Origin of the sequence: Salinimicrobium gaetbulicola, assembly GCF_042676025.1 — a bacterium.
Taxonomy (GTDB): Bacteria; Bacteroidota; Bacteroidia; order Flavobacteriales; family Flavobacteriaceae; genus Salinimicrobium; species Salinimicrobium gaetbulicola.
Window position 1 is genome coordinate 57,672 of sequence record NZ_JBHTJP010000002.1, and the last position, 56,614, is coordinate 114,285.

Here is a 56,614-nt window from a genome sequence, read left to right on the forward strand (position 1 = left end):
TGGCGATCCACTTAAATCCGGTAAGACCTTCTTTATATTCAACTCCGTAATCCTGTACCATCACACGCATCATAGGAGTAGAAACTATGGTAGATCCAACAAACTCTTTTCCGTTGATCTTGCCTTGCTTTTTCCATTGCTCTAAAAGGAACCAGGTCATCAACACCATGGTTTGGTTTCCGTTCATCAAAACCAATTCGCCTTCAGGATTCCTTACAGCAACACCTAAACGATCACAGTCAGGATCTGTTCCAATAACGATATCTGCATTTTCCTTTTCGGCCAGTTCCAGTGCCATTTTCAATGCTGCAGGCTCCTCTGGGTTAGGAGATTCTACCGTCGGAAAGTTCCCGTTGGGTTCTCTTTGCTCTTCCACGATCGAAACATTGGTGTAGCCTGCTTTTTCAAGCACCTTCGGGATCATTGTGATAGAAGTACCGTGAAGTGACGTGAAAACTATTTTAAGATCTTCTTTTGCTGAAGCAGGAGTGTCAAAACTTCCTTTTTCTACTGAAGCATTGGCGAAGACTTCATCAACCTCACTGTCAATAAGGGTGATAAGCTCTTTATTAGCCTCGAATTTAATTTCGTCATATTGAAGTCCGTTGATCTCCTCAATGATCTCAGCATCTTGTGGCGGCACCAATTGGCCTCCATCCTGCCAGTAAACTTTATATCCATTGTATTCTGGCGGGTTATGGCTGGCGGTAAGTACGATTCCGCAGTGACAGTCAAGATGTTTTACAGAAAATGAAAGTTCAGGGGTTGGTCTCAGATCAGAAAAAAGGAATACCTGAATTCCGTTGGCAGAGAAAACATCGGCTACCAGCTGAGCAAGTTCCTTACTGTTATTTCTGCAGTCATAGGCGATCACCACTTTTAGATCATCTTCCGGAAACTGCTTTTTAAGGTAGTTTGATATTCCCTGGGTGTTTTTTCCAAGGGTGTATTTATTGATCTTGTTAGTTCCTACGCCCATAATGCCGCGCATTCCACCTGTACCAAATTCAAGGTCTTTATAGAAACTTTCCTTTAATTCATCAGGATCATTCTGAAGCATATCCTGAACTTCTTGTTGGGTTTTCTCGTCGAAAGAGGCATTAAGCCATAATTCTGCTTTACTTTTTATATCTGAATAACTCATTCTTGTTGCTTTTTTTCAGCAACAAAAATAAGGAATTATGTGGGATAGGGAATTAAATCTGACCGGTTGTTTCGCTGATGCGGTATCGTTCCTTATCACGACTGCTTCTCAAGATCAATTCTCCAAGGAATCCTGCAAGAAATAAGAGGGTACCTATGATCATGGTTGTAAGGGAAATGTAAAACCACGGATTATCGGTTACCAGGATGCTGGGTTCGCCTTGATAAAGTTTGTAAAGTTTTGAGCCTCCAATCCAGGCAGATGCCAGAAAACCGAAGAAAAACATCAAAATTCCGAGGGCACCGAAAAGGTGCATGGGACGTTTCCCAAATTTTGAAAGGAACCAGATGGTTATAAGGTCTAAAAAGCCATTAATGAAGCGTTCTGCTCCAAATTTTGTTTTCCCGTATTTACGCGCCTGGTGCTGCACTACTTTCTCATCGATCCTGGAGTACCCGGCATTTTTTGCCAGTACCGGGATATAACGGTGCATTTCGCCGTACACATCAATATTTTTGACTACTTCTTTGCGGTATGCCTTCAGTCCGCAATTGAAATCGTGAAGCTTCAGGCCTGAAGTTTTTCTCGCGGCCGCATTGAACAGTTTCGACGGAAGGTTTTTTGCCAGGACAGAATCGTAACGTTTCTTTTTCCATCCTGAAATAAGATCATTATGATCTTTAATTATAAGAGAATACAATTCCGGAATTTCTTCAGGGTTATCTTGTAGGTCGGCATCCATGGTGATAACCACATCACCTTCTGCTTTTTCAAAACCTACGTGCAGTGCCTGGGATTTTCCATAGTTGCGATTGAACTTTAAACCTTTTACCGAAGGATCTTCCGCAGAAAGTTGTTTGATGATCTTCCATGAGTTATCGGTGCTGCCATCGTCTATAAAGATGATCTCGTAAGAAAAAGAATTGGACCGCATCACAGATGCGATCCAATTGTACAATTCATTTAAAGATTCTTCTTCGTTAAGAAGTGGTATGACTATCGATAATTGCATGTGCTTATGCTTTGTTCGGATCTTTTTCTTTGAAAATAAGTGCAATTATAAGCCCAATGATTAGATAAAAACCTAAACCAAAGACAAATTTTTTCAGTTGGTTTAAAACAGAGAATTGATTGTCATTTTCCAGTTCTGCTAAAGCCTCATTTATACTTGCTTCAGGAGCTCCAAACTTTTCCATCATTTCCCGAGAGGTTTCAATAGTTAATTCTGTTACAGTTTGGGCTGCTTCAGTATCGACGAATGAAAAAAGAAGAATACTAAATAGAGTAGCTAGTAAAGTGCCAACAAGAATAATTAGGAAATAAGTGGTAAATGCATTTTTAAAGGAGAAATAAGGTCCTGAATAAATTTTCTTAGCTTTTCTTACTCCTATAATGGAGATCACAAGTAGGATAACGAAACTGAAAATTCCAAACCACCATTTTGTAAATAGGGATAGGTCAAATGAATAGGCAAGAGTTGTAATTAAAATCAGAAAAACACCTAGATAGATGCCAAATGATGTTCCAGTAGACTTAATAGATTTTTCCATTTTTGGTTGTAGTTAGAAAGTTTAATGGATTAGTAAGCAAATATAGTAAATCGTTACATGTTAAGAGAAAACTAAATTTTGATAAAAAATACTCTTACTATATTTGCAGTTGTGTAAAAAATATTTAAATTTGCACCTCGAAAAAATTACAAGTTTTTAAAGAATAAAGAGATGAAGCAGGGAATCCATCCGGAAAATTATAGATTGGTAGCGTTTAAGGACATGTCTAATGACGAAGTTTTTCTAACGAAATCTACCGCGAACACAAAAGAGACTATTGAGGTTGATGGTAAGGAATATCCTTTAGTGAAATTGGAGATTTCCAGAACTTCTCACCCATTCTACACCGGTAAGGCCAAGTTATTGGATACTGCAGGTCGTATCGATAAGTTCAAGAACAAATACGCGAAATTCAAAAAGTAATTTCCTGTATTCTTATATTATAGAGCCTCCTTACAGGGAGGCTTTTTTTTTGCTTTTTTTTAATATAGAAGAATTGCCAGGGGGTTAGGGATATTTAAATTTCCTTGTACCTTTACTTAAAAGACCAACTAATGAACTATATCCTATTTGATGGTGCCGTAAGGAACCAGCTACTTCCATTTACTTTTACCAGACCAGTTGCCGATATTAGAATAGGAATTCTTACCATTCGTGAAAAATGGGAGAAATATCTTGAAACGACTACTTCTACCATTACCGAAGATTTTTTATCGGGTAAATGGCCTATGGTCGAGCTGGAGGAAAATGTAATGATCAACGCGTCTTTTTTACCGACTGAAGCGCTTGTAGAGCAAATAAAAAATTTAAAGCAGGGAGAAGCAATTTTCCATGATGAAGATGTGGTGGCTTTTTTCGCGCTTGAAGATGAGGATATTGATCTTGATTCATGTAAGTCGATTGAAATGGAAGGTCAGGCCTTAAGGATTGAGCATACCTGGGATATTTTTAAGAATAACGGAGAAGCGCTCGCAGCCGATTTTGAATTACTCACTGCCGGTCGTGAAAGCCAGCCAATTTCTTCTTCCAACCAGGTGATAGCCCCGGAAAATATTTTCCTGGAAGAAGGAGCGAAAGTGGAATGTTCCATCCTAAATGCCTCAACGGGGCCTATCTACATCGGCGTTAATGCTGAGGTCATGGAAGGAAGTATTGTACGCGGCGCACTGGCGTTGTGTGAAAACGCGACCTTGAAACTGGGGGCAAAGATATATGGTCCAACCACCGTGGGGCCTCATAGTAAAGTGGGCGGAGAGGTGAATAATTCGGTCATTTTCGGTTACTCGAATAAAGGGCATGATGGTTTCCTTGGAAACTCTGTGATGGGAGAGTGGTGTAATATTGGAGCTGATTCTAATACTTCAAATCTTAAGAATAACTACGCAGAAGTTCGTTTATGGGACTATGCTTCGGAAAAATTCGAGCCAACAGGATTGCAGTTCTGTGGCTTGATGCTTGGAGATCACAGTAAATGCGGAATTAATACTATGTTCAATACCGGTACGGTTGTAGGTGTGAGCGCTAATATCTTTGGAGCAGGTTTTCCGCGGAATTTCATTCCTAGCTTTAGCTGGGGCGGTAGTGGAGGAACCACTACCTACAAAACGAACAAGGCTTTCGAAGTTGCTGAAGTAGTGATGTCCAGAAGAGGGATTGAGTTAACCGAAGAGGATAAAGCCATTCTGGAGCACGTTTTTGAAGAGACAAAGCAGTATCGCAGAGCTTGATAATATCATTCGAATACTCCTTATTTCGAGTGAATACTTCGTTTCAAAAACTCAATTATAGTTGGTATCTTTGCGCCCTCGAAAAGTGAATTTCGGGAAACTATTTTAATTAACTGAAATCCTGAGTTTTAAAGTTGGATTTTTGGAAAGGGAATTATGGAGAGTCAAAAGAAAGTAGCGTTTTATACTTTGGGATGTAAACTGAATTTTTCAGAAACATCTACGATCGCGAGAAGTTTTAAGGATGAAGGGTTTCAGCGGGTTGAATTTAGTGACCACGCAGATATTTATGTTATCAACACCTGTTCGGTAACCGATAATGCCGATAAGCGCTTTAAAACCATTGTAAAGCAGGCTCAAAAGGTTAATGAGAATGCCTTTGTGATCGCTGTTGGATGTTACGCTCAGCTTAAACCTGAAGAACTTGCGGCAGTTGATGGCGTAGATCTGGTTTTAGGAGCTACTGAAAAGTTCAAGATCACCAATTACCTTAATGACCTTACAAAAAATGATTTTGGAGAGATCCATTCCTGTGAGATCCAGGAGGCTGATTTCTACGTAGGATCTTATTCCTTCGGAGATCGAACCCGTGCTTTTCTGAAGGTGCAGGATGGGTGTGATTATAAATGTACCTATTGTACCATTCCGCTTGCTCGTGGAATTTCCCGAAGTGACACTCTGGAAAATGTATTGGAAAACGCCCGGAAAATTTCAGAAAAGAATATCAAGGAGATCGTTCTAACCGGTGTGAATATTGGGGATTATGGAAAAGGGGAGTTTGGGAATAAAAAACACGAGCACACCTTTCTAGACCTTGTAAAAGCATTGGATAAGGTGGAGGGGATAGAGAGATTACGTATTTCCTCTATTGAACCAAATCTTCTCAAGAATGAAACTATAGAATTTGTTTCTAAAAGTGACGCTTTTGTGCCTCATTTTCACATTCCGCTTCAAAGCGGGAGCAATGAGGTCCTAAAAAATATGCGCCGCAGGTATATGAAGGAACTTTATGTTGACAGGGTGGCAAAGATCAAAGAAACTATGCCTGATGCTTGTATTGGGGTGGATGTGATCGTTGGTTTCCCGGGAGAATCTGATGAACTTTTCCTAGAGACCTATAACTTCCTGAACGATCTGGATATTTCTTACCTGCATGTTTTTACTTATTCTGAAAGAGAGAATACGGTTGCAGCCGATATGGAAGAGGTTGTTCCGACTAAGGTTCGGAAAAAGCGAAGTAAAATGTTACGTGGTCTTTCAGCTAAGAAACGACGTGCATTTTATGAATCCCAATTAGGCAAGACTAAAACCGTGCTTTTTGAAGGGGAGAATAAAGAAGGGTATATTCATGGTTTCACGGAAAATTATGTAAAAGTTAAGACTCCGTGGAATCCAGGATTGGTAAACACCCTACATGAGATCGAATTACAAAAGATAGATGAAGACGGTCTTGTAAGGTTTGAGTTTGTGAACGAACCGGCCCTGGTTTAAATATTTATTCCCACCGGAAGCATATCTTTATACTTTCGTCGGTGCTTTCTCATAAATTTAGCGACAGCAGGACTGGTAGGCATAACCCGGGTTTCTCTTTCTTTGATGACCTCTAGGACCTTCGCGATAAATGGGTCTAAGTAACCTTTTTCTTTTAGTTCGTCACTCATAACGAGCTTGGTAAGAAAGATCTTTCGGTCCTGGGATGAATATTCTATTTTGGCGAGCTCTCCGTCTATTTCCGTTTCAAACTGGCGTAAAAACTCATTATCGGTAATAGATATTTCTGTAGTCATGGTGTTTTTTGTGTTTGTTATTGGAATAGGTGCTGAAACTTCAGCTGTATTTTCTCGAAAATCTTTTCCTCCTGTTTAATATTTGATCAGGAACGGAAATAGAGAAATATTAACTTAAAATTTATTGGAAGCCATGAAATTCCTTTAAATTTGACTATAAAGTTAGTTCTTTTGTGCGAATTTTCAGCCTCACTTGCTGTAAAAAATGAAGAAATCCCCCGTTACACATGTTTATTGTATGCCAGGATTGGCAGCGAATCCTTCTATTTTTGAAAGGATAGAATTACCGAAAGATAGATTCGAGATCCATTGGTTGGATTGGTTATTGCCTAAGCCTAAGGAGTCCTTAAAAGATTATGCCCTGCGCATGTGTGATCGTATTCCACATGAGAAACCAGTCCTGATAGGTGTTTCCTTTGGCGGGGTTATTGTACAGGAGATGTCACTCCTAATGGATGTGAAGAGGGTTATTATAATCTCCAGTGTGAAATGTGAGAAGGAGTTACCAAGACGAATGAGGTTCGCAAGAAGTACGGGAATCTTCAGGATCTTTCCTACTTCACTAGCGAGGCATGTAGATGCGTTTGAACATATTGCCCTGGGAGACTTTGCCCGTAAAAGGATAGAGTTGTATAAAAAATATTTGTCGATCACAGATACCCGATATCTGGATTGGGCAATAGAAAAAATGGTTTGTTGGGATCAGCCGGAACCTATTCCGGGAGTGGTCCATATTCATGGAGATAAAGATGAGATTTTTCCTTACCGTTATATTAAAGGATGTATTACGGTGCCGGGAGGTACTCATATAATGATAATCAATAGGTTTCGTTGGTTTAATGAGAATCTGGAGGAAATTATTTTAACAGGAAAACTTAAAAAAGAGAAGAATTAAAAATTACTTTTAAAGAAAAAATTTGAAGATGAAATTGAAGAGTGTGCTTATTGCTGGAAGTGTTGTGATTGTTTGTGGTTTGGGGATTAATGCCGTCCAGGATGCGCCAAGTGATGAGAACCAGGAGAAGAAAATGATCAACGATTATAACGTCTATGCCTTGCCCATGCCTGAAGACCTTGACTTCGCCGGTGAGCCGGTACCGATTGAAGCACCTGATATATATGAGAGGATGGACAGGGAGTTGTTGGTAAACACTTATTGGCAATCTAATACTCTATTGCTGCTTAAAAGAGCTAACAAATATTTTCCTATTATAGAGCCTATCCTTGCGGAGGAAGGCGTTCCTGATGATTTTAAATACCTGGCCGTAATTGAAAGCGGACTCACTAACGCAGTTTCTCCTGCCGGTGCTAGAGGCTTTTGGCAGATAATGGAATCAACCGGAAAAGAATATGGTCTGGAGATCAATGATAATGTTGATGAAAGATATAATCTGGAAAAATCTACACGTGTCGCTGCTGATTATCTAAAGAAATCCAAAGAGAGGCTGGGGAGCTGGACTCTTGCAGCAGCTGCATACAACGCAGGAAATTATGGCGTAGATAAACAACGAGAGCGACAGGATGTAAATGGTTACTATGATCTTCTGTTGGGTGAAGAAACAGGAAGATATGTGTTCAGAATTTTGGCTTTAAAAGAGATCATGAATAATCCTGATAAATATGGTTTCAACTTCAGGCAAAAAGATCTTTATAAAGATATTCCATCCTATAAAATAAAAGTTGATACGGCAGTATCAGATTTTGCTCAGTTTGCTAAGCAATTTGATATTAATTATAAGATATTAAAGATCCATAACCCCTGGTTAAGGGAAACTCATTTGAATAATAAAACCCGAAAAGAATATCTTATTGAGTTGCCTGAGAAAGGAGTCTACAATCCGATAGATTCAGATTCGATAAAGTAAAAAATAAAAAAGGAGTCCAATTGGACTCCTTTTTTTAGATCTTTTTCATTTGCTGTTTCATCATTCTAATTTGATCTTCCAGCATATTGTGTTTGTCTAGTTTCTTAGCTTCCTTGAGAAGAAGTTGAGCTTCTCTCTTTCGGCGTTTGGTCATTGCGATCCCAGCGAGGTTCAATTTTGCCATTGCCAGATCTTGATCCATAGATAATCCAAGTTTAATAGCTCTTTTGAAGAACTTTTCTGCCTGGGAGATATTTGTTTGGGAAACCATTAATCCGTGAAGGTACCAGTAATATCCCTGTTGTTTTTGGGTAAGTGCTGTTTCAGGATTCTTGATCTTATCGAGCCATTTTTTAGCTCCCGGGAAATCCTGTTTCCTTAGCCTTAAAAAAGCCATCAGGATCATTTCGTTCTTGTAATATAAGAATATGAAGATACCTACAAACAGTAAGATAAAGATACCGTTACCAATGTTACCTTCTATAAATTGCCAGACTGAAAGTAAGAAAAGTACTCCGGCTATGATTAATTTGAAAATTTTGTTGAACATTATTCGTAGTTTTGAAGGGGCCAAAGGTAAGAAAAACAATTGAAAATTATTTCAATTTTGGGTTTGTGAGAGTAAAAACTCTTTGTATATTTGCCCGCAGTTTTAAGGAGAGGTCTTAGAACTATTTTTCAAAGCGATTTCAAAGAAGATTAAAGATAATTATCATGAAAAGAACGTTTCAACCATCAAAGAGGAAAAGAAAAAACAAGCACGGTTTCAGAGAACGTATGGCAAGTGTTAACGGAAGAAAGGTGCTAGCTCGTAGAAGAGCTAAAGGAAGAAAGAAATTATCGGTTTCCTCAGAAAACAGGCATAAGCACTAGATGATAATTGCTTCTAAAATATTAAGGTGTTACTTTTTTAAGTAACGCCTTTTTTTATACCTAAGTGGTTCCTATTTTTACAAGAAAAGATTTCTCATAACAAACACATAACTCAATTAAATGCCTAAAAATAAAGACCTTAAAAGTATTTTGATTATTGGATCGGGACCTATCATTATAGGTCAGGCGTGTGAATTTGATTACTCAGGTACACAGGCACTGCGATCATTGAGAGAAGACGGGATTGAGACCATTCTTATCAATTCCAATCCGGCTACCATCATGACCGACCCTTCCATGGCCGATCATGTATATCTTAAGCCGCTTACCACCAAATCAATTATTGAGATCCTGAAAGAGCATCCTCAAATTGATGCGGTTCTTCCAACAATGGGAGGGCAAACAGCATTGAACCTTTGTATTGAAGCTGATGAAAAAGGTATTTGGGAGGATTTCGATGTAAAGATCATTGGGGTAGATATTGATGCCATTAATATTACAGAGGACCGGGAGAAGTTCAAGCAACTAATGAGTAGGATAGGTGTTCCTGTGGCGCCAGCCCATACAGCTACTTCTTTCCTTCAGGGGAAAGAGATCGCTCAGGAATTTGGTTTTCCGTTAGTGATTCGTCCTTCCTTTACCCTGGGGGGTACAGGAGCGTCTTTCGTTCATAACGAAGACCAGTTCGATGAATTGCTTACCCGAGGATTAGAAGCATCGCCAATACACGAAGTATTGATCGACAAGGCCCTTCTTGGTTGGAAGGAATATGAACTAGAATTACTAAGGGACAAAAATGACAATGTGGTCATTATTTGTTCTATTGAAAATATGGATCCAATGGGGATCCACACCGGGGACTCCATTACCGTAGCTCCAGCAATGACTCTTAGCGATGTTACTTTCCAGAAAATGCGTGACCTCGCCATCAAAATGATGAGAAGCATTGGAGACTTCGCAGGTGGGTGCAACGTTCAATTCGCGGTGAGTCCTGATGAAAACGAAGATATTATTGCCATCGAGATTAACCCTCGAGTTTCCAGATCATCAGCATTGGCTTCTAAAGCAACCGGATATCCAATCGCTAAGATCGCAGCGAAACTGGCAATTGGTTATAATCTTGATGAGCTTGATAATCAAATTACCAAGTCTACTTCAGCATTATTTGAACCTACGCTGGATTACGTGATCGTGAAGATTCCACGTTGGAACTTCGATAAGTTTGAAGGAAGCGATCGTACGCTGGGTCTTCAGATGAAATCTGTTGGAGAAGTAATGGGAATTGGACGTTCTTTCCAGGAAGCTTTACACAAAGCGACACAATCTCTTGAGATCAAGAGAAACGGGTTAGGAGCTGATGGAAAAGGATATACCAACTACGACCAGATAATTGATAAGCTTAAAAATCCTAGCTGGGACAGGGTTTTTGTGATCTACGATGCTATCCAAATGGGTATCACCCTGAGCAGGATCCATGAGATCACAAAGATCGACATGTGGTTCCTCAAACAATATGAGGAGTTGTATGCCCTTGAAGTCGAGATCTCAAAATATAAGATAGATACGCTTCCAAAAGAACTTTTATTGGAGGCCAAACAAAAAGGCTTTGCCGACAGGCAGATCGCTTATATGGTTGGATGCTTGGAAAGCCAGGTTTACAATAAACGCAGCGAACTTAATATTAACCGTGTCTACAAACTGGTTGATACCTGTGCTGCCGAATTTAAAGCTGAAACCCCATACTATTATTCCACTTTTGAGGCCGAAATTGAAACAAAAGACGGGAAGAAATATGTAGAAAACGACAGTAAGGTTACCGATAAGAAAAAGATTGTAGTACTGGGTTCAGGCCCTAACCGAATTGGACAGGGTATCGAATTTGATTACTGTTGTGTGCACGGAGTACTTGCAGCCTCTGAATGTGGTTATGAGACCATCATGATCAATTGTAACCCAGAAACGGTTTCAACTGACTTTGATGTAGCCGACAAATTATATTTTGAACCTGTATTCTGGGAGCACATTTACGATATCATCCGTCATGAGAAACCTGAAGGGGTGATCGTGCAGCTGGGTGGTCAAACGGCTCTTAAACTGGCTGAAAAGCTGGATCGCTACGGAATTAAGATCATTGGTACTAGTTTCCAATCTTTAGATCTTGCTGAAGACCGTGGATCATTCTCTAAATTACTTCAGGAGAACGATATTCCTTATCCAGATTTTGGGGTAGCTGAAACAGCAGATGAAGCTTTGGCCCTTGCCGATGAGCTTGATTTTCCAATCCTGGTTCGTCCTTCGTACGTACTTGGAGGACAGGGAATGAAGATCGTGATCAATAAGAAAGATCTTGAAGATACGGTTGTTGATCTTCTTCGGAAGATACCTAATAATAAACTGCTTTTAGACCATTATCTTGATGGGGCGATAGAAGCGGAAGCAGATGCGATATGTGACGGCGAAACGGTTCAGATCATTGGGATCATGGAGCACATTGAACCTTGTGGAATTCACTCAGGTGACTCCAATGCTACACTGCCCCCATTTAACCTGGGAGATCTGGTGATGCAACAAATAAAAGATCACACCAAGAAGATCGCGCTGGCTCTTAATACGGTAGGATTGATCAATATTCAGTTCGCTATTAAAGATGATAAGGTGTTCATCATTGAGGCCAATCCAAGAGCCTCTCGTACGGTACCTTTCATCGCGAAAGCATACGGGCAGCCATATGTAAATTATGCGACCAAAGTAATGCTGGGAGAGAATAAGGTTACAGATTTCAAGTATGAAACCAAGCTTGACGGGTACGCTATCAAACAACCGGTGTTCTCTTTCAATAAGTTCCCTCATGTGAATAAGCAGCTGGGACCTGAAATGAAAAGTACCGGGGAAAGCATCCTGTTCATAGACAGTTTAAAAGATGATGTTTTCTATGACCTGTACTCCAGAAGAAAAATGTACTTAACCAAGTAAAGTATATTCTGAATAGTTTAATGAATGCCATCTTTTTTAGATGGCATTCTTATTTTTACCAAATTCTAATTTCGATTATATGAAAGAGGTTGTATTGATCTGTGGAGGCATCTACGGTGCCCTTGCTGTAATTTTCGGAGCTTTTGGAGCTCACAGTCTAAAGAAATTTTTAGATGCTGAACAACTGAAAAGCTTTGAAACCGGTGTGAAATATCAAATGTATCATGCCTTAATGCTTATTGTAATTGGGGTGATCTTTCCCTTTGTGGGCTATTCCCAGAATTTGATGGCGTGGTTTTTTATCCTGGGTGTATTTTTCTTTTCCTTTAGTATCTACGGATTGGTCCTGAGTGCAGCACAAGGCCGTAAAATGTCATTTTTGGGCCCTGTTACTCCCCTCGGAGGTTTGCTCCTGGTGATGGCATGGATATTATTTACAGTGAATGTGGTTTCTGTAGCAGAGAGTCTAGGTTACTAGCCAACTGCTTCCGAAGTATTTCGAAGTCGATATTTTTCAGCAAAGATGGCGATGACCAGTAATTGCAGTATGTGGTAGAGCATTATGGGAAGGAGAAAAAGCGCGTTTCCGGCACTGTTCCCAAAAATGATCTTTACCATTACCGATCCATGGACCAAAGATTTTTTAGTACCCGCGAATTTAGCGGTTATTCGGTCTTCTACCTTCAGCTTCATGGTTCTTGAGATCAATTCTATGCTGTGATAAACCACGAAGAACAACCCTATTACCATTATGGAAAGCTTCAGAAGGTCTTTCCATCCCACACTCAAGAATAAGTTTGAGTTGAAGGCGGCGCAAAAGCTTGAATAAACTATTAGCACGATCACCGATTTGTCAAAAAAGCTGATCTTTTTACTGTTTTGGCGTGCGATATTTCCGAAGAAGCGTTGAAGAATTAAACCTATGAGAAGTGGTAAAATGACCTGCATAAACAACTTTTGAAGGACCGTTGAAAATTCAAATCCTGCATCCCCTTTCATAAAGATGCTCATCCAAAGTGGCGTCACTACGACCCCTATCAACCCTGAGAGACTCGCATTGAAGATTGCAGTGGGAATATTCCCTTTTGCCAACGAAACCATGACGACAGAAGAACTTACAGTTGAGGGAAGCGCCCCCAGAAAGAAAATAGCCAACCAGAGGTCTGACTCTGTTCCATTCTCAAAAAATGGAATAAAGCTTAGTGCCAGTAACGGGAACAAAATAAAGGTACTGAGCTGAATTAGAATATGTACCTTATAGTTGTAAAAGCCCAGTTTAAATTCCTTCGGAGATAACTTCAGTCCGTAAAAGAAAAATATAAACCCTATCCCGATGTCGGTAATAGTTTTCAACGGAATAACTTCCGGGCCCTGTGGCAGGAACCAGGCAAGGAGGATCGAAAAAAGCAGGGCTGCTATGAATCCGTTGAACTTCAATTAGCGCTCGATTTTTACATTATAGCCTTCCACAATATGCAGGTGTTCTTCTGAAACAAAATCGGTTTCATGAAATTCAGCACGGCGTTTTTTCTTATTGTCGTAGCGTTTGATGCTTTTCGCGAAACGACGAATGTCATCTTCTGTTTTTAAGATAAGACCCGGAACTTTTACAGATTTCCCTTCATTATCCTTCGCAACCATAGTAAAATAGGAAGAGTTGCAGTGTTTTACCTCCCCGGTCTGGATGTTTTCAGCTTCAACACGTATTCCTACGAGCATGGAGCTGGAGCCCACGAAGTTCACAGATGCCTTCATGGTTAACAGTTCCCCGATCTCAATAGGGTTTAAAAAATCTACGGTGTCCACACTAGCTGTCACGCAATATACCCCAGAGTGCTTAGAAGCACAGGCAAACGCGATTTGATCGAGTAGAGACAATACATATCCTCCATGAATTTTGCCGTTAAAATTAGAACGGGAAGGCAGCATTAGTTCAGATATTGTAACAATAGATTCTGCTACCGTTTTAAATTCCTTGGTCATCTTTTTTAATTTAAATTTCTAGTTTCTTCGTTTCCATTATCAGCTCTTTCGATCCACTTTTGGGATAACCGTTGTTTGGGGGAGATTCCTAAAGCCTCCAGCTTATCAATATCCTTGATTAAATTCTGCTGCCCGGTCAACTTTTTCATCGCGCTTTCGTATGCAGAAGAGGTTGAATTTAATCTGTTTCCAACAGTTTCCAGGTCATCCAGAAGTATTTTGAACTTATGATACAGAGAAGAAGCATGATTCGCAATTTCCAGAGCATTTTGCTGTTGCTTTTCATTGCTCCATAAGGTGTCAATGGTTCTTAATACAGATAGAAGGGTAGTAGGGCTAACTAGTAAAATATTCTTTTGAAAGGCAGTATAAAAGAAGGAGTTATCTGCATTTTGTGCCAGGTAAAGAGCCGGTTCAACGGGGATGAACATTAACACGAAATCAGGCGATTGTATCTTATACAGATCCTCATATTTTTTGGAACTAAGGTCTACAATGTGATTGTTTAAGGATCGTAAATGCTCCTTCAGTAATTTGGCTCTAACGATATCATCTTCTGCATTCACGTATTTTTCATAAGCTACCAAAGATACCTTAGAGTCGATGACCATTCGTTTGTCTCCCGGTAAATGCAGGACTACATCTGGCAGAAGTTTTTTTCCTTCTTCGGTGGTATGTGACTGCTGGACAAAATATTCCCGGTCTTTCGAAAGCCCCGATTTTTCCAACACCCGTTCTAGGATCAGTTCTCCCCAGTTTCCCTGTGTCTTATTTTCTCCTTTTAGAGCCTTGGTTAGGTTGTTCGCTTCTTCGCTTATCTTTATGTTTTGCTCGTTCAATAGCTGCAGCTGCTTTCCCAGCTGGGCGTGCCGCTCAATGAAGTCATTGGAATTCTTTTCAACCTTTTCTTCAAAAGTTTTGATCTTCTCCTGTAGCGGACTCAAAATATTCTGAATATTCTCTTTATTGAGAGTAGTGAATTTTTCAGATTTTTGTTCAAGGATCTTGTTCGCCAGATTCTCAAAATCTTTAGTGAATTTCTCCTGAAGTTTTTCTATTTCCGTTTTCTGATCCTGAAGTTTCTCCTGAAGGTTCTGTAATTCAGAATTTCTTTGAGTCAGTTGATTTCTGAACATATCCTTCTCTTCCCGAATTTGTTCTCTTTCATTACAAGCTTCCAAAAATTGCTTTTCCGCAGCACCTTTTTGAAACTCCAGTTGTTTGTTCCTTTCAGTAAGGGTGCCAAGTTTCCCTTTGTTCTTGAGGTTAGCAATAACAAATCCAAGGATGGCGCCAAAAATAAGGATCAAAAAGGAAATTCCCAGGAGGCTGAATTCATTCATAAAAAGGAGGTTTTTTCAAAGATACTCTTTTCATGTTTTAATTCGGAAGGCTCGCGTCTCTGGATCAAAAATGATAAGATCGGCAGGGAAAACAGATTCAAAAGCTCTTTTTTCGATCAGCTCGTTCGGGGTACCCTGAAGTATCCCGTCTTCTTTCATAAGGAGGATCTTATCGCATAATTGCAGGGCCAGATTGATCTCATGAGTAGCGAAAATGACCGCTTTTTTAGTTTGAACACTCAGCTGTTTCAGGAGCTTCAAGACCTGTGCCTTGTGGTACATGTCCAGGTGGGAAGTAGGTTCATCCAGGATCATGATGGGAGTGTCCTGTGCAAGTGCCCGGGCTATCAATACCTTTTGAAACTGACCGTCGCTTAATTCAAAACATTTTTTATTCTTAAGTGGATCGATATCTACAAGTTCCAGAGCTGTTCTAACTTTTTGTCGGTCTCCTTCAGAAAGGGAACCGATCCAGTTGGTGTAAGGCTGTCGGCCAAGGGCAACTAACTCTGCCACCCCCAGATTTCTGGAAACAGGTTGTTCAGTAAGCACAAGGCTAATAAGCTCAGCCAGTTTTTCCGAAGAAATGGATTCCTTGTCCTGAGAATTAATGATTATTTTCCCTTCCAACGGATTTTGAACGCCACTAATGCTTCTTAAAAATGTGGATTTTCCAACACCATTTATTCCTATCACAGCTACAAGTTCTCCTTCTTTTACCTCCACGTTTATATGGGAACCGATCACAATTTGCAAATGCTTTTTCTGATAACCAATTTTAAGGTTTTCAGTTTTCAGGACGATATTTGTTCGGTTTTCGGTCATCGTTTAAAAGAGAAATTTTCTTTTTCTTACCAGCAGCCAAATCACAACCGGTGCTCCCACAAGTGAAGTTATCGCGTTGATTGGTAAGGTATGTTCACTTCCCGGTAATTGCGCCACGATATCACAAAGTAACATAAGGATCGCTCCTCCCAAAATTACAGCCGGAAGCAGGATCCTGTGATCGTTGACCGGGATGACCTGTCTTATAAGGTGCGGAACGGCAAGACCCACAAAAGCGATCGGTCCCGCAAAGGCTGTGATGCTTCCGGCCAGGAAACTTGTTGATATGATCAATAAGGCCCTGTTCTTGCGGATGTTCATTCCCAAACTACGTGCGTATTGCTCTCCTAATAATAGTGAATTGAGATTTTTTATGCTGAAGATGGCAATTCCGATTCCCAAAAGCCAGAAAAATGACAGTACTCCAAGCTCATTCCAGCTAAGGTCTCCCACACTACCGTAAGACCAAAAAACATACTGCTGGAGCTGGGCAGCCGGACTAAAATAGGCCAACACACTAACAACCGCCGAACTTAAACTGGCAAACATCAGCCCAATGATCAAAATGGCCATGGTATCTTTTAATCTAATGGAGGCGATCATAACAGCTAATAGGACTAATAAACTTCCAACGCTGGAAGCTATTACAAGTCCCCAGCTGGAGAAAATTACGGAACCTGCTATTCCGCCGAACAGGGAAGCTCCCATAAGAACCAGGGCAACTCCCAGGCTGGCTCCGCTGCTGAGTCCCAGAACATAAGGACCCGCCAACGGATTACGAAACATGGTTTGCATTAGCATCCCGCTTACTGCCAGGCCTGATCCTGCCAGCACAGAAGTGAAAGCTTTCGGAATACGATAATCCATGATAATATATCGCCAGGTTTCCTTGCTGTTTTCCGCGGAAAAAATTACTGCCAATATTTCGTCAAAGGGAATACTTACCGATCCCAGGCCTATATTTAGAAACCAGATAACTACTGTTAAAAACAGCAGTATTAAAAGGCTGACGGTATACTTACGGGTGCTTTGCAATTATTTTAGCGGTTTATAAAACGTGGTTTCATAATCGGGTAATAGTTGTGGGTGAAATATCGAGATAAGGTCCTTCAACACCAGATCTGGCCGGTTAGGAGCCAGTTCGTAAAAAACAACTCCCCCGGTTTCACCTTTTTCGCTACTAAAAGTATAGATTTTTCGATCTTCAAAAGCTTGAAATTTTGTGTAGTGTGTTGAAGCACTGCTCATTTCCTCATAAGTTTGGAACTGCGCCGGGCCTATCCAGAATTCTGCATCTCTTGCCGAAGCTAATACTGATTCAAATGAGAGGGAAAGACTTCCGGTGCCCTCTGAGTCTTCAAAAAGGTATTTGGTATTCGCATCCTTCATAAAAATGGCTTGCCAGCTGTCTCCTGCGGGAAGGTACCATTGGTCTTTATACATGGCTCCTGCTACCACTGTCGGTTTTTCTGAAGCATTTTTTGCAAGCCCCTTAGCTGCCAGATATTCTTTTTCTACCTGATTAAAAAAAGTAGTTGCTGCTTCGATCTTTACGAAGAAAGCACCAAAGAACTTGATCCATTCCGCTTTTCCGAGAGGAGAGTTTTCTGTCCAGTCAGAATTAAATACTACCGGAATTCCGCTTTTTTGAATGGTATTGAAACTTTTATTACTTCCGTCTATTGAGAATCCAATGACCACATCAGGTCTTAAGGCCAGGAGATTTTCGGTATTAATGGCTTCATTTTTTCCGAGCTCCTTGACTTTCCCGTCTTTGATCAGTTGGCGGGTTTTTTCGGAAGAAATATAATCCAGACCGGGGAAGCCTACTAGGGTATTTTCTACTTCCAGGATTTCGAGAGAAGGTATATGAGTGGTGGAGGTCACCACGATCTTCTCTACCGGGATCTTAATTTTTTGATCATACTGCAGGTTTTCCGGAATCTGTGCATTTTCTTCTGCTAACAGATAGCGATAAGATTTATCGGCACCCGGCCAGGGATTATCGACCGTGATAATTTTATGATCCCCAAAATCTGTAATTGCCAAGCCCGATGCGTATTCAATGGGAATTTCTGTCCCTATTTGGGAAGTGGTTTTTTCCTTTCTGCTTTCTTCGGTTTTACAACTAATTGCTGAAACGGTCAGGAATAGAAAGAATATTTTGAGGAACTGTTTCATTTCAGCATCAAAAGTAAGATTATTTAAAATTTTGTAAGAAGGATAAATTGAAATGTTTACTTTCGTAGTGAAATTTTGGTTCGGCTGGTTCTGATCATCTTCAGAAACGCAAAACGCCGATTAAAAGGGAATCAGGTTAAAGCCTGAGCTGTTCCCGCAACTGTAAGCTTAGTTCCGATAGATTTCGGAATGCCTTTGTAAACTTCAAACCACTGTCCCGCCGGGATGGGAAGGTAAACAAAAGGACGCGAGCCAGGAGACCTGCCAGATTCAGTAATTAAAACCTTTGACTTTCGGGAAAAAAGTCGGCGGATGATGAAACAAAATACTTTCTACATCTTATTTCTGGCGGTGCTGCAAACAGTTCAAATGTTTGCGCAAGAAGGCCCCATCAATCAGCTTGACGAGGTTGTGCTCAGTGATGTACGGCTCTACAGTGCTGTTAAGGCCAATACTGTCCAGGTTTTGAAAGATTCGGTGCTGGAAAAGAATCCACCGGTGCTTACTTCGGTTCTAAAATTTAATTCTCCCATTTATTTCCGAGAAAATGGCCCGGGGATGGTTTCTTCGGCATCTTTTAGAGGGACTTCTGCTTCTCAAACGGCGGTGATTTGGAATGGGATCAATATCAACTCTTCCTTAAACGGGCAAACAGATTTCAATACGTTGCTCACTTCGGGCTACGACCATATCGGTATCAGGTCTGGCGGGGGGAGTGTGCTTTACGGAAGCGGGGCTATAGGAGGAAGTGTCCATTTGAATAATAAGTTCAGGTTTGATAAGGGGTTTAAAAACGAATTGAGGCTGCAGGCCGGAAGTTTTGAAACTTTCTACGGAAGTTATTTATCTGAGTATTCAACCGAAAAAACGAGCTTTCAGTTTAATGTTTCCCACATCAGCAGTGAGAATGATTTTGAATATCTCCAAACCCAAAAATTCAATGAGAACGGGGATTATAGCAATACTGGTTTCAGCCTCTCTTTAGCGCAACTTCTTAACCAGCAAAATTCATTAAGGTTTTACAGCAATTTTTTCAACGGACTTCGGGGTTTTTCGGGAACATTGACAGCTCCTTCGAAAAGTAAGTATGAGGATGTTAATAGCCGGAATTTATTGGAATGGAAGGGTTTTTTCGGTCGATTTACTTCAAACCTAAAGCTGGCTTATCTTGATGAAACCTATCGGTACTTTGAAAACAGGGAAGAAGCAGTTTATACCTTTGGAAGGGCCAAAACAGGCATCGTAAAATACGATCTGGATTACCAACTTACTCCTGAAATCAAAATTTCTGGAATTACTGATTTCAGGAAGACCTCGGCAGAGGGAACTGACATTGGAGAGGCAAAACGAACTACGGGTTCCATAGGTGTGTTGTTTGCTCACGAACTGGAACGCTTTGCCTATGAACTTAGCGGGCGAAAGGAATTTTCAGATGTTTACGATTCTCCTGTTTTATTTTCGCTTACTTCCAAATATGATCTCACTGAAAATTATATTCTTAATTTCAATTTTTCCCGTAATTATAGAGTTCCCTCTTTTAATGATCTATTCTGGACCACAGGAGGCAATGAGGATCTGATCCCCGAAGAATCTCTCCAGGCTGAATTCGGACAAAAAGTAGCGATTGAAAACTTCGAGATAGGTCTTACGGCCTTTATTGTTGAAATAGACCACCTCTTAAGATGGGTGCCTGGAGAAAACGGATTCTGGCAGCCTGAAAATACTGAGAGTGTTCGAAATTATGGGTTGGAAAGCATTGTAAACTGGAGCCGTAAATGGGGGGAGCATCAACTGAATTTCTTTGGAACTTATGCTTTTACCAAAAGCAAGGATTTGAAGCTGGATAAGGATCTTATTTATGTTCCCGAACATAAAATCACCGCTTCATTAAGTCATAACATTAAAAGGTTTTCTGGATACTATCAATTCCTTTACACCGGTCCTGTCTACACATCAACGGATAATAATTACTCTATCGATGGTTATTCCCTGTCTAATTTTGGGATGGAGTATAGCTTGCTCAAAAATAAAAAGCTGGTGATAGGTCTGGAATTGAGAAACCTTTGGAATACATCTTATCAAAGCATGCCTTCACGCCCTATGCCCGGAAGGTCCTTCAATACTAAACTAAACTTTAAATTTTAAATATGAATTATCGCAACCTGTTTCCGCTTTTTGTTTTAGGATCCCTCATTTTTACCTCCTGTAGTACTGATGATGAACCCGGCCAACCGCAATCCCCTGAATCAAATTTTGATAATGGTATTTTTATTCTGAATGAGGGGAATTATGGATCCGGAAACTCGACCGTTTCATTTTTGGACCTTGATAATTCGGAAGTAAACCATCAAATTTTCAGCAAGAAAAATGAGGGAGAATTACTTGGAGATACAGGTCAAAATATGGCATTTTATAAAGATTACGCATTTATAGTCATGAACGTCTCAAATGCCATCAAAGTCGTAGATCGTGGCAGCTTTAAACATATTATCACCATTGAAGAGAACCTGAACAATCCCAGGTTTATTACTTTTTCTGAAGGGAAAGCTTTTGTGACGAATTGGGGAGACGGAATGGATCCTGATGATGATTTTATAAGTGTTTTTAATGCTGAAACGTTTACATCTCTCGCAACTATATCTGTTTCAGAAGGTCCCGAAAGAATAGTAGCCGGTCCCGGAAAGGTTTTCGCTGCCCATACAGGTGGATTTAATATTAATAATAGGATTTCTGTTATTGATCCGGTGAAAAATGAGCTTAATACGATCATTACTGTGGGTGAACAGCCTAATTCCCTAGTGTTAGATGGAGATAATTTATGGGTGCTTTCAGGTGGGAATCCTTCTTATTTGGACAATGAGTCGGCAGGTAGCTTGAGCCAAATTGACCTGGGAACTTTACAAATCACAAAACAGATTACCTTTCCAAATTCAACCGACCATCCCTCTAATCTTAATTTAGAGAACGAAATGTTATATTACACTTTGGGAACTGAGGTATATACTTTCGGTTCAGCGGAATCTTCACTACCGCAAAGTCCGGTTTTTAAAATGGATAAAGTTGAGGTGCTATATGGTTTTAAAGTTATTGATTCCAAATTTTATGCAGCTTCAGCAAGTTTTGATTTTACGAGTAATGGAAAGCTTTATGTTTATGATATTTCCGGAAATCCTTTAAATACTTATGGGGTAGGAGTAAACCCAAATGGGGTTTATTCTCAGGAATAGGAGTATAACATAAAAAATCCCGCTGACAGCGGGATTTTTTATGTTATGAGAAGAAAATTTATTTCAGATTCAAAACTTCTCCCGGTAATTTATCAATATACATTCTTTGATAAGTGGGTTTAATCATATCACCTTCTCCAAAGACTCTGAATTTTTCTTCTGCGCGCTTAGCAACTGCAGAGACATTTTCCTGTGGTTTACCCAACACGGCATTTATGGCCGTCCTTAACAAGGATTCATCCGAATTTCCTAATTCACCAAAATTACTTAGACTCTCTCGAATCTCGATATCTGGGGAAAGTCCATCGACAAAATCAGTCTTTCCGTTAGCATTAGCCGATTTAAAAATTAAAGGCTGAATGGCATATTTGTGCTCAGGATTCACATGAAGATTTCCATTGCTGTCATATAAATAAAAATTTGGGGCATCATATAACGTGGTTGAAGCCTGAAATTTTCCGCGGGTAGTCGTCCCAATATGAATTACATCTATATATGGTTCCAAACCATTTATGATCAATTCACTTGCTGAAGCAGTAGAACCGGTTCCAATCACATATATTTTATTCAGGTTTAAACTGTTTGTAACTTCTCCTGTTCTTATTTCTGAATCGAATCTGGTAATGTAACTTTCTTCAGGCCATGCATTTTGATATTTATCATTCCATTTTTCCTTAATGAAAACCTCTCCCTTATATTGGCCCGTGATCATTCCGGCTAAATCAACCGCGGTTTCTACGCTACCACCACCATTATATCTTAGATCTAAAATTAAATCGGAAATCCCCAGACTTTTAAATTCAGCAAAAACTCCATTTAATTGACTGTCAAAGGCATCCGTTCCGGTAAAACCATTATACATCAAATACCCGATTCTTTTTCCATCTTCTTCAATAACAGTAGAGATATAAATAGGATTCTCAGAGTATTCCCTGCTTATAAGTGCGATGGTATTCCCTGTAGGGGTGATATAGCCATTTTCAATTCTGTTTATATCAATAGTATATGTTTCATCACTTAGAAGATCCCGATAATTACTTATGTTCAATGAAATTCCGTTAATTTCGGTAAAAATGTCTCCTCGTTCTACTCCCTGCTCCTCAGCTGAAGTTCCCGGTAATACATATTGGACATATCCAAAAAGGTCATCTGTGTCTCCAATTCGTCCTAAACCGAAACTCATTCCGTTGACTTTTGAGACTCCCTGGAAGCTTTTTGCAAGAGCTTCATAATCACTTGTCATAAAACTAAACTCATCAAACCCGGCCTGTAACCCTTCATAAAGTTCTTCAGGAGAATCAAATGTCTTAATGTATTCTTCTTTTTTATTGCTATTATAATAACTGTCTGTCAATTGAGGCACATAAGCCTTGTAGAGATAGATCTCATTCATTCCTGCATAAATGAAGTTTTCAACTTCGAAATTCTCTTCAGTAGTAGTTGCAGTACTCTCTTTCGGAGTGATCGCAATATTGTCATCCTCTTTTGAGCACGATAGTGATAATACAGAACTTAAAATTATGGATAGGGGATAAATTAATTTTTTCATGGAGTGTTAATAAATTATGTGGATCGCTAAAATACATTTGGATAGCTTATCAAAAAAGTTAAATCTTAATAATTTGTTAATTTAACTATTAGATAAGTTGATTACTTACAAAATTCTTTCCAAAGTTTATTCTGGTGGAGATTAAAATCAATTACCTCGTTAATAAAGGTAAGTTCTCATCAGTAAACATTTTTTGATATAAAGGATTTTGCCCTGAATTAAAATCAATTTCATCAATTGGAATAAAATCTTGTTGAGGCATTTTTTGAGATATGCCATTGATGTCATTTAAAGCAGCCTGTAATAGGGGTTCATTAGGATCTCCTAAAACTCCCAGGTTTTCAAAATCTTCAGCAATTAGAATATCTGGCTGAAGTCCATCCACGTAATCTGTTACGCCGCTAGCATTAACAGTCTTGTAAATAAGAGGTTGTATGGCATAGGTATGTCCTGGATTAGCGCCTGATCGACCAAAATCCGGGGAATCATATAAAGTGGTTGAAGCCTGGAACTTTCCGCGGGTAGATGCGCCCACTTGAACAACGTTTATATAAGGAGCCAATCCGTTTATTACCAGTTCACTTGCCGAGGCAGTATTAAAAGTCGTGAGAATATAGACCTTATTAAGGTTCAAACTATTTATCTGTGCCCCGGTGCGTATCTTGTCATTGAAATGATTTTCAAGAGATTCCGGTTCATTTTCTTCAAAATAAGCCTGGTACTCATCGTTCCATTGCTCAGTGTAAAAGATCTCCCCGGTGTATTGTCCTGTGATCATACTGCTAAGGTCATTGGCAGATTCTACAGATCCTCCGCCGTTATATCGCAGGTCTACAATAAGATCTGTTATTCTTTCTGACTTAAACATAGCAAAGGTTTCATTCAAAACATCGTCAAAATTTCCTGTAAATCCTGTGTACATTAAATACCCTGCTTTGCCGTTGGTAGTTTCAATAATTTCGGTTAAGTAAACAGGGTTTGTGGTATATTCTTCGTTTTCAAGAAAGATTGTTTCCCCGGTAAGTGTGATCTCTCCGTTATTTACACTGGCCAGACCGATCGTAAATGAATCTGCACTTAATAGCTGGCTGTAATTTTGATCGTTCAAAGGTATCCCGTCAACCGTACCAAAAAGATCCCCTCTTTCCAGTCCGTTTGCTTCCGCAGAAGTATTAGGTAAAACATATTTTACATAGCCTATCACCTGGGATGAATTGGAGGGATATCTTTTCAAGCCATATTCCATTCCTGTTTCGCGGTTGACTCCCTGAAAAAATTTCTCCAGGGCAACATAATCATCTACTAAAAAACTAAACTCATCCTCTTCTGCCAGGAGCCCGTTATAAAACAGATCTTCCGGAGAATCAAAAGTTCTCAAAAACTCATTTAAATCTTCTTGTGAAGAAAAACGGGTATTGGCAAGATCAGGTACCTGATCTTTGTATAAATAGAGATTGTTCATTCCTCTCCAAATGAAATTTTTGATGTCAAGTGAGGAAGAAGACTGAAATACATCATCCATATCTTCGTGGCATCCGGTAAATAAAAGAAGAGAGAGGAAGGTGAGCAGTAGGGTTTTTATATATTTCATAGTTTTACCATTGTGGGGAAAGTCTAAAAATACGGGCTTTTAGCATATTTTGAAATTTTTCGGTAACAAAATTGTTTGATATCCGTCGTAATAGAAAGGGACCTGAAATATCCTTTTTACTAACACCAAAAAATGAAACAGCATACCTTCATAGATCTTATGAAACCCGTGCAGGACAAAATGTACCGACTTGCACTACGTTTATTGGTCTCAAAAGAAGCTGCGGAAGATGCGACCCAGGAGGTGATGTTGAAGTTATGGAGCAGAAAAAAGCAGCTAAGTTCTTACAGTAATCTGGAAGCATTTGCGATGACAGTGACCAAGAATTACTGTCTGGACCAGCTAAAACTGAAGCAGAACAATAATTTACGAATTGTTCACAGTAATTATGACAGTGGAGAGACTTCCCTTCAGAAAAAAGTAGAAGTACAGGATGATCTCAACTGGGTTCAGAAAATTATAGAAGAATTGCCTGAACAACAAAAGATATTGATCCAGTTGCGCGAAGTGGAACAATATGAATATGAAGAGATCGCTGAAATGACAGGAATGAAACAAACGGCGATCAGGGTTGCGTTAAGTCGCGCCCGAAATAAGATAAAAGAAGAAATGATAAAAAGACACCGCTATGGAATTAACAGTAATTGAAAACCTTCTTGAGAAGTATCTAATTGCAGAGACTTCCATTAAGGAAGAAGAAAGGTTGAAAGCCTACTTTGCTTCCGGTGATGTGGCCCCGCATCTAAAAGAATATGCCCCCATGTTCACCTATTTTAACCTGGCAAAGCAGGAAAGTTTCACAAAAGAAGTAAGATATACTTCCGGAAGAAAAAGAGTCTTCTCCCTGGTGGCCGTGGCAGCCTCAGTGGTGATCGTCCTGGGAGTAGTATTTCAAAATAATACCCGCATGAATGAATTCGGAACGTATGAAGATCCTGAAGTAGCCATGCAAAAAACAAAAGAAGCGCTTGAGATGGTATCCATGTATATGAATACCGGAACCGAAGACCTGGGATATCTCCAGGAATTCAATAGTACCAAAGATAAAATTGTCAAAAACCCTTAAAAAACAACGATGAAAAAGTTAACCTTAGCCATATTGGCACTGCTATTACCGTTTCTTTCCGGTGCTCAGAACTTTGATAAGTATGAGAACATGAAAGATGTAGATGCGGTTGTGATCACGAGCAAGATGTTTAAGTTGCTCACAAAAATAGACCTTAACGCAGATGACCCTGAGACTCAGGCATACATTGACCTTATTGAGAACCTTCAGGAAATGCGGGTTTTCTCCTCTACTCAGGAGAATGTGCGTAAGCAAATGTCTGCCGATGTTTCTTCTTACGTAAAGAAAGGCGGGCTGGAAGAATTAATGCGCGTAACTGAGGATGGTAAAACCGTGAAGTTTTACTACAAACCCGGTAAAAATGATGATTATGTGAGCCAGTTATTCATGTTCATGGAAGGTCGTGAGAAAAACAAACCAGTCTCTGTGATCCTGAATATTTCCGGAGAGATCAATCTTACCCAGATATCAAAACTGGCGAATGACTTTAAAATTCCCGGAGGAGATGAATTGAAAAAAGTAGAAACCAAATAAAATGAGAAAAGCATTTTTTACACTGGTACTACTAAGCCTGGGGTTTGTTTCATGTGACAATGAAACAAGCCTTCAGGAGTTTTATGTAGAGAACCAGAACGATAATCAGTACGTGGCTTTTGATATCCCTGCCAGTTTATTGACAGGTGATAATTCAAGGTTCACCCCTGAGCAAAAGGCGACCTTGGAAACCATTCGAAAAGTGAATATTCTTGGCTTCCCTAAAAAGGCTGATAATAAGGAGATCTTAGCTCAGGAACAGGAAAAACTGGCCAGGATCCTGAAATCTGGAAAATATAATCTTTTGATGCGTTACGGCGGAGGTGACCGAAAAGCTGAGCTATATTTTAGCGGAGAAGAAGATGCTATCGATGAATTAGTAGTCTTTGGAGCAGATGATGAAAAAGGTTTCGGAATTGCCAGGGTGACCGGAAATGACATGAACCCGGGAGATATTATTAAATTATTCCAGTCTATGGATAAAGATGAACTGAATGTGGAAGGACTTCCAGATTTAGGTGGAATGTTCAAGGACTAAATACCTGTGAGAAAGGAAAACAAAAAAGGCCTGGAAAATTTTTTCCAGGCCTTTTGTTTTTAGATCCCCGTGTAATTTTGAGGACTTATATTTTTGAGTTCTTTTTTGACTTCATCTGAAACTTCCAATTCGTCAATGAACTTAGACATACTTTCTTTATTGATGACATCGTTAGTCCTGGTGAGACCTTTTAAAGCTTCATAAGGATTTGGATACCCTTCTCTTCTTAAAATGGTCTGGATAGCTTCGGCTACCACCGCCCAATTATTTTCTAGATCGGCATTAAGTTTAGCTTCATTCAAAAGTAACTTGTTAAGTCCTTTTAGGGTAGAGGCAAACCCAATTAAAGTATGACCAAAAGGAACACCAATAGTTCTAAGGACTGTGCTATCTGTCAGGTCCCTTTGTAAACGGCTTACCGGTAACTTAGCGGCAAGGTGCTCAAAAAGGGCATTTGCGATCCCTAAATTTCCTTCACTGTTCTCAAAATCGATAGGGTTGACCTTGTGCGGCATAGCCGATGATCCTACTTCACCTTTTTTTATCTTCTGTTTAAAATAATCCATGGAAACATAAGACCAGATGTCTTTATCCAGATCCAGGATTATGGTGTTGATCCTTTTTAAAGCATCAAATAAGGATGCCATATGATCGTAATGTTCAATTTGAGTTGTCGGGAAGGAATGGTGCAATCCTAAAGAATTCTCTACGAAATCTGTTCCGAATTTTTTCCAGTCAGTTGTTGGATAGGCAACTTTGTGAGCATTAAAGTTTCCTGTAGCTCCTCCAAATTTCGCAGCATTCGGAATATTTTTAAGTCCGGAAAGTTGTTCTTTCAATCGTTGAACAAAAACTTCAATCTCTTTACCCAAACGGGTAGGGGAAGCAGGCTGACCATGTGTTCTGGCAAGCATTGGAATAGTCTTCCATTCTTCCGAAAGGCTTTCCAGTTTATTAATCACGCCATCTAAAGCAGGAAAATAAACATCATTCAGGGCATCTTTAATGCTCAAAGGAACGGCTGTGTTATTGATATCCTGAGACGTCAATCCAAAATGGATAAATTCCTTGTATTGTGAAAGATCAAGCTGATCAAATTTTTCTTTAATGAAGTATTCAACCGCTTTCACGTCGTGATTGGTCACCTTTTCGATCTCCTTTATGGCCAAGGCATCTTCATGTGAGAAATCGAGATAGATCTTTTGAAGATCCGGGAATACTTCAGGTTTCACTGAACTCAATTGAGGTAATTCCAATTTGCAAAGAGCAACAAAATACTCTATTTCAACTTTAACCCGGTACCTGATTAGGGCTTCTTCACTGAAAAAGGAAGCAAGTTCTTTCGTTTTCTGATAATATCTTCCGTCAATTGGAGATATCGCTTGCAGAGCGTTCATGGGTCTGAATTAAAAATTAAAGGGTAAAGATACAGCTTCAGGTTAATCTGCGAAAAGTTATTTTTTCTGAAAGATCAGGCTTCATCCAAAAGTCGGTTTACCAGTTTTGGGACGCCTTCAGCAGCCTTTTCAGCATATACTTTTAAGCCTTTGGTTTCCCTTACCGTTGGTCTGGGATCTATGAAATGAACCTCCGTTTCTTCCGAAATAAAATCGATCAACCCGGCTGCGGGATACACTTGCATGGAGGTACCGATAATGATCAAAATATCTGCGTCCATGGTGATACGTATGGCTTTCTCCATCATGGGGACGGGCTCTCCAAACCAAACCACGTGAGGTCTGAGCTGATGATTGTGCTCGCAGAAATCTCCCAAATTGAGATCTTCCTCCCAATCCAGGATCAGATCATCGTCAAAAGTGCTGCGTACTTTCTTGAGTTCCCCATGAAGGTGGATCACCTTACTGCTTCCGGCTCTTTCATGAAGATCGTCAATGTTCTGGGTAATAATGTCGACGTCATATTTCTCTTCCAGTTTTTTCAGTGCCAGGTGGGCCGGGTTAGGATGTACCTTTTTCAATTCCCGCCTTCGCTTATTATAAAAATCGAGTACCAGCTCCTGGTCTTGTACCCAGCCTTGAGGCGAGGCTACTTTGGTAACATCATGGCCTTCCCATAAACCATTGGCATCCCTAAAGGTATTTATGCCACTTTCTGCACTTACTCCGGCTCCGGTAAGAACTACGATCTTTTTCATAGTATAAAATTTTCTGAAGCAAAAATGTATGTAACTTTTTGCTGAATACATAACCATTTATGAAGTTCCTTATTGTCTGAATCTGATTTTTTAGGTCAATATTTTCTATTTTCGCGACATGGAAGTAAACCCCGAATTATTAGAATACCTGGAATCTTTTCTTACTTCAAGAAGAAGAGAGCTTTTTAAGAAAGTGATCGATCAAAGAACAGATCATTTTACAGTAGCTACCCAGGATGTATACCAGCTTCACAATACCAGCGCGGTCATTAGGAGCTGTGATGTCTTTGGAATTCAAAATATTCATGTGGTAGAGGAGGTGAATCTTAAAAGGATCGACAGGGAGATCGCGATGGGAGCTCAAAAATGGGTTGATGTGAATAGATATACTTCCACAAAAGAAAGCATAAACACTCTTAGAGAAAAGGGTTACAGAATTGTGGCAACTTCCCCTCATTCAGGAATTCCGCTTCAGGAATTCGATATAACCCGGCCCGCTGCAATTTTCTTCGGAACGGAGACTGATGGCCTTTCGGAAGAAGTGATCAGGGAAGCAGATGAGTTCATTAAGATCCCGATGTTCGGATTTACCGAGAGTTTAAATATTTCCGTTTCCGCAGCTATTATTTTACAGGATATAACCGCCAGGCTCCGAAAAAGCGGTGTGGACTGGAGGTTTTCCGAAGAAGAGAAAATGGCTAAAAGAATGGACTGGGCACAGAAGAATTTAAAAAATGCCCCGGAAATCATTAAGCGCTTTCAGGCATCACATTAATTAGTTACTTTTAGTGCGTTAACAAAAGTTTATGACGCTTTTCTTTTATATAGTTATTGGTATCATCACGTTCGTGGCCTTTTTACATGCCTGGTCGAAAAAGGATTATGATGTAAGTCGCACCATAATGATCAATCGGCCGAAGGCTGAGGTATATGGGTATATAAGACAACTTCAAAAACAAACTTTATGGATGCCATGGTTCTTGAATGACCCGAATACGGTCGTTAAATTTAAGGGAGAGGACGGCAAAGAAGGTGCCGCGGCATATTGGAAGGGTAGTAATAGGGTGGAGGCTATCCAAAAGCTCACTAAGGTGAAGGACGGAAAAGTTCTGGAGTCCCAATTACTTTTTTTAAGGCCGTATAAATCCATGTCCCTGAATTATATGGCGGTAAAGGAAGTGGAGGCAGACCGTACCAAAATGGTATGGGGTCTAAAAGGGATTCACCGTTTTCCTGCTTCGGTCTTGATGCTTTTTTATAGTATGGATAGGGCGCTGGGTAAGGATTTTGAAACCGGATTATATAACCTAAAGACCATTTTAGAGAGGAAATAAAATTCAGAAGTACTATAATAAAAAAGCCGAAAGTGATCACTTTCGGCTTTTTGTTTTTATATAGATCGTTTCTATCTGTTCAATACCTTGTATTCTTCATAACATCCGCTCATGGCATCCAGGATCTGAAGATCGTTTGCCGTTCGGATGAAGTCTTTGGAATAATCACATCTTCTCAAGATCTCATCTATATCCATTCGGTCTATCTGCAGAACAGCCATTAAGGTCTGTCGGTCGAATTTACTCTGGAGAAGTCTTCGAATCTCATCATCCTGTTTCATCTCACGCAGTTTTCGCATTTGCTTGGGCTGCTTTCCAAAAATATTGTAAAGAGCATCGGCCGGATTGAATACTGCTCCCAGAACTCGGGATACCGCATTTGGAGACTGGTCTCCACCTTCATATCCCTGGTTAAGACCTGATATGCTGTAGCGGTAGTTTTCGTAAATAGGAATGTTCTTGGCGTCAATTTCAAGATACCCGGTAAGCTGTACAGGCCGAACAACAACTTCTTCAAGGGCTATCCCCAATTCGGTCATTTTCACCTTTACAGCCCCGTATTTCAACCAGTCATTAGTGACACGCACCCTGATCGATTTAAAACCCAGGTAAGAAAAATAGAGTGTATCATTTACTTTTGCAGGGATCTCAAAGTCTCCTTCCTCAGTAGTGACAGCTCCCTTTACCTGATTAAGATTTACAACGTGCGCGTTTTCAATGGGCACATCATTGGCGGCATTCAGCACTTTACCCGTTACAAAGGTTGATTCCTGGCTGAAAGCTACAAAGCCAATCAGTAAAAAAAAGGGGGCTAAAAATTGTCTCATAGTATTCTTTCGGCTGAATTTTACATCTAAAAAACTATACCAAAGTACAACAGAAAATTATTTTTTTGATCTGCGTCTGTTGATCGAACTTTCTATGTTGTTGGTTCTTCCTCCACTTTTCTTGCTTCGGCGTTCTCCTGAAGGCGCTGCAGAGGATCTTCTTCTTCCTCCAGAAGGAGCATCAGAGGATCTTCTTTTTCCTCTTCCTGAAGATGGCTTGTCAAAGCTTTTTCCGCCACCTTTTCCTTTTCTTCTTCCGCGGTCCTTACCAGCACTGTTCGTGGTAATTTCTACGTTGATATGACGTCCATGTAACTGGAAGTCTTCGAAAATAGATAATACTTCTTGAGTTTTTGAACTGTCCACATTAAAGAAAGAGAAACTGTCCTTTACTTCAACTCGGTTCACGTCATCACGACCCAGATCAAGGGTAGCCTTAAGAAAGTCTTTCAGAGTCATCCAATCAAAGTCGTCTTTTGCACCAACGTTGATGAAGAAACGAGTGCTGTCTCCGTCATCTCTTAACGGTTCTCCTGCAGCCTTGGCGTTCAGGTCCTGTCCATTTTTATAATAATTGAAGAATCGTGTGAATTCAACAGAGAAAAACTTCTTAAGAAGTTCCTCTTTTGAAAGATCTTCGAACATTTCATTGATGCTTGGAAGGTAACGGTCGATCTCGTGGTTGATCTCGGTCTTCTTGATATCATTCGCCAGGTGGAATAACTGTACTTCACAGATCTCCATTCCGTCAGGAATATCTTTTCTTTCGAAAGTCTGACCAATGATACGCTCAATACTCTTGATCTTCCTGGCTTCACTCTTGGATACGATCACCATTGAAACCCCGCTCTTTCCGGCTCTACCGGTACGTCCGCTTCGGTGAGTATAAGTCTCGATCTCGTCAGGTAACTGGTAGTTGATCACGTGAGTAATATCATCTACGTCAATTCCACGGGCAGCAACATCTGTCGCTACCAGCATCTGGATCTGTCTTGATCTGAAACTTTTCATTACCAGGTCACGCTGATTTTGACTCAGGTCCCCGTGTAATGCCGCTGCGTTGTATCCGTCTTCGATCAATTGTTCTGCAACTTTTTGAGTGTCGCGTTTTGTACGACAGAAGATTACAGAAAAAATATCAGGATTTGCATCTGCAAGCCTTTTTAAGGCTGAATAACGATCTCTTGCACTCACCATATAATATTCGTGAGATACATTCGAAGTTCCTGTGTTTTTAGTACCCACGGTAATTTCTACCGGGGTATGCATGAACTTCTTCGCGATGATCGCTACTTCTTTCGGCATGGTAGCCGAAAATAACCAGGTGCTTTTTTCTTTAGGAGTATGAGATAGAATAGCTGTAATGTCTTCGAAAAAGCCCATGTTCAGCATTTCATCTGCTTCATCAAGTATACAATACTCGATATTTGAAATATCTACCAGCCTACGGTTCACCATATCCTGCATACGCCCAGGCGTGGCAACGATTATCTGGGCCCCTTTTTTGATCTGGCTGGCCTGGTCTGTAATGCTGGCACCTCCATAGATGGCAACAGTATTAAGACCTTTATAATATTTTGAATAGTTCTTTAATTCATTGGTGATCTGTAGACACAGTTCACGAGTAGGAGACAGGATAAGACCCTGAGTCTTTCGGCTGTTAACGTCAATCTTCTGGATCAGCGGGAAACCGAAAGCCGCTGTTTTACCGGTACCGGTTTGTGCAAGAGCGACAATGTCAGTCTCTTTTTCTAATAAGATTGGGATTGCTTTTTCCTGAACTTCAGATGGAGTTTCAAACCCCATGTCAGTGATGGCTTGAAGCAATTGCGCGTCAAGTCCAAGTTGTTGGAATGATTTCATTCTAAGATGTAAGTATTCGATTATGATATGTAGGTGTTACATAAGAAGCGAATCGACATACTTAAACCTAAACTTCCAGCAACACATCCTCACCCTGAGGAATTTCGAACGGCAAAGATACTGTTTTATTTAGGATATCCTCTAATTATTGTTTTCGCTCAAAAACTCAATGAGTTTGCGGGTTGCCCGACCCCTGTGACTGATCTTTGACTTTTCTTCCAGGCTCATTTCAGCGAATGTCGTCGAATAACCGACAGGTTTGAACACCGGATCATATCCAAATCCCTGGTCGCCTCTTTTTTCTGAAATGATCTCGCCTTCACAGATTCCGGGAAATGTAAATGCACGTTCTCCCAGAACCAGCGCGATCACCGTTTTGAACCTGGCCGACCTGTTTTCCTTTTCTTTTAATTCCGAAAGAAGCTTAGCCATATTCGCCTGGTTGTCTTTTTCTTCTCCCGCATACCTCGCGGAATATACTCCTGGTGCGCCGTCTAGGGCCTCTACTTCCAGCCCGGTGTCATCGGCAAAACAATCATACCCGTAATGCTCCTTTATATAATGTGCTTTTTGAAGGGCATTCCCTTCAATAGTTTCTGAGGTTTCGGGAATGTCTTCCTTGCATCCAATTTGTTCCAGGGAAAGCAATTGAATATGAGAAGGCATAAGAGCCTGGATCTCCTTGATCTTATTGGCATTGTTGGTCGCGAAGACCAGTTTTATGGTGTCGGGCATGAAAATTTATTTATGGTGGTAAGGTTCGTTTCTAAGAATGGTAAATGCACGGTAGATCTGCTCCACAAAGAACAGCCGTACCATCTGGTGTGAAAATGTCATTTTTGAAAGGGATACTTTCCCGTTGGCTCGTTGGTAAACTTCCTCGGAAAATCCGTAGGGGCCACCAACAACGAAGATGAGTTGCTTCATTCCGCTGTTCAGACGTTTCTGAATATATTCCGAAAAGCCTTCCGAAGAATACTGCTTTCCGTTCTCATCCAGTAATACCAGGAAGTCTGAAGTGTTTACCTTGTCAAGGATCAGTTTCCCTTCCATGGCCTTTTGTTGCTCAACAGAGAGGTTCTTTGTCTTTTTAAGATCGGGGAGGATCTCAAGCTCGAATCTGTTGTAGTGTTCCAGTCTCTTTACATAGGTGTCAATAAGGCTTTGCAGCTGTTTATCATCAGTTTTGCCTATGGTGAGCAATTTTATGGTCATGATGTTAAATTAGTGTTTACTTTGTAACTTTAGCAAAAATAAGGACTGCAATGATTTCAAAAGAACAATTTGAAAAGGAAATTGAAATAATAATTGAGAATTCCCTGAGGGAAGACATTGGGGACGGTGATCATAGTTCCCTGGCTTGCATCCCGGCAGAAGCGACCGGAAAAGCCAAATTACTGGTCAAGGATGAAGGTATCATTGCAGGAATTGATTTCGCCCGACGTGTTTTTGAAAAAGTAGATCCTGCCTTGAAAATGGAAGTTTTGATGGAAGACGGGAGCAGAGCAAAGAAAAGGGATGTGGCTTTCTATGTAGAAGGTCCGTCTCAATCTATATTAAAGGCCGAAAGACTTGTGTTGAACGCGATGCAGCGTATGAGCGCGATCGCTACCAAAACCAGGACATTTGTTGATCGTTTGGAAGGGACTAATACTAAGATTCTGGATACCCGAAAAACCACTCCCGGAATCCGGGCTCTTGAAAAATGGGCTGTAAAAATTGGAGGTGGCGAAAACCATCGTTTCGCTTTGTATGATATGATCATGCTCAAGGATAACCATATAGATTTTGCCGGTGGAATTAAAACCGCGATAGAAAAAACCCAAACATACCTAAAGGAAAAAGGTCTGGATCTCAAGATCATTGTTGAGGCCCGGGACCTCGAGGAGATAAGACAGATTTTGGAATCAGGCGGCATACACCGAATTCTTTTGGATAATTTCACTTATGAAGAAACCAGGAAGGCCGTGGAACTGATTGACGGGAAATGCCAAACCGAATCCAGCGGGGGAATAACCCTTGAAACCGCTAAATTATATGCCGACTGCGGGGTAGATTACATTTCCAGCGGCGCATTAACGCATTCTGTTCACAACCTTGATCTTAGTCTAAAGGCTGTGTAATATGAGCACTGAAGAGGTCAAACGCACGAGAAGGGCCAGGTGGATTCGCTGGTGGACCAGCAACGCCAAAGAAGTGATCCTTCCCGGTTTTGAAGGCCTCTCCCTGTATGACCTCATAATAATATTTTATGCGGGGATCGTAAAAGGTACTTTTTCGGCCAGGGCAAGCGCGATCTCTTTTAGTTTCTTTATGGCGCTTTTTCCGTTCCTGCTTTTTGTGCTGAACCTGATCCCGTTCGTGAATTTTATTGATGATTTTCAGATCCAGTTCCTGGCTTTCATCGATTCCCTTCTGCCACCAGACACCAAGGAATTTTTTAATGACATTTTCTTTGATATCGCGGCAAGGAAAAGAGGAGGCCTTTTATCTTTCGTTTTTCTTTTATCTATTTTTCTGATGGCAAATGGTGTGAACACGGTTTTCACAGGATTTGAATTTTCGTACCATACAAAGGTCAATAGATCCATTATCAGGCAATATGTGATCGCAGTGGGGGTTTCTATAATTCTGGCCTTATTATTGCTTATTACAGTGGTAGTTACGGTTTACCTTACCTATCTCACCGAGGATCTTAAAAGTGTAGGTGTAGTAGGAGATGCGGTGATCTGGGCTGATGTAGGAAGGTATATAACCTTTGTCACCATGGTGTACATTGCGATTGCGACCCTCTATTATTTTGGCACTAAGGAGGGCAGGCTGAGCAGGTTCTTTTCGATAGGTGCATTTTTCAGTACCTTTCTAACTGTAGTGACTACGTTTTTGTTCGGATTGTACATTGAGAATTTTTCAGCCTACAACGAATTGTACGGCTCTATTGGGGCCTTGTTGATCTTAATGGTGTATATATGGATAAATTCTAATATATTGTTGCTCGGATTTGAGTTAAATGCCTCACTTCTGAAACTAAGAAAAAAATAACCACTTATTGACTAAAATTAAACTTTGATTATGAAAAAACTAATGTTATTAATGATGGCGATCGTAGTTAGTTCCGTAGCGACTGCTCAAAAGAAAGTTGGAGATGCGGTGCTTCCTAATACAGCTACCTTTCAGGGGGAAACTGTAATGCTTAATGGTGCCGGAGTACGTGAAAAACTTTGGATCGACCTGTATGCCGCCGGATTGTATTTGAATGAAAAATCAAGTGATGCTGAAAAGATATTGAACTCGGAAAAGCCGATGGCGATCAAACTTCACATCGTTTCAAAATTGATCTCCAGTGATAAAATGGTAGATGCGGTAACCGAAGGTTTTGAGAAATCTACTAACGGAAACACTGCCCCAATTCAAAAAGAAATCGATACCATGTTGAATTTCTTTAAAGAAGACATCAAGAAAAATGATGTTTTTGACCTGGTATACCTTCCTACCAAAGGAGTGGTTGCCTATAAGAATGGTAAAGAAAAAGGTGTGGTTGAAGGAAAAGAGTTCAAAAAAGCCCTTTTTGGGATCTGGTTGTCCAGTAATCCTGCCGATGATGACCTGAGAGAAAGTTTATTGGCTAAATAGACAGCCGACTTAGAAATTAGTGATAAACCATTCTTTTTAGGATGGTTTATTTTTTTGTAGCAAAAACACCTTTATTTTTGTCTGAAATCAGCACCCCCGATATGCCTCACTTCATAAACGTAATTTTGCCTTTACCTCTGGAAAAGCACTTTACCTATAGTGTTTCTAAGGACGAAGCAGAATTTCTGCAACCGGGAATGCGTGTAGCTGTTCCCTTCGGAAAATCAAAGATCTATACCGGCTTTGTTTCTGAAGTGCACCAGGAAGATCCGAAGATATACGAGGCAAAACCCATAGAGCAGATCCTTGATAAAACTCCCATTGTCACACCTTTGCAATTAAAGTTCTGGCAATGGATAGCATCCTATTATATGTGTGCAGAAGGGGAGGTGTTGAGATCTGCAGTTCCCAGCGCATTTTTGCTGGAAAGCGAGACCATTGTACAATTGTTGAAGGATTCAGGAGTAGACGAATCTGCTCTGACAGATGATGAGTTTCTTTTGCTGGAAGCTCTGGAGAGACAATCGTCTATGAAGATCAATGAGATCATTCAGTTGCTGGATAAAAAAACGGTCCTGCCGGTTATCAATTCCTTGGTCGAGAAAAAGGTGGTGGTCGTAAACCAGGAGATATACGAGCAGTATAAACCTAAGATGGAACGCTATGTAAAGTTACATGAAGAGCATACTTCCGAAGCAGCAATGCACCAGCTACTTGACGAGCTTAGCCGAGCGCCTAAACAGCGACAGGTGGTATTTACCTTGTTCTCCATGACGGCCCGTGATAAAAAACCGATCAAGGTTGCAGAGCTTACAAAGAAGAGCGGCGCATCAGCTAACATTGTAAAGTCCCTTATAAATAAGAATGTTCTTGAGGAATACAATCTCCAAACCGAGCGGCTTCAATATGAAGAGGCTAAAGTGGCAGATTCTATGGATCTGAATGAATACCAGCAACAGGCCCTGGAGGAGATCGAAACTTCATTTGAAACCGAAAATGTGTGTTTGCTCCACGGGATCACGTCCTCCGGAAAAACGGAGCTCTACGTAAAGCTTATTGAAAATGTGATTGCTGAAGGAAAACAGGTGCTGTATCTCCTTCCGGAAATCGCTTTAACGACCCAGCTTATTTCCCGACTTCAGAATTATTTTGGTGAGAAGGTAATAGTGTATCACAGCAAATATTCTGTGAACGAAAGGGTGGAGGTGTATCAGAATGTTTTGAAGAACAGTCCGAAGGCGCGGGTAGTGGTGGGAGTGAGATCCAGTATCTTTCTTCCGTTCCATGACCTGGGTTTGATCGTGGTAGATGAAGAGCACGAATCCACTTTTAAGCAATATGACCCGGCACCGCGATATCATGCCCGCGATGCGGCTATTGTACTCGGACTTATGCATAATGCCAAGGTCTTGCTGGGGTCGGCGACTCCATCTCTGGAGTCCTATTTCAATGCGGAACACTCGAAATATTCGCTGGTCAATTTAGATCGCCGATTTGGGAATGTGATGCTTCCCGAGATCGAGATCGTGGATATAAAGGAGAAGCATCGTAAAAAGAGAATGACCGGGCATTTTTCTGACAGGCTTCTGGAGGAGATCAGGGAAACTCTGGGTGAGAAGGAACAGGTGATCCTGTTCCAAAACCGGCGTGGCTTTAGTCCTATCCTGGAATGTAATACCTGCGGGCATTCTCCTCAATGTCCTAATTGTGATGTGAGCCTTACGTTCCACAATCATAACAATCAGTTGAGGTGTCATTATTGCGGGTACCACATGGCGCTTCAGCAAAAATGTATGGCCTGTGGCAGCAACGAGCTTTCCACCAAAGGCTTCGGAACCGAAAAAGTAGAGACCGAGCTGAAAGCCCTTTTTCCCGATCATAAGATCGGCAGGATGGATCTGGATACTACCCGCGGAAAACACGGTTATGAAAAGATAATTTCCGCCTTTGAACAGGGGGAGATCGATATTCTAGTAGGAACTCAAATGCTTACTAAAGGTCTCGACTTCCGTAATGTGAGGCTGGTGGGGATCATGAATGCAGACAATCTCCTGAACTTCCCCGATTTCAGGGCGCATGAACGCAGTTTTCAGTTGATGCTGCAAGTTGCCGGAAGAGCAGGAAGGACCGAGAAGCGTGGGAAAGTGCTGATCCAGACCTATAATCCGCATCACCGTATCGTGCAGCAGGTTTCTACCAACAGTTTTGTCGAGATGTACAAGGAGCAGCTGGAGGAACGGAGACAATATAAATATCCGCCTTTTTACAGATTGATAAGAATAACATTAAAAGGGCGTGATTATTCGCGCGTGAATGAAGGAGCCGACTGGCTGGCGACATCCATGAAAAATTCGTTTTATGAGAACGTACTGGGACCCGAATTTCCGCCGGTAGCCCGAATCAGAAATGAATATTATAAGAATATACTCTTGAAGATCCCGCAAAAACAGTCTTTAGGGAAGACTAAAGCGATCCTGGAGAAAATACTGCAAAGCTTTAAAGCGATAGGGGGATTTCGAAGCGTAAGAGTAGTGGTAAATGTAGATCCTTATTGATTAGCGGCTAAAGCCTCAATAAGATTCGCTTTTTTGTGACGGCTTAATGGAATCTGTTGTTTGTCTATCTCAATATTCCTGCTGTTGTACCTTTCAATTTTGTCAAGGTTCACAATGTAGGATTTGTGAATGCGTAAGAATTTGTCAGACGGCAATTGATTCTCAAAAGATTTCATGGTGGCCAGCACGACGAAATTATCTTTTTCGGTCACGAATTTCACATAATCCCCTAAAGCTTCAATATACTTTAGTTTATTAAGGAAAACCTTTCTGTTCTTTAGATTGCTTTTTACAAAGATGTAATTGTCATCTTCTGCTGGTGCGCCTTCATGCTTTAACTTGTAAAGATTAATGGACTTAGATACCGCATTCACAAACCTTTCTTTTGAGATCGGTTTGTGAAGGTAATCCACCGCGTCATAATCAAATGCTTTGAAAGCGTACTTGGTCTTTCCTGTCACGAAAATGATCTGCGGTTTGTTTGGAAGATCATCTAATAGGTCGAATCCTGAGAGGATCGGCATCTCGATATCAAGAAAAATAAGATCAACTTCAGTATCCAACAAGCCGTTTTTCGTCTCTATGGCATTGTTATATTCGGCTACGAGCTTCAGGTTGGGATGATCTTTGATGAGCTTAACAATAGATAGACGTTGTAAGCTTGAATCGTCAACAACCGCACATTTTAATATTACTTCTTCCACTGGATAAAAAAGGTTAGCATTAGCAATAATAATGAAAAAATCTTACAAGTAAAAGAAAATTTGATTTTCAGCGATGAAAAAAGGCAGTTGGACGTACTTTTCAGGGGCTTTGAAAATAGAAATATTAGTGCTACTTTTGCAGCCAATTTAATTTAAAGTAAATTTTTTATGAATCATTATGAAACTGTTTTCATCTTGAATCCCGTTTTATCTGATGACCAGATAAAGGAAACAGTAAAGAAATACGAAGATTTTCTTGTTTCTAAAGGTGCCGAGATGATATCCAAAGAGAACTGGGGGTTAAAAAAGTTAGCTTACCCAATTCAGCACAAGAAAAGTGGATTTTACCACTTATTCGAGTACAAGGTAGCCGGGGAAGCAATTTCTCCTTTAGAAGTTGAATTCCGTAGAGATGAGCGCATGATGCGTTATCTTACTGTGAAACTTGATAAGCACGCGGTTGCATGGGCTGAGAAAAGAAGAAACAGAAACAAAGAAAAAGCGTAAGTATGTCATCTATAGAACAACAAGCGAAAGGAAAAAAAGACGGGGAGATCAGATATCTTACTCCGTTGAATATCGAGACAAACAAGGCGAAGAAGTATTGTCGTTTTAAAAGATCAGGTATCAAGTATATTGATTATAAAGATCCTGATTTCTTAATGAGCTTTGTTAATGAACAAGGAAAATTATTGCCTCGTCGTTTAACAGGTACTTCTTTGAAATATCAGAGAAAAGTGGCTGTAGCCGTGAAACGCGCACGTCATTTAGCATTAATGCCTTATGTTGGCGATTTATTAAAATAAAAAGGGGCTATTATGGAATTGATATTAAGAAAAGACGTAGAAAATTTAGGTTTTAAAGATGACGTTGTGACCGTTAAGCCCGGTTACGGAAGAAACTTTTTAATACCTCAAGGTGCTGCTGTATTAGCAACCCCTTCTGCCAGAAAAGTTTTGGAAGAAACTTTAAAGCAGCGCGCTTATAAAGAGAAAAAGCAAATCGAAGATGCACAAAAGCAGGCTGATAAACTTAATGGACTTGACATTAAGCTTACTGCCAAAGCAGGTGCAGGTGATAAGATTTACGGTTCTGTGACCAGCCAGGATTTAGCTGATGCTTTAGCTAAAGAAGGTGTTGAGATCGAGAAGAAGTACATCACTATCGCAGGTGGAAACATCAAACGTTTAGGTCAGTATGATGCTACCTTGCGTTTTCACCGTGAAGTGATCGTTAACTTCAGCTTTGATGTTGTTGCAGAAGCATAATCACACTTCATAAACATATTAAGCCTGCTTCTTTTGGAGTGGGCTTTTTTTATATTTCTTCGGAAGGATTCCGGTCCTTTCTTGTGCCGCAGCGAGCTTCCGTAGAGATCATTATAAAAGATCTGCCCGGCCGATTGGTTTGCGGGTGGATAACCAAAATTGAATAGCATGAAATACGCCCGATTATCTAAAGAACAATTTGAAGAGTTACACGAGGAATTCATCAACTTTTTAGCGAGCCAGTCCATCACCGGTGACGAATGGGAAGACATAAAGATCAACAAACCTAAGGTAGCCGAAGAAGAACTGGATGTCTTTAGTGACCTTGTTTGGGAAGGCGTATTGACCCAGGCTCGTTTCCTGGAGCATTTCTCTCCCAACCAGATCTACTTATTCAAGATAACCGAGCTTACCATTAATCTTATCGCTGTAAAGGTGGAGAATGAAGAGGTTGATATCACTACCCGTGAAGGCTACACCTGGCTGCAGCAAAACCTGATGGACGAAAGGGTATCACTATATACCTCTTCCAAGGCCATAAGCGAGGACAGGAATAAAGATATCTTCGCGCTCATCCAGCAAGGAGCAGTGATCACCAAAGGGGAATTGTACGAATTCTTTGAAAAGCATCTGGGGCTGTAGGTTCAAGGTTGTGAGGCGTTTTACCTTCATGTTGAATTTATTTCAGCATCATTGTTTTCAAATAAAGAAGACCCTGAAACAAGTTCAGGGTGACGGTTTTGATTAAACCTTGAACTCCGAACTCCCGACTTTCGACTAAAGACTCTCGACTGACTATCGTATACGCAATGTCAGGTCGAGTCCTTCGGCTTTAGCAACTATTTTCGTATATCGTCATGCTGAATTTATTTCAGCACCATTTTGTTTAAATAAAGAAGACCCTGAAACAAGTTCAGGTAACGGTTTTGATTAAACCTTGAACTCTGAACTCCCGACTTTCGTCTAATGACTATCGACTCTTAAACTCCTAACTCCAAACTCCCGTCTATAGACTTTCGACTCTCGACTAAAGACTAAACAGACTCTCGTCTAACATTAGTCGTCATGCTGAATTTATTTCAACATCATTGTGTTCAAATAAGGAAGACCCTGAAACAAGTTCAGGTAACGGTTTTGATTAAACCTTGAACTCCGAACTTCCGACTCTCGCCTAACATTAGTCGTCATGCTGAATTTATTTCAGCATCATTGTGTTCAAATAAAGAAGACCCTGAAACAAGTTCAGGGTGACGATTTTGATTAGACCTTGAACTCCAAACTCCGAACTCCAAACTCCAAACTATCGGCTCCCGTCTAACGACTTTCGACTAAAACCTACTCGTACCTCAAAGACTCAATAGGATCCTGTTTGGCGGCTTTTGCGGCTGGGTAACTTCCTGCCAATATCGCTACAACAATAGTAATGGCCGTGGCCCAGAGGATAGCGACCCATGGCGTGGTGAAATCAAATCCGGCGGCTGAGGATACGGCGAAACCTATCAGGATCCCCAGGATTATTCCGAAGAGCCCTCCTAATTGCCCGATGATCAAGGTTTCCATGAAAAATTGCGTGGCGATCGTGTTCTTTTTGGCGCCCAAAGCCTTTCTCACCCCAATTTCACGGGTACGTTCACTCACCGAAACCAGCATGATGTTCATTAAAGCGATGGAAGACCCAAAAATGGTAATGATAGAGATCACCCAGGCAGCCATGTTCAAATATTTGGTGATAGAAAAGATCCGGTTGATAAGGTCATCACTTTTTGCGATCCCGAAGTTGTTTTCTTCTACGGGGCTCAGTCCGCGAATATTCCGGAAAGTGATGATGGCTTCATCCTGTGCGCCCTCTAAAAGTTGTTTATCGTCTACTTTTACGCTGATGTTGTAATTGATATTTGGCGCCGTGTAAATAGATCTGGCGATCTGTATGGGTACAAGTACTCGCAGATCCTGGTTATTTCCGAAGGTGGAGCCTTTTGATTCCAGTACCCCTACGATCCTGAATTTCACCCCGCGAATGGAAATGGTCTTTTCGAGGGGATCCAGGTCCTTGAACAATCCGTTTTTAAAGTCAGATCCAATAATTGCGACGTGGTTATTGTTTTCCACATCAAAAATATTCAGGTCCCTGCCTTTCTCCACACTTAAACCCGAGTTGGTGATAAAATTCTCATTGATTCCCAGTATAGTTACTTCAGGATCTGTTTTTTCATTTTCATATTTTACCTCGGCATTACGCGTTCCCGTAAAAGAGATGGAGGTCTGCGTTTGTGGGAATTCATACTTGTCCTTGAATTCCTTCACCTCGCGGTAACCCAGGATAGGATTGACCTTTTCCCGCTCCCCGCCATTTACCCGTATTCCCGACTCATAACGTTGCAGGTTGAAGGTATTGGCACCCATAGAAGCAAAATCACTACTGATGGTATTTTCAAGGGCAGCTACGGCACTCAGGATCCCTACAAGGGCGGTGATCCCAATAGCGATGATCATAACGGTAAGGATCGTCCTTAAAAGCTGACTTTTGATGGAGTAAAAAGCGATCCTGATGTTCTCTTTAAAAAGTGGAAACATGCGAGGTTTTTGTTTAGCAATTAGACGCAAGTAAACTAAAGTTGTTACAGGAAGATTTACCGATTATAAGTTCTTCGGAAGACCTGCCCGAAAATAAGGGACTCATTCTTTTATTTTTTCAGATATTTGCGGTTCAGGAAAAATACTAAAAATGGCACAGAAACCCTCTATTCCTAAAGGCACCCGGGATTTTTCCCCTGCCGAAGTAGCGAAAAGGAATTATATCATACAGAACATCAGGGACCAATTTCAAAAATTCGGGTTTCAACCTATTGAGACCCCCAGTTTTGAGAACAGTGATACTTTGATGGGGAAATATGGGGAAGAGGGCGACCGGCTTATCTTCAAAATATTAAATTCGGGAGACTTTCTGAAAAAGGCAGATCAGCAGGCGTATGAGGCTAAAGACAGTCTGAAGATCACTTCTTCTATTAGCGAAAAAGCCTTGCGGTACGACCTTACGGTGCCTTTCGCGCGTTACGTGGTGCAACACCGCAACGAACTGGAATTTCCGTTCAAGCGCTACCAGATCCAGCCGGTATGGCGGGCAGACAGGCCTCAAAAAGGGCGTTTCAGAGAGTTCTTTCAGTGTGATGCAGATGTTGTGGGAAGCACCAGCCTGTGGCAGGAAGTGGAATTTGTTCAGTTGTATGATGCCGTGTTTACGGCTCTAGGACTAAAAGGTGTGACCATTAAGATCAATAACCGGAAAGTACTTTCTGGTTTTGCCGAAGTGATCGGGGAGTCAGATAAGCTTATCGATTTTACTGTCGCGCTTGACAAGCTGGACAAGATAGGCGAGGATGGGGTGAAAAAGGAAATGCAGGAAAAGGGAATTTCTTCGGAAGCTATCCAGAAGATCCAGCGCGTGTTCGACCTGAAAGGGAATTTTGCTGAAAAGATAGAAGTTTTAAAAGATATTCTTTCCACTTCCGAAGTAGGAAAGAGGGGGATCGAAGAACTGGAATTCATTAACAATGCGGTTGAGGAACTTGGCCTGGAAACAGCCGGTCTTGACCTGGATGTGACCCTTGCCCGCGGACTTAACTATTACACGGGCGCTATCTATGAAGTGGCTGCTCCAGAAGGGGTTCAGATGGGATCTATTGGTGGCGGTGGTCGCTATGACGACCTTACCGGCATCTTTGGAATGAAGGACGTGAGTGGAGTAGGGATCTCCTTCGGGTTGGATCGTATCTATCTTGTATTGGAAGAACTGGATCTTTTCCCGGAAACTGTTTCTAAAAATATCGAGGTTCTGTTCATCAACTTCGGAGAAAAGGAAAGCCTGTACTGCCTGAAAGCGGTAAAAGCACTTCGCAAAGCGGGAGTTGCTGCGGAGCTGTACCCTGATGAAGCAAAGATGAAAAAGCAGATGACCCATGCCAATCGCAGGGATATTCCATTCGTGGTCATGGCCGGTAAAGAAGAAATGGATTTCCAGAAGTTCACTCTTAAAAACATGCGCTCCGGCGATCAGTTTACAGTTTCACAGCAAGAGTTGGTTGAGAAGTTGAAGTAGGATCGGTTCTCGGTTCTCAGTTTATGGGTTTTCCGCATCAGAACGTCATGCTGAATTTACTTCGGCATCTTTTGCGCTAAAGAAAGAGACCCTGAAACAAGTTAAGGGTGACGGATTGAAATTAGATGGAACTCTGAATTCTCGACTCCCGACTTTCGACCACAGTCTCCCTAAGAACGTCATGCTGAATTTATTTCGGCATCTTTTGTGCCAAAGAAAGAGACCCTGAAACAAGTTCAGGGTGACGGTTTGAAATTAGATGGAACTCTGAACTTTCGACTCCCGACTTTCGACCATAATCTCCCTTAAAACGTCATGCTGAATTTATTTCAGCATCTTTTAGTTCAAATAAAGAATACCCTGAAACAAGTAAAGGGCGGCGGTTTGAAATTAGATTGAACTCTGAATTCTCGACTCCCGACTTTCGACAACAGTCTCCCTAAGAACGTCATGCTGAATTTATTTCGGCATCTATTTGTGCTGGAGAAAGAGACCCTGAAACAAGTAAAGGGCGTCGGTTTGAAATTAGATGGAACTCTGAACTTTCGACTCCTGACTTTCGACCACAGTCTTCCTAAGAACGTCATGCTGAATTTATTTCGGCATCTTTTAGTTCAGATAAAGAATACCCTGAAACAAGTTCAGGGTGACGGACTGAAATTAGATGGAACTCTGAATTCTCGACTCCCGACTTTCGACAACAGTCTCCCTGAGAACGTCATGCTGAATTTATTTCAGCATCTTTTAGTTCAAATAAAGAATACCCTGAAACAAGTTCAGGGTGACGGTTTGAAATTAGATGGAACTCTGAACTCTGACCTCCGAACTTTCGACTAAAGACTCTCGTCTACCTACTGACCAGGTCTAATTTCTCCATTTCCTCTCCCGAAAGTTTTAAATTCACGGCCTCGTCAAAAGCTTTCAGGTGACTGCTTTTTGTGGCGCTGGCAATGGGTGCGGTGATACCGGGACGGTTCATGATCCAGGACAGGGCAACAGCCGCGTTGGAAACCCCGTGGGCTTTTGAGATCTCATCCAGTTTCTGGAGAATGGCCAATCCCTTATCGTTGAAATACTTTTTCACAATGTCCTTCCGGTCGCCCTTAATGTCTTCTTCCTTACGGTATTTCCCGGTAAGGAATCCACTTGCGAGGGAGAAATAGGAAGTAACCCCCATTTCATATTCCTTGGCGATCTCCCAGTAGCCATCCTCGAACTTTTTCCTTTCCATCAGGCTGTATTCGGGCTGCAGGACACTGTATTTTGGCAGCCCGTGTTCTTCGGAAGCGGCCAGTGACTCCCGAACCCTGTCCGGAGAAAGATTGGAGGCGCCTATGTAGCGGACTTTCCCTTCCTTGATCAATTGTTGATAGGCCTCCAGCGTTTCCTCTACAGGAGTGGCCTCATTGTCCCAATGTGTAAAGTAAAGGTCTATATGGTCTGTCTGAAGGCGTCTGAGGGAATCTTCAGCAGCCTTTAAAATGTAATTTTTAGAAACATCCCTGCTTTCCTTGCCGGGATTGGAACCAACCTTGGTCGCGAGGATTATCTTATCGCGGTTTCCGCGTTCTTTCATCCATTTTCCAATAATGGTTTCAGATTCCCCGCCTTTATTTCCCGGCGCCCAGTGAGAATAGGAGTCCGCTGTGTCTATGGTGGTGAAGCCTTTAGCTGTGACCTCGTCCAGCATATCAAAAGATTCCTTTTCAGTAAGAGTCCATCCAAAGACATTTCCGCCGAAGATGATCGGGGAGATATGAAGGTCGGTGTTGCCGAGTTGTTTGGTTTTCATAGGAAGTTATTTTCCTAAAAAGATAGGAAGGATCTTCTGAAACTGAAAATTTATTTAACTTTACCACTATCAAATCTTTAAGGTTCAAGAAAAATTGCCCCTACCACTTCTTCTTGTAGTAACATTTACCGTTAGTTAATACATTACATGAAAAATTCAGCCCTCCTTATTTTCATGGTCATAGGTATGTATGCTCATGCTCAGAAGACCTACGAATACCCAGATGCACCCAAAGAATCAGTTTTCGACACATATTTTGAAGAAACCGTGCCAGATCCATATCAATGGATGGAAAACCCTGCAGATCCCCGGCTGAAATCCTGGCTTGCCGAGCAGGAAAAGCTTACTCATAAACAAACCAAGCGACAAACTCATATTTGGGATCTAAGAGCCCAGATCTATGCCATGTTTCGTGGGGTGAGAAGAGAAAAGACCGATGATTTCGTGGAGCGGGATCCCAAGCTTCAAAACAAATATGATTTCAAGAACAAGTGGAATAATAATTCTTTAGAGCTACTTTATAAGCCAAAGGATAAAAAGAACTATAAAAGACTTTTTAGGGCCAAAGATCTTCTGGAAAATAAGAATGATCATTTGCAGATCGAAAAAGTTGTAAATGAAGAGGAGAATCTGGTTGCGATTGCTGTTTCTGTTAATGGGAGTGATTGGGCTACCGGATATGTTTTTGACCTGGTAACAGGAGCTCAAATTCCCTTTAAGTTAGAAAATATCAGAGGAGCAGGTTTTTCATGGCATGGAAGAGACCTGTATTATGATGCATACGAGAGACCCGAAACAGGGCGGGAGTTGCTTGATAAGGCAAAGGGCCAAAAATTATACAGGCTTTCTATTGCAGATTCCTCGTCACATCCTGTAGCTCTCTATAGGAATCCTGATACCACAGGGACAAACAGGTTTAGCTTTGATATAATCGATGACAGACTGGTATTAAATCATTATTTAAAATCGAATGGCACGTGGTATAGAGCAATTTCGGTTGCAGATCTCAAGAAAGAATATTTCCAGCCGCAAAGATTCCTCGTCTTTCCATCAGAAGAGGGAACTGAATTGAAAATCACTCACATAAAGAACGATTCTGTATTCCTGCGAACAAATATAGGTGCTCCTCATGGTAAAGTTTTGCTAGCCAACGTAAACCGCCCTAATCAGCTCAGTGAATTCATTCCTGAATATGATATCGATTTACAGTATATGAATAAATTGGGTAAGGATAAACTGGCTTGTGTTTATTTAAAGGAAGGACAGAATATTGCCCTGATTTTTAATTTAAAAGGAGAGCTTTTAAAAAAGATAGATTTTCCGAAAGGAAAAAAACTGAATCATTTTTATGAAGAATCTGATGAGGCCGAATTCACAAGTTTCAGTATAAGTTCTTTCTTCCATCCCCTCACATGGTACCAGATTTCATTGGATGATCTTGAATTCAAAGCGACTGAATCTCTAACGGTTCCTTATAATATTGAGGACCTGGAAACCAGGTATGTTACTTATACCTCAAAGGACGGGGAAGAAATACCTATGTATATTACATGTGGAAAAGAGACGGTTTTAGACGGTAACAATCCGGTGCTTATGTATGGTTATGGAGGATATGGAGTTACTGTAGAGCCATTCTTTTCGCAGTCTACCGGACTTTTATTGGCACACGGCGGTATTCTTGCTGTTCCAAATATTAGAGGTGGAGGTGCTAAAGGAGATGCCTGGGCTCTTGAGGGGAGAAGACTGAAAAAGCAAAACGCCATAGACGATTTTATTGCAGCCGGAGAATATCTTATTGATAATAAGTATACCAATCCTGGAAAGTTAGTAATAACCGGGGGATCCCATGGTGCTATGTTGGTTAGTGCGGCCTCAACTCAACGTCCTGAACTTTTTAAAGCTGTGATTGCTGAAGCTGGTCCTTATGATATGTTGCGTTTTAATAAGTTTACCGTTGGAGCTGTGAATACTAATCTACGTGAATTCGGAGATCCGACGATTCGGGAGGATTATAATATTTTAAAATCTTACTCTCCTCTACACAGCCTTCAAAAAGATAAAAAGTATCCGAATATGTTATTGATCACGGGGGATTCAGACGATCGCGTGCCGCCACATCATTCCTATAAATTTTTGGCTCAAATCCAGGAATTCGGCGATCCTGCAGGATTATATCACATGTACCTAACCCCTGGCTCGGGTCATGGTGGGGCTTTAACCCCGGAAGATGCCGTAGAGAAATTGTTATTTGAATACTACTTCCTGTTTGATCAGTTGGATATAAGATTTTATTAGGTTCCCTGACAATTTATAGGAAGAAATTACCGGTCGCCCGGTAATATCCTGATCATTAGTGATAAAAAATAGCTTTCTGCAAAGCTATATTGTTGATTATTAGTATCTTAGAGGGTGTAACTTATTTGAACTGATAGTACCTACCTATTTGGACCGGTTATTTGTTCCCAAGCCGGTATATGTCGTTGAACGAAAATGGAGAAGAGATGGGGAATTTCAGGATTTATATCGTTTTAATACTACTGGTTTTGATCACCACTTCGGCTTTAAAAGCACAGGAGAACGTAAACAGAGAAATGGTTGAGCGTCTTTACCAGGTTTTACAAACCAGGGGAAATGGTCCTAATGATATTGTCGCGCTGACTCCGGGAATAAACTGGAAGGAAGTAGAATCTTCCGCAGATGTTGATCACCGGAATACCATCAGTTTTCCTGCGGTCATGAAAAACAGGTGGCGCAGCCTTGAGTTTAGGGATCTTGATTTTAAGGAAGTGACAGAAAATGAGATCCTGGTCACGGGGACTGTTTCGGCCCGGCAGCATTCAGAGTGCGAGTTCATCACCAGCAAATTCAGGCACTCCTGGTCTTTACGTGACGGGGAGATCGTTCAGTTCCTGGAATGAAATTTTAAGATCAACAGTGATAAATATAAAAGTAATTTACTCGAGTATTTCAACTTCTTTAGATAGCCTTAAAGGGCTGGCATCTGTTTCCGAAATTTGTTGGTATAAGTTATCATTTACCTCTGTAACATAGCAGGTCAGGATCATTGTAGGCAGTTCTGCTTCTGGATTTAAGAGATCTTCTACCGGTTTTAGTTGATACGTACATTCATCCAGCCAGGTAATAGATAGTTTTAATTTTTGGTTTAGCTCCTTGTTTTCTTCTATCTGAAAATCTTCAGTTCTGGTTATCAATGTTACTCCACTAAGTTCGTCCTCAATTTTAAACTTGCCGGTTCTTATTTTTGAACAGTCAAGTTCATCTGCTCTGCATTTCAGGTTGAATTCGTTTATATATTCCTGAGTAATTAACTCCCTGTCAATTTCTTTGGTGAGATCTAAAAATTTTCTTGATTTCTCACAATCCTCTTTTAAAAGATACAGGATGGACAACTTATAAGTAGTGCTGCTGTAGGTGGGATTTATTTCATAAGACGCTAATAATTTATTTAAGCTCAGATCTAGTTTTGCTTTTGCTTCAGAAGGTGCAGTAAAAGATTCATTATAGTATTCTCCTAAATAGGTTGTCCCGTAATCGGTCAAAATTTGGAAATGCTCAGGGTTAATTTCCAATCCTTTGTCATATTGCTTTCTGGCTTCTTCCATAGCTCCAAGGTTGAAATAGACTGTTCCGAAACCGTAATACAGATCGGCATTTTTAGGATCAAGAAGGTACGCCTGATTAAACCTGCGCATCGCAGTGACTAAATCCCTTTTCTGATATAGGTATTGAAATCCTAGCTGAACCATTTTGTTGCTGGCCATTTGTCGGTCACCATTATATTCACCTAATAACTGATCTACAAAATTCTTATCGGTTTCCTTTTGTTCCTGAGTTTTCTGAATATTTCCATACTCAGGTTGGAGACTAGGATCTTCATTAGCTAAGGAGACCCACCTGTTGAAATTTTCATTCTGGGCTACTCCTGTTGTAGCGAAGATTAACAGCAAAATTTGAAATATTCTTTTCATAACTGATTATTTAGTGTTGCATAACGGGTTTGTATAATGCAACCGGAGTAGGGAAGATAATTGGCTGATCATAGCTGGTTTAGGAGGGAAGTTAATTATTTCTTTGATAAGTTCCACGGAATTTTTGATAACCTCAATTATTGAAAGAAGGATTCCTCTCGCTGTCTGACAAGATATCCTCGGAAAATGATCTTATTTGGACTGCAGAAGAGGGAAGATTAGGTTAATCTTCTTCCAGTAATGCGGAATCAATTTTCATGGGTTCAAAACCCAATTCCTTCAGTATGGTTGTGTAATTCTGAAGCAAATTCCTGATGCTGTCTGGATCGTCAAGATCCACCTTTTTGAGAAGAAGGATCTTTCCGAAGAAGTAGTGCCGCCGGAAACCATGATCCTTTTTCAATTTTTTGATCTCAGCATCCTTGTTTTTTAGATCTATTAACGGAATGATCTCCAGTTTGGGTTTGTCGCTTTCAGTGTCAGGCAGGCCCAGGCGAAAGAAGTAGCCGTCGATCTCCCCAAGTAAAAGAGTTTCCAGTTCCCGGGTGATGCTGCCAATGCCGTCGAGTCGGCCATGAAAATCCAGGCTTTTGAAGGCAGGTTTGTCAAAAAGCCATTTCTTTTCTACCAGGGAATTGTAATTGTGGATGACCGCGGCCGCCACAACCAGCAACGCGAAGCCCGCCGCGTATAGAATGGACTCGTTAAATCGTTCAATAATGATGGTGAGGCCGAAGCCTTTTCTCAAGATCGGCGGCAGAAAAGTGAAGGGGAAGACCGCGAAGAAGCAGATCACTAAACCTCTTAATAGCGATCTCCTTTCATTTTTTATGATGAGGACCAGGTCTTTCATTTATATTAAAAATGGATGTTCAAAAAGACATTTATTTATGACAGTAGATCAGAGGATAGGTTGTTATTTTTTCACCAGTTTTTTAATGTGTTTTTCAAGTTCTCTTTTATTCATGTTTGTATAGAGATCCAATACACTGTTTGTTTGATCAGGTTCTTTTTTTAATAACAGCCTATAATATCCCAGGACCTTCCGCATTGATTTCACCGAGGATTTTTTCAGGTCATACTTGTTACCTGATCTGATTTTATTTGCTAATTGATTACTTGTATACACCAGGTTGATTTCGAAGTAGTACTTGTAATCCCTTTCGTGGTCCATGAATTCCCGTAGGCCTGAAAAATTCACAGGGAAATTGGGATATTTTACCACTTGATATGTAATGTAACCTGCTACTTTTGAAACAAATTCTTTGTTGGTTTTTTCCACCGGGTTTGTGGAAATCCATTCAATTGCTTCCAGGATTTCAGATTCCGATTTGACTTCCAGTTGTCCGAAGGTTTTCGTTTGAAACGAAACGACAAATAAAAAAATGAGAAATGAATATTTCATATTTACTAATAATTACTTAGGGCGTCTTATCTTCTCGTAAACTATAGAGGCACTACTATTTTTTCAATTCTTCAATTTGAATTTTTGCAAATTCTTTAGCCCGGTCATCTCCGTATTTCGCGGTCTTTTCATAATATTCCACCGCTTTTTCTTTGTCTCCTTTCAACCTGTAGCCCTGTGCGATATTTGATAAGACAATATAGTCTGTTGGGGTTATTTTTTCTGCTTTTAAAAGGGGTTCCAGGCCTTTGTCATACTCTCCGGTCAATAAATAAGTGATCGAAAGATTAGACAGGCTCTCTATATTATTCGGGTAATATTTTAAAATTTCCCGGGCAATACTTCTCATGTTCATTAATAATGCGTCCTTGCCGGTGTTATACAATTGTACCTGGTAATCCTGTAGGCTAGAGAGAAAAAAATCTTCCCCGTTCTGCTGTAATTCATTATTCGTCCAGGTCCATTTATTATTGTTTGTGGAAGAATATTCTATGGTTCTTATAATTTCTGAAGTGAATTTATCCCAGTCTTTAACTTGTCCCAGGACATAGATCTTCCCGAATCTCATATCTAACCTGTCAGGATATAAAGCAATTCCCTGCTCGATTATTTCCAGGGCGTTTTGCAGATCTTTCTGATCGTAGTATACTTGATTGCCAATATATCCCTGCACCTGGTCTAAACTGTCTGTGATCACGAAACTTTCTCCTTTCGGCTGGCCTTTGGTGATGCCGATCCCGTTTTCTTTTGACTTCAGGAAATAATAATTAAAGAAACTGGTGAATAGCTCGGGATCCTGTGGTGCGGCTTCTTTCCATTTAGTTAATATGTTTAGCTGTGCGGTTGTATCTGCTTGCTGCAATGCCTGCTGGAATTCTGTACTGTAATTCTGGCCATACGTGAACTGGAAAAATAAGATCGCGGTAATGGTAAGGTAAAAATGTTTTTTCATTTATTGATTTTAATGCCTGAAAGGCTGGTGTGATACAAATGGGTCATGTACTAGTTTTCGTTGGTTTAAGCCTGGTTTGTTTTTGCGCTAATCAAATATCTTAGGGCGTATCTTTCTTTACCAGCTGGGCTGTTTCTTTTGCTATTCCTATGCTTGCAATAGATCCGCTGTTGAAATTTAAAAAATCCTTCTCGACCCCATCACTGAAAATAATTCCGTTATTAGGCATATAAGACTCTACGGTCAACCTGTTATTTCGAATAACTCCGGCCGTCATCTCAACCTGTGTCTGAATACTTTTAAATGGTTCTCTTACGGCAAAGAGCAAATCATTTTCCCTTAGTTTGGGTTGTTTAGGGGTTAGGTTTTTTTCAAAAAGACCGGTGACCCCATAGGCCATGTTAAAAATGGAGCTTAGCCATCCCGTTGAACCGGCCGGAGTCGATATGATAATTCCACTGGAAGATTGCTGTTCCGTTTTATCTTTAAATGATATTTTATATCTCGCTGAAACGTGAGAAGAAGCTCCAATGAACAGGTCATTAAACGCAAGCAGCCTTTGACCGTCATTTAATTTCGCTTCAGCAAATCTCATAACCTTGGCACTGTAATCATTGGTTATTACATTTTCAACTCCCTGGATAAAGTTGCTGGTATTAAAAGGTAATAATATCCCGTCATACCTATCCGTATCGGGATTTACGGCAACTATAGGAAGGTTCTTTGAATACTTTGCAGTGTTGGCTACCAGGCCATCCTGGCCTATAACGATTATGAGATTTTTCTCGGAAAATATATAGGAAGAAACGAATTGCCTGTCTATAGTCTTGTTCTTTATCACCTTAGACAGTTGTGTTTGCAGGGAATTTAATGAGTTCTTAAAGATCTCATCTTCAATTTCGTACTCTTCAAAATTACCGCCAAGTCTTTCAATGTAAAACTTAGCTTGTGCTTTAGTATTAAACCTTTCAATAAGCGTTTCAAGCCGCGTTTTACTTTTTACGATTATGGCATACTCAAATCTCATTTTTTGACCTCTCTCTTATTATTCAGGATCGAGTCTAAAAGCTCCGGGCTTATGTTCAAGTTCCCGATCTTATCAGCATTATCTGCCAATTCTCTAAAGGCTAATGAAATATTAAAACGCGGATCTGAATTGTTATTCAGGGCCGTTAAGGTTTTCCAGTCCATTTCACGATATGGTTTCAGGGTTGTTTCTAAAACGTACCCTTTTGTTTCCGCCTCTTTTTTATCATTTTCGGTCTTTTGTTCAATGAGGGCCTTTCTTTGATTTTCAACTGAAATATCTGCTTCTATTTGCATCTCTCTCAGTTTTCTTTGGTTATCGGCTTTTTGAACATCAGATTCCATTTTCTTTTCCGCGATCTGCTTTTGCTTTTCCTCAACCGCGATTTCGGTGTTCAATTCCGATTCTTTAATGATCCGTTCCTGTTCAACAGCGAAATTTCGTCTTTCATAAATAGCCTGGTCAGCTTCCTGTTGTAACTTTTCCCGGGTTTCGGTTTCCAGGGCTCTTGCCATTTCAGGGGTGGCTTTTATTGCCAGGATATTGGCGCCGAGAATTTCTATTCCCAGCATTCCAATGGCTGCGGAGGACCTGAGGCCGGAAGTGATATTTTCTTCTATTGCTTTTGCTGACCGAATAGCCTCTTTTAACTTTATGTCGTGGATATATGCCGAAGTAGCGGTCTGTGCCTCGTTGATAATTCTTTGATTTAATTTTTCAATATCATTTTTCTTGTATTGCCCATTATCCTCCACCGTAAAATCCAGCACATCAGCCAGGGTTTTAGGGTTACTGATCTTATAGCTTATTTGACCTTGAATGGTTACGGTCTGATAGTCATTTGTAGACTCATTGAAAACAAAAGGCAGGTCATTACTTCCCATGGGAATTGCTACAATGGAACTGTTTGGAGCAAAATAGAAAAAAGAAAGGCCTCTTCCTTCCCGTTTTATGTTCCCGTTCTTAAATTGAAGAACATAGGTCATGGAGTCAAATTTGATGTGTTTTATGCCGAACATATGATGATTGGTTAAAGTTGGTTGGTTTTTTGATTTATAATGGCGCCACGATCTGTTGCAATTTCCTTATCTCTCATAACTAAAAGTTGTATCCCCGTTCACTGTATAATCCTGCCTGCTTTCTATCGAATCGTTTCTTTTTAAAACTGTGCGTGAAATTAATTTTCAGGTTCAGAGAATCTTAGCTTCAGTTTCTACAAGTATTTTGTAAATTCCAGTTTGAGCGTCAAATTCAAATTCAGCTTCTCCAATTGTTATTTCCTTATATTCTGTATAGTCGCAACAATCTCCCATTTTTCTTTCGGCATCAACATAAAGGTCAAAAATGTGATCATCAGAAATATCAATTTTTAGATTGACGATTTCTGTTTCCCAACCAATTGAACCAATTTCGATTAGATTCCTGTCATTATCTGATTTGAAGGTGAATTCTACCGGCTCGTTATTATTCAAAGCGTCGGTTATTGATATATCTCCAGAGTCATAAGTGCCATTGGTGAATAAATTTTCTCCACTTGTCTTATCGACTATTTCAAATAGAAAACTTTCCGGAGGCGTGAAGCAGAGTATGTCGTTACATTTATCATCATTGCAACTTTGTAAAAAGGCCATCAATACGAGTAAAATAAGGTTGATTTTTTTCATTTTTTGAGTTCTTAGGTTAAATAGATTTTAAAAGTTCATTAAATGTTTTTCAACGGCTACTCTTAATGCCGGTAACGGTCTTGAGATAAAAGGCAGTTATGAAGGTTATTTAAACCGTTCGTAGCTGTTTACTGGATACCCCCTGTGCTGGTATATTTTATTTTTTCAAATGTTTCTTTTATCAATTTATACCGGTTCACTTCCTGCTCAAAGTTTATTGCGCCGGGCACGGTTACATATTTTTTAATAAACTCAAATCCAATCGTTTCCAGCGTTTTGTTGGGTGCGGGGTTTAACGCATAGGGTTCGCACCATAAGATCTGTAGATCAAGCCTGTCGAAAAAAACAGGAAGTGATTTTAGCACCATGCTTGTGCCAAGTCCTTTTTTTCTGTTTTTCGAATGCCATATGTGCAAATGCATCGTTGCATCCTGCCCATAGCGTATCGGGTTTACGTTACAATGTCCCGCGGGAATTCCGTTGATTTCTAAAATCAAGGCCAAAGAAGCTTTTTCGGGATCAGGGGTTTGAATTTGGCTCAATAACATATGGGTCAAACCTTCTCTGGTGGGCAGTTTATGGAGGTCTACCCCC

At 40.6% G+C, this 56,614-nt stretch carries 58 protein-coding genes and 1 riboswitch (2 of these 59 only partly in view); of the genes, 28 read left to right on the forward strand and 30 right to left on the reverse strand.

Annotated elements, in window-relative coordinates; all coding sequences use genetic code 11:
- The 3 genes in view from ACFQ1G_RS00270 to ACFQ1G_RS00280 are tightly spaced (at most 52 nt apart) and all read right to left on the reverse strand, a layout consistent with a single transcriptional unit that may run on beyond the window.
- Positions 1-1,144 carry the 5' portion of a phospho-sugar mutase gene (locus tag ACFQ1G_RS00270; protein WP_380736226.1) on the reverse strand. It extends 587 nt beyond the left edge of the window, so 1,144 of the gene's 1,731 nt are visible here — the first part of the coding sequence; the start codon lies at positions 1,142-1,144; its stop codon lies beyond the left edge, outside the window.
- 52 nt (positions 1,145-1,196) lie between these two features.
- Positions 1,197-2,156 (reverse strand): glycosyltransferase family 2 protein, encoded by a 960-nt coding sequence (locus ACFQ1G_RS00275; RefSeq protein ID WP_380736227.1) that lies wholly within the window; start codon positions 2,154-2,156, stop codon positions 1,197-1,199.
- Between the two features lie 4 nt (positions 2,157-2,160).
- Positions 2,161-2,694: a DUF4199 domain-containing protein gene (locus tag ACFQ1G_RS00280; RefSeq protein WP_380736228.1), complete on the reverse strand. Its 534-nt coding sequence runs from the start codon at positions 2,692-2,694 to the stop codon at positions 2,161-2,163.
- Between the two features lie 171 nt (positions 2,695-2,865).
- Here ACFQ1G_RS00280 and ACFQ1G_RS00285 point away from each other — a divergent pair, with 171 nt between their 5' ends.
- The 3 genes from ACFQ1G_RS00285 (at position 2,866) to mtaB (ending at position 5,912) form a co-directional block, all read left to right on the forward strand.
- Entirely contained in the window at positions 2,866-3,117 is a 252-nt protein-coding gene (locus ACFQ1G_RS00285; RefSeq protein WP_380736229.1) for a type B 50S ribosomal protein L31, read from the forward strand.
- Between the two features lie 131 nt (positions 3,118-3,248).
- The gene (locus tag ACFQ1G_RS00290; RefSeq protein WP_380736230.1) at positions 3,249-4,421 is read left to right on the forward strand and encodes a GlmU family protein; all 1,173 of its coding nucleotides are present in this window, start codon (positions 3,249-3,251) and stop codon (positions 4,419-4,421) included.
- A gap of 156 nt (positions 4,422-4,577) precedes the next feature.
- Positions 4,578-5,912, forward strand: coding sequence for a tRNA (N(6)-L-threonylcarbamoyladenosine(37)-C(2))-methylthiotransferase MtaB (gene mtaB, locus ACFQ1G_RS00295; protein ID WP_380736231.1), 1,335 nt, complete (start codon positions 4,578-4,580; stop codon positions 5,910-5,912).
- Here mtaB and ACFQ1G_RS00300 read toward each other — a convergent pair.
- The gene (locus ACFQ1G_RS00300; RefSeq protein ID WP_380736232.1) at positions 5,909-6,208 is read right to left on the reverse strand and encodes a GNAT family N-acetyltransferase; all 300 of its coding nucleotides are present in this window, start codon (positions 6,206-6,208) and stop codon (positions 5,909-5,911) included. The two genes, mtaB and ACFQ1G_RS00300, sit on opposite strands and share 4 nt — an antisense overlap.
- Positions 6,209-6,413: 205 nt before the next feature.
- Between ACFQ1G_RS00300 and ACFQ1G_RS00305 the strand changes: the two genes are divergently transcribed.
- Positions 6,414-7,103 (forward strand): alpha/beta fold hydrolase, encoded by a 690-nt coding sequence (locus ACFQ1G_RS00305; protein ID WP_380736233.1) that lies wholly within the window; start codon positions 6,414-6,416, stop codon positions 7,101-7,103.
- 28 nt (positions 7,104-7,131) lie between these two features.
- Positions 7,132-8,073 (forward strand): lytic transglycosylase domain-containing protein, encoded by a 942-nt coding sequence (locus ACFQ1G_RS00310; RefSeq protein ID WP_380736234.1) that lies wholly within the window; start codon positions 7,132-7,134, stop codon positions 8,071-8,073.
- 34 nt (positions 8,074-8,107) lie between these two features.
- Here ACFQ1G_RS00310 and ACFQ1G_RS00315 read toward each other — a convergent pair whose 3' ends face one another.
- Positions 8,108-8,623 (reverse strand): tetratricopeptide repeat protein, encoded by a 516-nt coding sequence (locus ACFQ1G_RS00315; RefSeq protein WP_380736235.1) that lies wholly within the window; start codon positions 8,621-8,623, stop codon positions 8,108-8,110.
- A 164-nt stretch (positions 8,624-8,787) separates the two neighbouring features.
- On the opposite strand from ACFQ1G_RS00315, the gene rpmH reads away from it, so the two are divergent.
- The 3 genes from rpmH (at position 8,788) to ACFQ1G_RS00330 (ending at position 12,397) form a co-directional block, all read left to right on the forward strand.
- Positions 8,788-8,946 (forward strand): 50S ribosomal protein L34, encoded by a 159-nt coding sequence (gene rpmH, locus ACFQ1G_RS00320; RefSeq protein WP_013071475.1) that lies wholly within the window; start codon positions 8,788-8,790, stop codon positions 8,944-8,946.
- Positions 8,947-9,066: 120 nt separating this feature from the next.
- Positions 9,067-11,919, forward strand: a complete 2,853-nt coding sequence (gene carB, locus ACFQ1G_RS00325) for a carbamoyl-phosphate synthase large subunit (protein WP_380736236.1) — start codon at positions 9,067-9,069, stop codon at positions 11,917-11,919.
- A 79-nt stretch (positions 11,920-11,998) separates the two neighbouring features.
- On the forward strand, positions 11,999-12,397 hold the full coding sequence (locus tag ACFQ1G_RS00330) for a DUF423 domain-containing protein (protein ID WP_380736237.1): 399 nt from the start codon (positions 11,999-12,001) through the stop codon (positions 12,395-12,397).
- On the opposite strand, the gene ACFQ1G_RS00335 is transcribed toward ACFQ1G_RS00330, so the two are convergent.
- From ACFQ1G_RS00335 to ACFQ1G_RS00360, 6 genes are read right to left on the reverse strand one after another with little or no spacing between them, the layout of a single operon-like run.
- Positions 12,394-13,356, reverse strand: coding sequence for a bile acid:sodium symporter family protein (locus tag ACFQ1G_RS00335; protein ID WP_380736238.1), 963 nt, complete (start codon positions 13,354-13,356; stop codon positions 12,394-12,396). The two genes, ACFQ1G_RS00330 and ACFQ1G_RS00335, sit on opposite strands and share 4 nt — an antisense overlap.
- Positions 13,357-13,902 carry an acyl-CoA thioesterase gene (locus tag ACFQ1G_RS00340; RefSeq protein WP_380736239.1) on the reverse strand — a complete coding sequence of 182 codons (546 nt, stop codon included), beginning with the start codon at positions 13,900-13,902 and terminating at the stop codon, positions 13,357-13,359.
- 5 nt (positions 13,903-13,907) lie between these two features.
- Positions 13,908-15,245 carry a DNA recombination protein RmuC gene (gene rmuC / locus ACFQ1G_RS00345; RefSeq protein WP_380736240.1) on the reverse strand — a complete coding sequence of 446 codons (1,338 nt, stop codon included), beginning with the start codon at positions 15,243-15,245 and terminating at the stop codon, positions 13,908-13,910.
- A 30-nt stretch (positions 15,246-15,275) separates the two neighbouring features.
- Positions 15,276-16,070 carry an ABC transporter ATP-binding protein gene (locus ACFQ1G_RS00350; RefSeq protein ID WP_380736241.1) on the reverse strand — a complete coding sequence of 265 codons (795 nt, stop codon included), beginning with the start codon at positions 16,068-16,070 and terminating at the stop codon, positions 15,276-15,278.
- A gap of 3 nt (positions 16,071-16,073) precedes the next feature.
- Entirely contained in the window at positions 16,074-17,105 is a 1,032-nt protein-coding gene (locus ACFQ1G_RS00355; protein ID WP_380736242.1) for a FecCD family ABC transporter permease, read from the reverse strand.
- Entirely contained in the window at positions 17,106-18,251 is a 1,146-nt protein-coding gene (locus ACFQ1G_RS00360) for an ABC transporter substrate-binding protein (protein ID WP_380736243.1), read from the reverse strand.
- A gap of 59 nt (positions 18,252-18,310) precedes the next feature.
- Positions 18,311-18,534, forward strand: a riboswitch (cobalamin riboswitch).
- Between the two features lie 29 nt (positions 18,535-18,563).
- On the opposite strand from ACFQ1G_RS00360, the gene ACFQ1G_RS00365 reads away from it, so the two are divergent.
- Complete coding sequence (locus ACFQ1G_RS00365) at positions 18,564-20,396, forward strand: TonB-dependent receptor plug domain-containing protein (protein WP_380736244.1); 1,833 nt, start codon at positions 18,564-18,566, stop codon at positions 20,394-20,396.
- Between the two features lie 2 nt (positions 20,397-20,398).
- Positions 20,399-21,478, forward strand: coding sequence for a YncE family protein (locus ACFQ1G_RS00370; protein WP_380736245.1), 1,080 nt, complete (start codon positions 20,399-20,401; stop codon positions 21,476-21,478).
- 58 nt (positions 21,479-21,536) lie between these two features.
- Here the strand turns inward: ACFQ1G_RS00370 and ACFQ1G_RS00375 are convergent, their stop codons facing one another.
- Both ACFQ1G_RS00375 and ACFQ1G_RS00380 read right to left on the reverse strand, forming a co-directional pair.
- Positions 21,537-23,027, reverse strand: coding sequence for a S41 family peptidase (locus tag ACFQ1G_RS00375; RefSeq protein WP_380736246.1), 1,491 nt, complete (start codon positions 23,025-23,027; stop codon positions 21,537-21,539).
- A gap of 151 nt (positions 23,028-23,178) precedes the next feature.
- Positions 23,179-24,618 (reverse strand): S41 family peptidase, encoded by a 1,440-nt coding sequence (locus ACFQ1G_RS00380; RefSeq protein ID WP_380736247.1) that lies wholly within the window; start codon positions 24,616-24,618, stop codon positions 23,179-23,181.
- 132 nt (positions 24,619-24,750) lie between these two features.
- On the opposite strand from ACFQ1G_RS00380, the gene ACFQ1G_RS00385 reads away from it, so the two are divergent.
- Genes ACFQ1G_RS00385 through ACFQ1G_RS00400 form a run of 4 tightly spaced genes read left to right on the forward strand, consistent with a single transcriptional unit; the run spans position 24,751 to position 26,756 of the window.
- On the forward strand, positions 24,751-25,266 hold the full coding sequence (locus ACFQ1G_RS00385) for an RNA polymerase sigma factor (RefSeq protein WP_380736248.1): 516 nt from the start codon (positions 24,751-24,753) through the stop codon (positions 25,264-25,266).
- Positions 25,247-25,684 carry a hypothetical protein gene (locus tag ACFQ1G_RS00390; RefSeq protein ID WP_380736249.1) on the forward strand — a complete coding sequence of 146 codons (438 nt, stop codon included), beginning with the start codon at positions 25,247-25,249 and terminating at the stop codon, positions 25,682-25,684. Before ACFQ1G_RS00385 ends, ACFQ1G_RS00390 begins: the two co-directional genes overlap by 20 nt.
- 9 nt (positions 25,685-25,693) lie before the next feature.
- Entirely contained in the window at positions 25,694-26,218 is a 525-nt protein-coding gene (locus ACFQ1G_RS00395) for a DUF4252 domain-containing protein (RefSeq protein ID WP_380736250.1), read from the forward strand.
- Position 26,219: 1 nt separating this feature from the next.
- Positions 26,220-26,756, forward strand: coding sequence for a DUF4252 domain-containing protein (locus tag ACFQ1G_RS00400; RefSeq protein WP_380736251.1), 537 nt, complete (start codon positions 26,220-26,222; stop codon positions 26,754-26,756).
- 59 nt (positions 26,757-26,815) lie between these two features.
- Here ACFQ1G_RS00400 and purB read toward each other — a convergent pair whose 3' ends face one another.
- Positions 26,816-28,153 carry an adenylosuccinate lyase gene (purB, locus tag ACFQ1G_RS00405; RefSeq protein ID WP_380736252.1) on the reverse strand — a complete coding sequence of 446 codons (1,338 nt, stop codon included), beginning with the start codon at positions 28,151-28,153 and terminating at the stop codon, positions 26,816-26,818.
- A gap of 74 nt (positions 28,154-28,227) precedes the next feature.
- Entirely contained in the window at positions 28,228-28,911 is a 684-nt protein-coding gene (locus ACFQ1G_RS00410) for an SIR2 family NAD-dependent protein deacylase (RefSeq protein WP_380736253.1), read from the reverse strand.
- A 118-nt stretch (positions 28,912-29,029) separates the two neighbouring features.
- Here ACFQ1G_RS00410 and ACFQ1G_RS00415 point away from each other — a divergent pair, with 118 nt between their 5' ends.
- Together ACFQ1G_RS00415 and ACFQ1G_RS00420 are read left to right on the forward strand one after the other, a co-directional pair.
- Entirely contained in the window at positions 29,030-29,686 is a 657-nt protein-coding gene (locus ACFQ1G_RS00415) for a TrmH family RNA methyltransferase (protein WP_380736254.1), read from the forward strand.
- Positions 29,687-29,717: 31 nt separating this feature from the next.
- Positions 29,718-30,245, forward strand: coding sequence for an SRPBCC family protein (locus tag ACFQ1G_RS00420; RefSeq protein WP_380736255.1), 528 nt, complete (start codon positions 29,718-29,720; stop codon positions 30,243-30,245).
- A 71-nt stretch (positions 30,246-30,316) separates the two neighbouring features.
- Here the strand turns inward: ACFQ1G_RS00420 and ACFQ1G_RS00425 are convergent, their stop codons facing one another.
- From ACFQ1G_RS00425 to rlmH, 4 genes are all read right to left on the reverse strand, one after another.
- The gene (locus ACFQ1G_RS00425) at positions 30,317-31,072 is read right to left on the reverse strand and encodes a carboxypeptidase-like regulatory domain-containing protein (protein ID WP_380736256.1); all 756 of its coding nucleotides are present in this window, start codon (positions 31,070-31,072) and stop codon (positions 30,317-30,319) included.
- Positions 31,073-31,129: 57 nt separating this feature from the next.
- Positions 31,130-32,935 (reverse strand): DEAD/DEAH box helicase, encoded by a 1,806-nt coding sequence (locus ACFQ1G_RS00430; RefSeq protein ID WP_380736257.1) that lies wholly within the window; start codon positions 32,933-32,935, stop codon positions 31,130-31,132.
- A gap of 141 nt (positions 32,936-33,076) precedes the next feature.
- The gene (locus tag ACFQ1G_RS00435; RefSeq protein ID WP_380736370.1) at positions 33,077-33,658 is read right to left on the reverse strand and encodes a non-canonical purine NTP diphosphatase; all 582 of its coding nucleotides are present in this window, start codon (positions 33,656-33,658) and stop codon (positions 33,077-33,079) included.
- A gap of 18 nt (positions 33,659-33,676) precedes the next feature.
- Positions 33,677-34,150 carry a 23S rRNA (pseudouridine(1915)-N(3))-methyltransferase RlmH gene (gene rlmH, locus ACFQ1G_RS00440; protein ID WP_380736258.1) on the reverse strand — a complete coding sequence of 158 codons (474 nt, stop codon included), beginning with the start codon at positions 34,148-34,150 and terminating at the stop codon, positions 33,677-33,679.
- A gap of 50 nt (positions 34,151-34,200) precedes the next feature.
- Between rlmH and nadC the strand changes: the two genes are divergently transcribed.
- From nadC to priA, 4 genes are all read left to right on the forward strand, one after another.
- The gene (gene nadC / locus ACFQ1G_RS00445; protein WP_380736259.1) at positions 34,201-35,058 is read left to right on the forward strand and encodes a carboxylating nicotinate-nucleotide diphosphorylase; all 858 of its coding nucleotides are present in this window, start codon (positions 34,201-34,203) and stop codon (positions 35,056-35,058) included.
- Position 35,059: 1 nt separating this feature from the next.
- Positions 35,060-35,977 (forward strand): YihY/virulence factor BrkB family protein, encoded by a 918-nt coding sequence (locus ACFQ1G_RS00450; protein ID WP_380736260.1) that lies wholly within the window; start codon positions 35,060-35,062, stop codon positions 35,975-35,977.
- Between the two features lie 30 nt (positions 35,978-36,007).
- Positions 36,008-36,568, forward strand: coding sequence for a chalcone isomerase family protein (locus ACFQ1G_RS00455; RefSeq protein WP_380736261.1), 561 nt, complete (start codon positions 36,008-36,010; stop codon positions 36,566-36,568).
- A gap of 101 nt (positions 36,569-36,669) precedes the next feature.
- On the forward strand, positions 36,670-39,123 hold the full coding sequence (priA, locus tag ACFQ1G_RS00460; RefSeq protein WP_380736371.1) for a replication restart helicase PriA: 2,454 nt from the start codon (positions 36,670-36,672) through the stop codon (positions 39,121-39,123).
- Here the strand turns inward: priA and ACFQ1G_RS00465 are convergent.
- Positions 39,117-39,827, reverse strand: a complete 711-nt coding sequence (locus ACFQ1G_RS00465; protein ID WP_380736262.1) for a LytR/AlgR family response regulator transcription factor — start codon at positions 39,825-39,827, stop codon at positions 39,117-39,119. The genes priA and ACFQ1G_RS00465 overlap by 7 nt on opposite strands.
- Positions 39,828-39,995: 168 nt before the next feature.
- On the opposite strand from ACFQ1G_RS00465, the gene rpsF reads away from it, so the two are divergent.
- The 4 genes from rpsF to ACFQ1G_RS00485 all read left to right on the forward strand — a co-directional run bounded on the left by rpsF (position 39,996) and on the right by ACFQ1G_RS00485 (position 41,737).
- Positions 39,996-40,334 carry a 30S ribosomal protein S6 gene (gene rpsF, locus ACFQ1G_RS00470; RefSeq protein ID WP_380736263.1) on the forward strand — a complete coding sequence of 113 codons (339 nt, stop codon included), beginning with the start codon at positions 39,996-39,998 and terminating at the stop codon, positions 40,332-40,334.
- 2 nt (positions 40,335-40,336) lie between these two features.
- Entirely contained in the window at positions 40,337-40,633 is a 297-nt protein-coding gene (gene rpsR, locus ACFQ1G_RS00475; protein WP_029036469.1) for a 30S ribosomal protein S18, read from the forward strand.
- Positions 40,634-40,645: 12 nt separating this feature from the next.
- Positions 40,646-41,095 (forward strand): 50S ribosomal protein L9, encoded by a 450-nt coding sequence (gene rplI, locus ACFQ1G_RS00480; RefSeq protein WP_380736264.1) that lies wholly within the window; start codon positions 40,646-40,648, stop codon positions 41,093-41,095.
- Between the two features lie 168 nt (positions 41,096-41,263).
- On the forward strand, positions 41,264-41,737 hold the full coding sequence (locus ACFQ1G_RS00485) for a DUF6495 family protein (protein ID WP_380736265.1): 474 nt from the start codon (positions 41,264-41,266) through the stop codon (positions 41,735-41,737).
- A 693-nt stretch (positions 41,738-42,430) separates the two neighbouring features.
- On the opposite strand, the gene ACFQ1G_RS00490 is transcribed toward ACFQ1G_RS00485, so the two are convergent.
- Positions 42,431-43,669, reverse strand: coding sequence for an ABC transporter permease (locus tag ACFQ1G_RS00490; protein WP_380736266.1), 1,239 nt, complete (start codon positions 43,667-43,669; stop codon positions 42,431-42,433).
- 151 nt (positions 43,670-43,820) lie between these two features.
- On the opposite strand from ACFQ1G_RS00490, the gene hisS reads away from it, so the two are divergent.
- Positions 43,821-45,191 carry a histidine--tRNA ligase gene (gene hisS, locus ACFQ1G_RS00495; protein ID WP_380736267.1) on the forward strand — a complete coding sequence of 457 codons (1,371 nt, stop codon included), beginning with the start codon at positions 43,821-43,823 and terminating at the stop codon, positions 45,189-45,191.
- A gap of 450 nt (positions 45,192-45,641) precedes the next feature.
- Positions 45,642-46,028 (forward strand): hypothetical protein, encoded by a 387-nt coding sequence (locus ACFQ1G_RS00500; RefSeq protein ID WP_380736269.1) that lies wholly within the window; start codon positions 45,642-45,644, stop codon positions 46,026-46,028.
- A 10-nt stretch (positions 46,029-46,038) separates the two neighbouring features.
- On the opposite strand, the gene ACFQ1G_RS00505 is transcribed toward ACFQ1G_RS00500, so the two are convergent.
- On the reverse strand, positions 46,039-46,983 hold the full coding sequence (locus ACFQ1G_RS00505) for an aldo/keto reductase (RefSeq protein WP_380736270.1): 945 nt from the start codon (positions 46,981-46,983) through the stop codon (positions 46,039-46,041).
- 147 nt (positions 46,984-47,130) lie between these two features.
- Between ACFQ1G_RS00505 and ACFQ1G_RS00510 the strand changes: the two genes are divergently transcribed.
- Both ACFQ1G_RS00510 and ACFQ1G_RS00515 read left to right on the forward strand, forming a co-directional pair.
- Positions 47,131-49,278 carry a prolyl oligopeptidase family serine peptidase gene (locus tag ACFQ1G_RS00510; protein ID WP_380736271.1) on the forward strand — a complete coding sequence of 716 codons (2,148 nt, stop codon included), beginning with the start codon at positions 47,131-47,133 and terminating at the stop codon, positions 49,276-49,278.
- A 179-nt stretch (positions 49,279-49,457) separates the two neighbouring features.
- Positions 49,458-49,901: a hypothetical protein gene (locus tag ACFQ1G_RS00515; protein WP_380736272.1), complete on the forward strand. Its 444-nt coding sequence runs from the start codon at positions 49,458-49,460 to the stop codon at positions 49,899-49,901.
- 36 nt (positions 49,902-49,937) lie between these two features.
- Here the strand turns inward: ACFQ1G_RS00515 and ACFQ1G_RS00520 are convergent, their stop codons facing one another.
- The 8 genes from ACFQ1G_RS00520 to ACFQ1G_RS00555 all read right to left on the reverse strand — a co-directional run.
- Entirely contained in the window at positions 49,938-50,972 is a 1,035-nt protein-coding gene (locus ACFQ1G_RS00520; protein ID WP_380736273.1) for a tetratricopeptide repeat protein, read from the reverse strand.
- Between the two features lie 223 nt (positions 50,973-51,195).
- On the reverse strand, positions 51,196-51,825 hold the full coding sequence (locus tag ACFQ1G_RS00525) for a hypothetical protein (RefSeq protein ID WP_380736274.1): 630 nt from the start codon (positions 51,823-51,825) through the stop codon (positions 51,196-51,198).
- 63 nt (positions 51,826-51,888) lie between these two features.
- Positions 51,889-52,377 (reverse strand): hypothetical protein, encoded by a 489-nt coding sequence (locus ACFQ1G_RS00530; protein WP_380736275.1) that lies wholly within the window; start codon positions 52,375-52,377, stop codon positions 51,889-51,891.
- A gap of 55 nt (positions 52,378-52,432) precedes the next feature.
- Complete coding sequence (locus tag ACFQ1G_RS00535; RefSeq protein ID WP_380736276.1) at positions 52,433-53,329, reverse strand: tetratricopeptide repeat protein; 897 nt, start codon at positions 53,327-53,329, stop codon at positions 52,433-52,435.
- Between the two features lie 100 nt (positions 53,330-53,429).
- Positions 53,430-54,356: a sugar kinase gene (locus ACFQ1G_RS00540; protein ID WP_380736277.1), complete on the reverse strand. Its 927-nt coding sequence runs from the start codon at positions 54,354-54,356 to the stop codon at positions 53,430-53,432.
- Positions 54,353-55,375, reverse strand: coding sequence for an SPFH domain-containing protein (locus ACFQ1G_RS00545; protein ID WP_380736278.1), 1,023 nt, complete (start codon positions 55,373-55,375; stop codon positions 54,353-54,355). The genes ACFQ1G_RS00540 and ACFQ1G_RS00545 overlap by 4 nt, the downstream gene beginning before the upstream one ends.
- Positions 55,376-55,546: 171 nt before the next feature.
- Entirely contained in the window at positions 55,547-56,020 is a 474-nt protein-coding gene (locus tag ACFQ1G_RS00550; RefSeq protein ID WP_380736279.1) for a hypothetical protein, read from the reverse strand.
- A 128-nt stretch (positions 56,021-56,148) separates the two neighbouring features.
- Positions 56,149-56,614: the 3' portion of a GNAT family N-acetyltransferase gene (locus tag ACFQ1G_RS00555; protein ID WP_380736280.1), read on the reverse strand. It continues 104 nt past the right edge of the window; the window shows 466 of its 570 coding nt (coding positions 105-570); its start codon lies beyond the right edge, outside the window — the gene reads right to left on this strand; it ends in the stop codon at positions 56,149-56,151.

Coding starts and splice junctions, on each gene's coding strand:
- ACFQ1G_RS00275 (WP_380736227.1), bottom strand. CDS start 2,156: ATGCAATTATCGATAGTCATACCACTTCTTAACGAAGAAGAATCTTTA.
- ACFQ1G_RS00280 (WP_380736228.1), bottom strand. CDS start 2,694: ATGGAAAAATCTATTAAGTCTACTGGAACATCATTTGGCATCTATCTA.
- ACFQ1G_RS00285 (WP_380736229.1), top strand. CDS start 2,866: ATGAAGCAGGGAATCCATCCGGAAAATTATAGATTGGTAGCGTTTAAG.
- ACFQ1G_RS00290 (WP_380736230.1), top strand. CDS start 3,249: ATGAACTATATCCTATTTGATGGTGCCGTAAGGAACCAGCTACTTCCA.
- mtaB (WP_380736231.1), top strand. CDS start 4,578: ATGGAGAGTCAAAAGAAAGTAGCGTTTTATACTTTGGGATGTAAACTG.
- ACFQ1G_RS00300 (WP_380736232.1), bottom strand. CDS start 6,208: ATGACTACAGAAATATCTATTACCGATAATGAGTTTTTACGCCAGTTT.
- ACFQ1G_RS00305 (WP_380736233.1), top strand. CDS start 6,414: ATGAAGAAATCCCCCGTTACACATGTTTATTGTATGCCAGGATTGGCA.
- ACFQ1G_RS00310 (WP_380736234.1), top strand. CDS start 7,132: ATGAAATTGAAGAGTGTGCTTATTGCTGGAAGTGTTGTGATTGTTTGT.
- ACFQ1G_RS00315 (WP_380736235.1), bottom strand. CDS start 8,623: ATGTTCAACAAAATTTTCAAATTAATCATAGCCGGAGTACTTTTCTTA.
- rpmH (WP_013071475.1), top strand. CDS start 8,788: ATGAAAAGAACGTTTCAACCATCAAAGAGGAAAAGAAAAAACAAGCAC.
- carB (WP_380736236.1), top strand. CDS start 9,067: ATGCCTAAAAATAAAGACCTTAAAAGTATTTTGATTATTGGATCGGGA.
- ACFQ1G_RS00330 (WP_380736237.1), top strand. CDS start 11,999: ATGAAAGAGGTTGTATTGATCTGTGGAGGCATCTACGGTGCCCTTGCT.
- ACFQ1G_RS00340 (WP_380736239.1), bottom strand. CDS start 13,902: ATGACCAAGGAATTTAAAACGGTAGCAGAATCTATTGTTACAATATCT.
- rmuC (WP_380736240.1), bottom strand. CDS start 15,245: ATGAATGAATTCAGCCTCCTGGGAATTTCCTTTTTGATCCTTATTTTT.
- ACFQ1G_RS00350 (WP_380736241.1), bottom strand. CDS start 16,070: ATGACCGAAAACCGAACAAATATCGTCCTGAAAACTGAAAACCTTAAA.
- ACFQ1G_RS00360 (WP_380736243.1), bottom strand. CDS start 18,251: ATGAAACAGTTCCTCAAAATATTCTTTCTATTCCTGACCGTTTCAGCA.
- ACFQ1G_RS00365 (WP_380736244.1), top strand. CDS start 18,564: ATGATGAAACAAAATACTTTCTACATCTTATTTCTGGCGGTGCTGCAA.
- ACFQ1G_RS00370 (WP_380736245.1), top strand. CDS start 20,399: ATGAATTATCGCAACCTGTTTCCGCTTTTTGTTTTAGGATCCCTCATT.
- ACFQ1G_RS00375 (WP_380736246.1), bottom strand. CDS start 23,027: ATGAAAAAATTAATTTATCCCCTATCCATAATTTTAAGTTCTGTATTA.
- ACFQ1G_RS00380 (WP_380736247.1), bottom strand. CDS start 24,618: ATGAAATATATAAAAACCCTACTGCTCACCTTCCTCTCTCTTCTTTTA.
- ACFQ1G_RS00385 (WP_380736248.1), top strand. CDS start 24,751: ATGAAACAGCATACCTTCATAGATCTTATGAAACCCGTGCAGGACAAA.
- ACFQ1G_RS00390 (WP_380736249.1), top strand. CDS start 25,247: ATGGAATTAACAGTAATTGAAAACCTTCTTGAGAAGTATCTAATTGCA.
- ACFQ1G_RS00395 (WP_380736250.1), top strand. CDS start 25,694: ATGAAAAAGTTAACCTTAGCCATATTGGCACTGCTATTACCGTTTCTT.
- ACFQ1G_RS00400 (WP_380736251.1), top strand. CDS start 26,220: ATGAGAAAAGCATTTTTTACACTGGTACTACTAAGCCTGGGGTTTGTT.
- purB (WP_380736252.1), bottom strand. CDS start 28,153: ATGAACGCTCTGCAAGCGATATCTCCAATTGACGGAAGATATTATCAG.
- ACFQ1G_RS00410 (WP_380736253.1), bottom strand. CDS start 28,911: ATGAAAAAGATCGTAGTTCTTACCGGAGCCGGAGTAAGTGCAGAAAGT.
- ACFQ1G_RS00415 (WP_380736254.1), top strand. CDS start 29,030: ATGGAAGTAAACCCCGAATTATTAGAATACCTGGAATCTTTTCTTACT.
- ACFQ1G_RS00420 (WP_380736255.1), top strand. CDS start 29,718: ATGACGCTTTTCTTTTATATAGTTATTGGTATCATCACGTTCGTGGCC.
- ACFQ1G_RS00425 (WP_380736256.1), bottom strand. CDS start 31,072: ATGAGACAATTTTTAGCCCCCTTTTTTTTACTGATTGGCTTTGTAGCT.
- ACFQ1G_RS00430 (WP_380736257.1), bottom strand. CDS start 32,935: ATGAAATCATTCCAACAACTTGGACTTGACGCGCAATTGCTTCAAGCC.
- rlmH (WP_380736258.1), bottom strand. CDS start 34,150: ATGACCATAAAATTGCTCACCATAGGCAAAACTGATGATAAACAGCTG.
- nadC (WP_380736259.1), top strand. CDS start 34,201: ATGATTTCAAAAGAACAATTTGAAAAGGAAATTGAAATAATAATTGAG.
- ACFQ1G_RS00450 (WP_380736260.1), top strand. CDS start 35,060: ATGAGCACTGAAGAGGTCAAACGCACGAGAAGGGCCAGGTGGATTCGC.
- ACFQ1G_RS00455 (WP_380736261.1), top strand. CDS start 36,008: ATGAAAAAACTAATGTTATTAATGATGGCGATCGTAGTTAGTTCCGTA.
- priA (WP_380736371.1), top strand. CDS start 36,670: ATGCCTCACTTCATAAACGTAATTTTGCCTTTACCTCTGGAAAAGCAC.
- rpsF (WP_380736263.1), top strand. CDS start 39,996: ATGAATCATTATGAAACTGTTTTCATCTTGAATCCCGTTTTATCTGAT.
- rpsR (WP_029036469.1), top strand. CDS start 40,337: ATGTCATCTATAGAACAACAAGCGAAAGGAAAAAAAGACGGGGAGATC.
- rplI (WP_380736264.1), top strand. CDS start 40,646: ATGGAATTGATATTAAGAAAAGACGTAGAAAATTTAGGTTTTAAAGAT.
- ACFQ1G_RS00485 (WP_380736265.1), top strand. CDS start 41,264: ATGAAATACGCCCGATTATCTAAAGAACAATTTGAAGAGTTACACGAG.
- ACFQ1G_RS00490 (WP_380736266.1), bottom strand. CDS start 43,669: ATGTTTCCACTTTTTAAAGAGAACATCAGGATCGCTTTTTACTCCATC.
- hisS (WP_380736267.1), top strand. CDS start 43,821: ATGGCACAGAAACCCTCTATTCCTAAAGGCACCCGGGATTTTTCCCCT.
- ACFQ1G_RS00500 (WP_380736269.1), top strand. CDS start 45,642: ATGCTGAATTTATTTCGGCATCTATTTGTGCTGGAGAAAGAGACCCTG.
- ACFQ1G_RS00505 (WP_380736270.1), bottom strand. CDS start 46,983: ATGAAAACCAAACAACTCGGCAACACCGACCTTCATATCTCCCCGATC.
- ACFQ1G_RS00510 (WP_380736271.1), top strand. CDS start 47,131: ATGAAAAATTCAGCCCTCCTTATTTTCATGGTCATAGGTATGTATGCT.
- ACFQ1G_RS00515 (WP_380736272.1), top strand. CDS start 49,458: ATGTCGTTGAACGAAAATGGAGAAGAGATGGGGAATTTCAGGATTTAT.
- ACFQ1G_RS00520 (WP_380736273.1), bottom strand. CDS start 50,972: ATGAAAAGAATATTTCAAATTTTGCTGTTAATCTTCGCTACAACAGGA.
- ACFQ1G_RS00525 (WP_380736274.1), bottom strand. CDS start 51,825: ATGAAAGACCTGGTCCTCATCATAAAAAATGAAAGGAGATCGCTATTA.
- ACFQ1G_RS00530 (WP_380736275.1), bottom strand. CDS start 52,377: ATGAAATATTCATTTCTCATTTTTTTATTTGTCGTTTCGTTTCAAACG.
- ACFQ1G_RS00535 (WP_380736276.1), bottom strand. CDS start 53,329: ATGAAAAAACATTTTTACCTTACCATTACCGCGATCTTATTTTTCCAG.
- ACFQ1G_RS00540 (WP_380736277.1), bottom strand. CDS start 54,356: ATGAGATTTGAGTATGCCATAATCGTAAAAAGTAAAACGCGGCTTGAA.
- ACFQ1G_RS00545 (WP_380736278.1), bottom strand. CDS start 55,375: ATGTTCGGCATAAAACACATCAAATTTGACTCCATGACCTATGTTCTT.
- ACFQ1G_RS00550 (WP_380736279.1), bottom strand. CDS start 56,020: ATGAAAAAAATCAACCTTATTTTACTCGTATTGATGGCCTTTTTACAA.